The following is a 57,671-nucleotide window of genomic DNA, read 5'->3' as shown; positions in this document are numbered from 1 at the left end:
TGGAACAACCGAGGCGGTACAATCATTTGGTTTATAATCGAGTTTTTGCTCAATCCATTAAACCTTCACATTCACTTGGGACATGCCTATGGCATATATATGATTGTTGCTTTTCTGCTTTGCTTTGGAGTAATTTTATATTCAGTAAGCACAGTATTCAATTACTTTCTCAAGAATATAGAAAAGGCAAAGCTTATTTCATCAGTTATTACATTCCTTACAGCAGTAATGCTCATTCAGAACTACTATTATGTAGAAGCTTACAACTGGTATGTTGGAATGGTTGCTTATCCAATGGGGTTAGCAGGGTTATTCTTGGTGCTGGCATACTTAATTAGATATAGTCAAACTGGTAACAAAAAGTTTTTAATAGCTCTTACAATTATCGGAGTGATAGTTGCTAATAACACACCATTTGATGTACCTATTGGAATTATATTTTTATATGTTGTATTCCTTAGAAAAGGATTCAACAATCACATTCCAGTATTCATCAAAAGATATATTCCATTAATTTGTTTTATGGCATCAGGTCTTGCAGCGGTTACTGCACCAGGCAACTCGGCTAGACAGGGACAATACACAGAGCCAGTGCCTCTTTCAAATAGTTTGATTCAGACCTTTGCCGATGTTAAATATTTCGGCATGCTTATTATAAAGGAACGACCAGTTACATTTATCATTGCAGCAGTTCTTGTAATAATCGGATTTGCTGCCAACACAAAGGCACATAAAAAGCCAGAGAATATTATTACACTTGCAATAGCGTCATTTTTGGTATGTTTTGGCACTGTGCTTCCATATGTATATGGACGCGGAATGACTCGCACATATTTAGATGTCCGTATGCAATATGTTTTGGATTATTTCATCCAAATATCAATTTGCTTTGGATGTTTTGTGCTTGGTCAGTGGATTGGATATATCGTAAAAACGAATCTTGAAAAGTTGGGTTATATTGCAGCGTGTGCTGTAGCAGTACTTGGTGCGTGCGCCCTAATAGTCACAGGTAGATATGCCACAACAGTATCTTATGAAGTGTACGCAAAGTGTGCTGAAATAAAAGCAAGCTATGATTTATGGAATGGCATTTTGCTTGAAATAGAGCAAAGCGATTCAGATGATGTAGTTGTAAATAGGGATTACAACATCCATTGGAATAAATACTTTTTGTACTCTGGTATGGAGCCAGGCGAGGTATATGCGGTGGATTTAGATGCATTCTATGATTCTCAGCAGATTCTTCCAAATGTTTACTACAAAAAGAATTCAATCACAGTAAATTATCCAAGATAAGAGGAAAAGGCATTGAAAAAATTACTTTCAATTGTGGTGCCTTGTTATAACGAAGAAGAGGCAACACCTATTTTTTACAAAACAATACATGAGATGGAGTCAGAACTTGCTTCAGTAGATTTGGAGTTTGTATTTGTTGATGATGGTTCTAGAGACAATACTCTAAAGGTGTTAAAAGAATTGCACCAGCAGGACGAAAGAGTACACTATGTATCTTTCTCTAGAAACTTTGGCAAAGAAGCGGGCATATATGCAGGCCTTGAAAAAGCAAAGGGAGACTATGTAGTAATCATGGATGTGGATCTTCAGGATCCACCTTCAATGCTTCCAAAGATGCTTTCAGAAATTGAAAATGGTGAGTACGAATGCGTATCTACTCGCCGTGTAGACAGAAAAGGTGAGCCCCCAATTCGCTCATGGTTCGCCCGCAAATTCTACAAGATAATGAATAAAATCAGCAGCGCTGATATTGTAGATGGTGCCCGCGATTATCAGATGATGACTAGAAAGGTTGTCAATGCCATCCTTTCAATGGGAGAGTACAACCGATTTAGCAAGGGTATCTTCGGTTGGGTTGGTTTCAAACGCAAATGGCTAGAATTCGAAAATGTAGAGCGAGTAGCAGGAGAGACAAAGTGGTCTTTCTGGAAACTTTTCATTTATGCTATAGATGGAATTGTTGCATTCAGTACAGCGCCACTTACACTTGCATCAGTGTTTGGTAGCATAATGTGTCTAGTTGCATTCCTGTTCATCATAGTTATTATCGTTCGTACACTTATCTTTGGTGACCCAACCAGTGGTTGGCCATCAATGGTTTGTATCATACTTTTAGTTTCGGGAATTCAGCTTCTCTGCCTTGGAATTCAGGGCCAATACATGGCAAAGACATACCTTGAAACAAAGAAGCGCCCTATTTATTTGGTGCAGGAAGAGGAGTAAGTCATGGTACTTAAAAAGAATTGGCTTATTTCATTAATAGTGGTAGCTATATCGCTAGCGTTGCTATGGATAATATGCCCTGTATGCTTCCAAAACAATGATGACAAAGTTTTGATGTACCTAACGGCTGGCTATACCACTGGTACACCTGAAGCAGGTACCATATTCGGAAGTTTCTACTACTACGGCATAATTGCTTTGTTCTACAGATTGTATAGCGGCATTGCCTGGTACACAGTTTTCGAGCTTGCCATGGTAGCGACAAGCCTTTGGATTATTGCAAATAGCCTTGCTAAGCAAAAGTTTATCGGCGTAGCTACATTCATCATTATGTTTTTATTCTGCTTCATGCATTTTTCCACAGCTCTGCAGTATACAGCTACAGCAGGTCTTGTGGCAGGTGCGGCAGCTTGCAGCTTGATTTCCAGCATGGAGTCAGAAAAGTTGATAAACACTCAATTCGTAATTGCGATAATTATGCTGGTATTGGCATATGGCATCAGAAAGCAGTTTGGATTGGTTGGACTTGCAGCAGTGCTTATTGTTTTGTTCTTCGAATTTTTTGGGGAAAACAAAAAGCAGGTTGTTAAAAAGACATTAATCATTTTGATTGCGATGGCAGTTGCCTATGGAAGCAATGCTATCTATGAAAAAGTAACTGGCATTGCAGATTTCAATAAATATTATGCTCAGGCAGGCACCTGGATTGATTATCCTCATTTATCATACGAAGAAGATGTAAATGGCGTATACGAATCAGTGGGCTGGGATGAGACACTTTACAATGCTGCCAGCAACTGGTTCTTCATGGATGAGAACCTCACCACAGAAAACTTCGAGACAATACTAAGTGCTTATGAAGGCACAAGCCTTTCTACAAAGGATTATATAAAAAGAGCTTACAACCTTATCATGCCAAGCATGGTGGTGAATCTACAGGTTGTAATTTGGATAGCATTACTTGTACTTACAAATATCATGGCTATCAAGAAGCTTATAAATAAGAGGGCCATTCTTGCAATAGATGCTTTGTTTGGAATGTTTGCACTGGTTTCAATATATTTCCTAATCCAGGCAAGATTTCCGATGAGAGCATATCAGGCTCTTGTGTTTATCTTCTTTATTCCATCAGTGGTAAAGATGATAAATGAGCTAGGCAAAATAGAAAACAAAAAGCCACTAATTACAACCACATGCTTAATGGCACTGATTATGATAGCTGGTTTCATATTAAAGCCAGATACAAACATGGTTAAATATACATACACGGTTGCTCATGATATTTACAGAGAGGCTGATATTGCACAGTCAAACAGCCTTGAAAACTACGTAATAGAGCATCCTGACAATATGTATATTTATGATTTATCACTGGCTTTGCCAGCAAATCCGTTTACCGTATATAAAAATGGTGTTCCAAAAAATATGGTATTTTGGGGCGGATGGGTGTACAATACACCAATGTATTGGAAACAAATTCATGCCAATGGGCTGGATACACTTTTTATTGATGATTTCTTCAATGGGCAGGTGTATTTCTGTGGCACGGAGATTTCCAACACATTATGTGATTATATAAAAGTTAGACATACTTCAGCACAGGTAAAGGCTGATGATGAGTTTGACGGTATTATAGTTTATGATTTTTTTGAATAAAAAGGAGCAAAGAAATGATTCCATTCAACGTACCACCTTTCGTAGGAACAGAAACAAAATATATTAACGAAGCTATCGCACAGCACAAAATCTGCGGCGATGGTGAGTTCACAAAGAAATGTAACAATTGGTTCGAATACAGAACAGGTGCTGCAAAGGTGCTTCTTACAACATCTTGTACACATGCTACTGAAATGGCTGCTCTCTTATGCGAGATTAAGCCGGGCGATGAAGTTATCATGCCTTCATTCACATTCGTATCAACAGCAGATGCTTTCGTTCTTCGTGGAGCAACTGTAGTATTTGTAGATATCCGTCCTGATACAATGAACATCGATGAGACAAAGATCGAGGCAGCTATCACAGACAAAACTGTAGCAATCGTTCCTGTTCACTATGCAGGTGTTGCTTGTGAGATGGACACAATCATGGATATTGCAAAGCGTCACAACCTCAAGGTTGTTGAGGATGCTGCTCAGGGCGTTATGAGTAAGTATCACGGTAAGGCACTTGGTACAATTGGCGATTACGGCGCATTCTCATTCCATGAGACAAAGAACTATTCAATGGGTGAAGGTGGAGCTCTTCTTATCAATGATCCAGCAAATGCTGAAATGGCTGAAATCATCCGTGAAAAGGGTACAAACCGTGCAAAGTTCTTCCGTGGACAGATTGATAAATACACATGGGTTGAGGCTGGTTCTTCATACCTCCCATCTGAGCTTAATGCTGCATACCTTTATGGTCAGCTTGAAAAGGCAGACGAGATTTTTGATGACAGAATGAATTCTTGGAACAAGTACTATGATGCATTCAAGGAGCTTGCAGATGCAGGCAAGGTAGAGCTTCCTACTATTCCAGAAGGATGCGAGCACAATGCTCACATGTTCTACCTCAAATGCAAGGATCTTGAAGAGCGTACAGAGCTTATCAACTACGCTAAGTCAAATGAAGTACTTATGGTATTCCATTACATTCCACTTCACTCAGCACCAGCTGGTAAGAAGTATGGGCGTTTTGATGGCGAGGATGTATACACAACAAAAGAGAGCGAGAGACTTGTACGTCTTCCTCTTTACTATGGTCTTACAGATGAGGATCATGCAAAGGTAGTTAAGGTTGTAAAGGATTTCTATAATGGACGCTAGTTTAAAAATTGAGGGTGAGAAGATTTTTCTCACCCCTATGCAAATAGAAGATGCTGAAGATTTTGTCAGATGGCGCAATAGCGATTTTGTTATGCAGCGCTTCTTTATCAAGGAACCATTTACTGTTGAAGGACAGATAAAATGGATTACTAATAAAGTTTTAACAGGCGAAGTTGTTCAGTTTGTCGCTTGGGATAAGGCTGATAATGTTAAAATTGGAAGCACCTATCTCATAAATATTGATAAGGCAAACAAGAAATGTGAATATGGCATGCTTATCGGCGAAGAAAAATATGTTGGTGGTGGCCGTGGCACAGAAATGGCAAGGCTCACATCTGATTATGCATTGCAGCACATGGATATGCACAAGGTTTACTGTCGAATTATGGCTGATAACCCTGCTTCAGTTCGTGCTTGCGAGAAAGGCGGATTTGAAAAAGAAGGACTATTTAAGGCTGATGAATGGGTAGATGGACAGCCTAAAGATGTCTATTTTTTAGGAAAATTTGAGTATGAAAAATAAGAAAGCAATTATTAATATCTTTGATATAGTTCTATTTGCTTTGCTATTATGCGTAGCAACAAACAAAATGTTTCATCTTTTTTTGAATCAGGCTGTTGTTACTGATGGAAGCTATTTCTCTGATATCAAAGCATATGTTCAGGAAGTACTTGGTACAAATGAACTATATGATTTTCCGTATAGGGTGATGTTTAAGACAGCAAGCATTATCATGAACTTTTGTGGTTCGGCAGAGCTTGCAATGGCACTTACAATCACTTTCTATAATTTCATTGCAATCATAATTACAAAGATTTTTATTACATATACAACAAAGGCCAAAGTATTTTCTACTTTGGCTACTTTTGGTTTATTCTTTGCTTCTATGATTTATTCTGATTGGTTTGCATCAAAGCTTATAGGATATACATATTTGGGAGTTTTCTCACCAAATCCATGGCATAACGGAACTTATATGGCAGCAAGACCGTTCATGATTCTTTCATTCATATTTGGAGCAATTACTGTTTCTAGATACGAGGAAGATTTCAAGGATAAGCCTACTCTAAAAGTTGTGGCATTATACATTGCCTATGCGTTGTCGCTTCTTCTTGTAACAATGACAAAGCCAAGCTATACAATTATACATTTGTTTACATTGGCGTTTATTATGTTGTTCAGATTTTGCAAAGCAAAGTTTGCCAATTTTAAGCAGTCGTTGATATATGCTATTTGCTATATCCCTACACTCATCGAGCTATTGGGACAGTATTCTGGAGTGTTCACAGGCACAACAGCCAGAGGTGAAGAAAGTGGTATCGGCATAGAACTATTCAGAGTTTGGAATCAGTACACACCAAATCTGCCTTTATCATTATTCTTGGCAGGAGCATTCCCTATCGTAGTTTTAATATTCCATTTTAAATCTCTGAAAAATGATAATTACTATAGATTCTCATGGCAGCTTTACTTGGCTGGTCTTTTGACTAGTGTAGTATTCTATGAAAAGGGCTTCAGAGAGGGCCACTTTAATTTTGCATGGGGATACATGTGCGGTTTATTTATCGTATTTTTGACTGCCTTTATTGTTTGGATAAAGGATGTTATGTCATTAATGACTCTTGAAAAGACAGCCAGAGTAAGAATGATATGTATGCTCGCGGTTCAGGCTGTACCAATGGTTGCACAGGTTCTTTTGGGTTGCAAATACTTTTTATATCTATATAGAGGTGGATTATACTATTAATGAATGCTAAATCATTTCTTCAAAAAAAGAATTTAATAATAGTATTGGCTCTTTTGACACCTATCATGGGAGCTATTATTTATTTGTTATCAAAGGGGATGTGGTTCAACAAGGTGTACATTCCAAATTCTCTTTGGAACGATGAGCTTTTCTATTATAAGCAGGTGGAAGCCATGATTGATTATGGCCATCCACTGGGCTTTTTTGGATTCACTGAAAGTACAGCCTTACATGGCGGATTTGGAGCTTGGAATTTTACAAACCTACTACCATTCGTTATTGTTGGAAAGATATTTGGTTGGAATCCATTCACACCTATAGTGTTCAATATCATTCTTTGGATGTTTGCTCTGGTATTGTTCGTAGTATTAATTAAGCCAGACTTTAAGCAGCAGTGTTTAGTAAGTGGGTTTGTTATATCATATGCTGTGCTGCTTAGATATTTCTTTTCAACTACACCAGAAGCTATGCTTGCTGCATTGTTATTCATTTATTGCACCCTTGTTTTACATTATTATCGTTCAGGCTCGATAATTACATTTGTGATTAGCAATATATTGCTTGTAGGCCTTGTTAGTATGCAGGGGTATTATGCTGCATTTGGTCTTATAATGCTTGCTATTCTTGTTAAAAAACATGAGATAACAAAGCTTGTTGCACAGATTGTAGTTCTTCTTGTAGCAGTGGTGATATTCGTTGCAATTAATCACTATTTCACAGCAGCATATTTCTTCAGCATTATTGATTTTGAAGTTTTCAAAAGCCCGGCATTGCTTTTTGAAAAATTCAATGCTAACAGACTTGAAACAATAGAATTTATGAAGCTTGCTATACATGGCGAATCCATGCGTGGAGTTTGGTACCTGGCATATATGTTACTTGGCATTTTTGTGATAATAATGCTGGTTAAAAAAAGGGATTTGATTTCTGTGTCAATGTTACTTACATGGATAGTGATGCTTGTTGCTATGTGGACTTTGTACAATGCATCTGAAGGTTCACGAAAGCTTATGGCATGCACGATTGCTGGATTTATTATGATGATGGTTATTCAAAAAAATGCTATCATTAATGTGATTTCGATTATCCTTATTGGTATTATGTGCTGGGGTTCTCACGAGACATTTTACACAGATTTACCAGTATATAACGAGGAACTTGCATCGAGAGTTCAATCGTATTCACTTGATGAGGTCATGCCATTATCAGATTCAAATAAATGGGATAACACCATAGTTTGGACGCTTACAGCTCCATTTAATGAGCTTTATGCGCTTCCAAGTGGTTATGGTATCAGTTGCTGTTACGATGACTACATCCTTAGCTATTTTGATATGGTTCAGTCAAAATACGTAGCAGTAAGAGTTGGCGAGGACACTGATATATTCTTACAGCAGATTGGATGCGAAAACATTGCAAACTGCGGAGAAGTAAATATATATATGATTAGATAGATATGACAGGAGATAAATAAACAATGAAAATATCATTTGTTATACCATGCTACCGCTCAGAAAAAACTCTGCCAGTAGTAGTTGGGGAAATTAAAGAAAAGATGCAGTCAATGTCAAACTATGATTATGAAATCGTGCTTGTAAATGACTGCTCTCCAGATAACACTTTTGGTGTTATTCGTCAGCTTTGTGCAGACAACAAAAATATCATTGGAATCAATCATGCTAAGAATTTCGGTCAGCATGCTGCTCTTATGGCAGGATTTCATTTTGCATCAGGCGATATTGTAGTGTGTCTTGATGATGATGGTCAGACACCTGCAAATGAAGTAGATAAGCTTATTGAGAAGATAGAAGAGGGCTATGATGCAGTTTATGCCGAGTATGAGCACAAGCAGCATTCTGGGTTCAGAAACTGGGGCAGCCACCTTAATAAAAAGATGACAGAGGTTATGCTTGGCAAGCCAAAGGAGCTTTATGTTTCAAGCTACTTCGCTGTTCGTAGATTCATTGTTGAAGAAATGCTTAACTACACAGGGGCATATCCATATGTTATTGGTCTTGTGCTTCGCTCAACAAAGAACATTTGCAATGTAACTGTAAATCATCGTGAGCGCATGGAAGGGACTTCTGGATATAACCTTAAGAAGCTTCTTGCTTTGTGGATGAATGGTTTCACATCATTCTCAATTTTACCACTCAGAATCGCTTCTTATAGCGGCTCAATCATAGCATTTATTGGCTTTATTTATGCTATTTATGTAATCATCAGAAAAATTGTTGATCCTACCAGAATGCTCGGTTGGAGTTCAACTATTTCAGTTATTCTTATTTTAGGAGGCCTTATCCTTCTTGTACTTGGATTAATTGGCGAGTATGTTGGCCGTATTTTCATCAGCATCAACAATTCTCCACAGTACGTCATCAGAAATGTTATTAATTACGATGCGGGGGATGATTCAAAGAATTAATTATGAATTCGCTAAAGAAAATTACTCCAAATAAATTAATAATAAAAGCTGTTTTTGTGGTAGCTTACACATTGCTGTTTGTTCCATACTTATATTCCATCTACTATTCAATGCCTGCAAATGATGATTTTGCATGGGCTATTGAATGGTGGACTAGTAATCGATTAGTGGAGATGTTTCACCGAGTTGCATGGAACTATATGAACTATTTCGGCCAGTCCGGAATCATGGCTGTAATGCTTCAGGTTACACTGAATCCACTGTATTTATTTGATAATGCAGGACATAGTTTCGGAATCATGATGATTGTTTACAACACACTCATTATGGTTGGTATTCTTGTGGCAGCCAGAAAGCTATTCAAAGAAATCTTTGAGATAACAAGTGGCTTGCAGCTAGATGTGCTTACACTCATTACAGCAGCACTTCTCACAACAAGCTACTACTATAGCGACGTTTACAATTGGTGGTCAGGCGTTCCAGGGTATTCATTTACAATGATGCTTTGCTTGCTTACTTGTGCATACATTGTCTCTTTCTTGAATGAAGGAACTAAAAAGGCATATGTAACCATGATTGTCCTTGGCATTTTAACATGCACAAGCATGATGTATTGCGTGGCCATCGGCGGATTTTATGTGCTATATATGTTTATCATTCGTCGCAAGGACGGTGATATAAAGAAAAAGATTATTCCGCTTGTGGCATTTGTTGTAGCAGGTGTTTTGATGGTAATCGCACCTGGAAATGGCGCTAGAATGGCTAGCGAGCAGCGTTCATCAGGAATGGCAGAGGCTATCAGCGTCACACTTCACAGAACCATTTCTAGAGCAATCGTGACTGTTCAGACAAAGCCGTGGGTGATTTGTTTACTCGTAATCATTTTATTGATGGGTGTGCTTATTGGCACATCAAAGAAAATAAGCATCGTAAATACGATACTTGGTGGAGTTGTAGTATATATTTCTGCGTTTACAGCAGTTCTCTTATATGTATATGGTCAGCAAAAGACTATCGATTCAGAGTTCACACCACGTATTTACTACGTGGAAGACTATATGATATTTGTTGGCGCAGCAATCATCGCCTTTGCGGTTGGATGTTTCATCAAGCAATTGGTTCACCTTCAGGTAAAGCAGACCATTGCTAATGGAGTCATTGCAGCAGTAGCATTGTTATCAGCTTTATACATGGCAACAGGCATGCGCTATGCCGGGGTGATTCAGTACGATATCTATGCTAAGGCTCCAGTGATCCAGGCCAGCTGGGTGTTGTGGAATGGCATATTGGATGAAATCATTGCAGCAGAGGATGGCGCTGATGTTGTTATCGAGAGACAAAATGTTCCATGGTGTCAGTATTCTTACTACACCAGCATTGATGAAGATTACAAAGAGCCACTTTCAGAAGATGCAAAATACGGCAATTGTAACGAGTGTGCAGCAAAATACTATGGAGTTAATTCTATAGTCGTATATTTATATTAGAGGGCAGTATGAAAAAAGAATTTAAATTTTCAAAACTTTTACCATGGATATTGTTACTAGGAGGCTATGTGTACAACATAGTCTTTTTCCTGTCTAAAGGGAAAAGTTTGATAGATTCAGATATGGCATCGGAAATGCTACTTTCGGACCTTTTAAACAAGCAGCATGCCATCATTACAAAGGATTGGATCTATTCTACAGAAATAAAGGTATTTGAAGGACAGTGGTTCTATCGAATTGGCTTGTTGCTTTCGCCAGAAAACTGGCTAGTGGCAAGAACAATTGGTACCATGATTGGCCTTACAGTGTTCCTACTTGGTGTCATGTACTTGGCAAAGATTTTGGAACACAAGGAACTTGGAGTGTGGATGGCTGCATTCTTAGCTTGGCCATTTGGATTTTGGTATTTCTTTGATGTAATACTTGGAACATTCTATATCCCTCACTGCATTTTTATTGTGTATCCTTTGGCTATCACTATTTCTATTGCCAAGAGCATAAAAAATGGTGGATTTAAGAAAGTAATTATTGGACTTCAAATTGCATTGATTTTTGCACTTGGAGTTATGTCAGGATTAAACGGTATTAGACAGACTTTGATTTTCTATGCTCCAGTGTTTGTATACGCAATCGTTGTTGCTTACTTAGGGTTCAGAGAAGCTGGTTTGGATGCCATCAAAGCAAATGTATCAGTAAAGATGAATTTTGCTAAAGTATCCATGATAGGCCTGGTTGGAAATGTTATGGGCTATGGCCTTAATATTGTCTTGTTTACAAATAGATATAATTACAGCAGCTTTAATGCTATGACATGGGGCAATGGCTCAGATTCCATTCTCAAGACTATCAAATGGTATTTTAATAGCTACGGCTTATTCGATTTTGCTACAAAGAACTTTTTCTCACTAAGCGGAATAGGAGCAGGCTGTGGATTAGTTCTTGGAGCACTTGTGATAATTAGCATTTTCAGATTGCTTATGCTCCTGAGAAAGCTTGATGAGCTTACACAGATTTACGTAGGCGTAATGACAGCGGTTTTTGTAGTTGTAGGCGCAGTGTTTACATACATTTGGGGTGAGGAACAATATTGGTGTCCTCTTATTCCGCTTGGTGTTATTGCAGTATTTCTTGAAATCAAATGTGACCCAATTTTAAAGGATTTTGAAAAGAAGGCGTTACCTGTACTTGTTATGCTTTGCGTAATGCTTTCTGCCATTGGTACAACAAAGGCTAATGTAGCTACTCCTTTCAGAGCAAACGTAGGCTTTGATGGAGCTTTGCAGTTCATTCAGGAACAGGGCTACACAAAGGGCGTAGCATCATTCTGGATGAGTGATTGCGTGACAGAACTTACAAATGGCAATGTGGAAATGTGGACTATGAACGATGAGTACACAGAGACACTCCTATGGCTTCAATCAAACAATCACAGAGAGATTCCTGATGGAGAATTCTTTGGCCTTTACAATATCAACGACCAGGAATTTGAAGATAACTTTGAGGATACTTTCGGCGTAGAAGGCCAGAAGGTATACGAAGACGAGAGATATATGATTTATAGTTATGAAAAATAAAAAGGGTGGCAATGTAGCAAAGTTAATATTTAAATGTGCGTTGGTGACAGTTCCTATTTGGGCCATCACAGCATATCTTGCAACAAACCAGATGCATTATTGGAATCCAGAGATGGCTTGTCTCGACTGGAATAAAAGCGTAACTCAAAATCATCAGGATAAGTATTATAAAACAATTGTAATTGGCGATTCTGCAAGTAACTCAGCGTATATGCCTGAAGTAATTTCGGACGATATGTTAAATCTTTCGGTTCTTGGCATATCCACTGTAGAAGGCTATTACATCTTAAATGAATATCTGCAAAATAATGATGCACCGGAGGATGTCTTTCTTTCTTTTTCAGATACTCATTTTACATATATGAGTCTGTTTTGGGATGAAATTATGGCAGGGCACAGATTCTCAGCATCGGATAGTTTAGACATAATTAATAATGTTGGCTATGAGGTTACAGAGAATACAGGTGTAGTAGGTGCCTATGCGGATTATGTTGCGTATAGTTTGTATTGGCCTAGCAAATTCATGACTCAGCTTACAAATTCCATGGGTGAGGACAGAGTTTCTGCTAATGAAGCGGCAGTGCAGCAGGCTGTTCTTCACAATGGAAGATATGCGTATATTGGAAATCAGGAGTTCGTAACAGTACAAAATAAAGAATATGCATACTTTGGTGCAGAAGATGTATACGTAGACTATTTGGATAAGACAATACAACTTTGTCAGAAAAAGGGTATCAATGTTCATATTGTAAAGATCCCAGTGCCTGATAATGCAGTGATGACAGATGAATATGTCCAGGCAGTAAATGATTTCTACCAATCATTTGTAGAGAAATATGATAACGTTTCTTACAATTGGGATATGCTTACTTGCCCTTGCAGATACTTTGCAGATGAAACTCACTTAAATAATGATGGCGCATATGCATTTAGTACCTACATAAAAGAGATATTTCCAGAGGTTTTCACAAACGATACCTATAGCAGTGAGCAGATGTTTGCCATTGATGACACTATAGATATGGAAACAGGTACACTGGATCTGTTCAATCTGGTTGGAGAAAGAGATTACACAGTACTTGTACAATGTGACCCTGATCAGGCGGAATCATTGGAAAGTAATATAATTAATTACGGCATGCTTCTAAATTCTTTGGATGAAGAAAAAGGGCTGTATCAAACAATAAATGTAAATGTTATGGATTGTAATTATAGCGTGGATTGCGGAGATGGTTATGTAGACATCAATGGTGAACAACTAGAGAATTATCATTGGGAAACAGATGATCTGATAGATATACTTGTTATTGACAACACAAATAACAAGATAGTTACAACAAAGAAGGTATGGTACAAAGAGGGAAATGGGATTTCGTTCTACTTTAATTAATACGGGAAAGTTAATATTGAAATGCACCCTGGTGACAGCTCCTCTTTGGGGCTTTCCTATATTTTGCGCGAATAACATTTTGGCCTACGCAGGAAGTGATTATGTAGGTGCAATTTGGATTAATGATTTAACACAGACAAAGCAGAGCAAGTATTATTCGACTTTGGTAATCGGAGACTCCACTGCCAACTCTGCATACCTTCCGGAGGTATTGTCAGATGATACAGTGAATCTTGCATTGGCGGGATCTAGCCCAGTGGATGGCTACTATACTTTGGAGAATTATCTGAATAACAATAAGGCGCCGAAGGATATTTTTGTTAGCTATATGGATTATCATTTGGATGATGATTCTTTCACTTGGAATGTTAGCAACTATATTCATAAGTTTACATTAGAACAGAATGAGGAAATATATAAAGCCATAGAAAAATATAGCGATTTGTCTGTTGCAGCACTCACTACTGACAATGACTACGAAACCGAAGTAAAGAAATATCTATATTATTCGCCTCAGATATATAGTTACTCTGTGTTTCAAGCTATAGATGGTAAAAGATACAAGTCAAACACAGCGGCTTATGAGGATGTAAACATTCGGTTAGGTCGTTATTGCCAAATTACCAACAATCAGTATGAACCAGAAGGAATCATGGGATACAGTACATTTAATGTTAGCCCATTGCAGGAATACTACTACAAACGTATTTTAAATCTATGCGAGAAAAAGCATATAGCTGTTCATATGGTTAAGCTTCCGCTATCTACTGATGCCGGCTTCATAGATGACTATGAAACGGAAGTAACAGATTACTATGATGAACTTTTAGAAGACTATGATGATGCTGACTTTTATTGGTTCCACACCACATATGAGCATGAGTTCTTTAGTGATGCATATCATATGAATAATCATGGTTCTTTCAGATTTAGCCGTGAATTATTAGAACAATATCCGGATGTATTTGAGGATAGTGTTGATGACTATTCAAGAGCCCGTATGCTGGCAATAGATGCAGATATTGCTGGTGAGAATTACATGGGAGAGCTTACAAAACGAATTGACAACAAGCCATTTACACTAATTTTCCTAGATTCAACAGGAAATCTAAGTGATTTTTACTATATGAGTGTAGGTTATAATGATAAAGATGTGCAGTGGCTCGATGTTGAGGATAACAATTCCTATGCACTATGGTTTTTATCAGGTGATGGAGCTGCTTTTCCAGATAACATTCAGGTGACCACAAGCGATAATTCAGTAGCGGTTACAATTGGAGAGGAAGTTACATACCTCACTCCAGCAGATGGCCCAGGCATTCGCTTTTGTGTAATAGATAACAAAAATAAATCAATTGTATGCACCCGTCAGAGTGTATGGGATGTAGAAAAAGGATTTAGAGATATATATTAAATATTAAAGAGGTTTAGATTTTGAAAAAAATTGTAAAACTTTTGCTTAAATGCATATTGGTATCGGCCCCCATGTGGGGAATGATGATTTTCTTTTGGCAAGCCAGAGAATACTACAGCAATGAGGATTTTGGATATACCTGGTGGAATCAGGAATTCACTCAGACAACACACCAGAAATACTATAAATATGTGGTGCTTGGCGACTCATCTTGTAATGCAGCATACATGCCTGAGGTTATTTCTGATTCTATGGTAAATCTCTCGATTGGTGGGTCATCCACAGTTGAGGAGTACTATGTTTTGGAAGACTACCTTGCTAATAATGAAGCACCTACAGATGTGTTCCTTTCATACCACGATTCGCATTTTAAATACACAGAAGCGTATTGGGATAAAATCGTGCCATCGCATCGCTTCAACATGCTTCAGAACTTAGAAATCTTATACAATGTTGCTAAGTATAGGGACGATTCATTCAGCAGAGAAGGAATGCTTGCAGAGTATTTGGCTGCGGAGTTTTATTTCCCAAGTAAATATATAACAGCTTTTAATAACTCATTGGGCGAGAATCGTTTTGCTAAATTGGAAATGGCTTACGACAAAATCGAACTTCACGGTGGTAGATACACTACTCTTGGTAAAATGGAGTTCGAAACAGTGCAGGATAGAGTATATTCAGAAATGCCTGTAAAGCCTCTTTACAACTATTACTTTACAAAGACCATAGAGCTTTGTGTGGAAAACAATATTGCTGTGCATATTGTAAAGCCACCACTTCCAGACAATACAGAAATGACTGCTGAATATGTGGAGCAAGTATTTTATTATTACAAGTACTTTGTAGATAGTTATCCTAATGTTACATTCAGCTGGAATACAAAAATCATGGATCGAAAGCTTTTTGCAGATGAAATCCATATGAATAATGATGGAGCGTTAGCTTTTAGTACAACTTTGAAAAATGAGTTCAAAGATATTTTCCCTGAAACTAGATATACAGCAGACATGATGCTTGCTGTGGATGACAGTATCCAACAGGAAAATATTGCAGGATATTTGATGCACTTTATTGGTGACAGAGATTATACCGTTCTTATGTATGATGGTGGTAATTGTGTTCGTCAGTTTAGAAAGCAATTTACAGCACCTGTAGGGCTAAGAAGTTATTCAATGAAGGAAATAGATGAAAATGCACCAAATGCAGATAACTTGTATGTGCTTTTGGCTCCGGACAATGAAGCTATTGATTTTACAATTGAGGATGATGGAACAAGCCTAGTTGTTAAAAATGATAAGCTTGGTGATAATAGATGGGCATTGCCTAATACTTCATGCATTAGCTTGTTTATTATAGACAATGTAAATGAACAGCTGGTAGGCATAAAGAATATACAATACAACACAACAGATAAAACATTTGAGAATTATGTATTCTAAAAATGAAGGGGATAAATAAATGCTATTTAATTCAACAGAATTCTTATTATTCTTTCCAATAGCAGTACTATTATATTTTGTCTTTCCAAAGAAGATTAGAAATTATTGGCTGCTTATTTGTAGTTATTTCTACTACATGTGCTGGAATCCAAAGTATATCGTGCTTTTAGTAGCATCCACTGTTGTTACATACCTTAGTGGTCTGGTGATGGAGTGGGCTAAAAACTCAGGCAAGGCCGAGGCGCAGATTGTTAAAATCAAAAACTGGACAGTGGCCGCCAGCTTTGTATTAAACATTGGATTGCTTTTTTATTTCAAATATATCAATTTTGCCATGGACACAATCACAAGAATTATGGCAAAGTTTGGTATTGCAGTAACAGCACCTGTATTTGACGTTGTACTTCCAGTTGGTATTTCGTTCTATATATTTCAGGCTCTTAGCTACACAATGGATGTATATCGCGATGAAATATATGCCGAGAAAAACTTCTTCAGATACGCTTTGTTCGTATCCTTCTTCCCACAGCTTGTGGCAGGTCCGATTGAGCGTTCAAAGAATCTGTTAAAGCAGCTTGCTACACCAGGAGAATTCAACTACGACAATGTACGATCAGGACTTCTTACCATGATGTGGGGCTACTTCTTAAAGATGGTAATTGCCGATAGATGTGCAATTTTAGTAGATACAGTGTATAATAATGTGTCTGGCTATTTTGGATACCAGCTTGTGCTTGCAAGCGTATTGTTTGCGCTTCAGATATATTGTGATTTCATGAGCTATTCCACAATAGCAATTGGTGCAGCTCGTGTGCTCGGATATGACCTTATGGAAAACTTCCATTTGCCATATTTTGCAACATCCATAAAGGACTTCTGGCGAAGATGGCATATATCACTTAGCTCATGGCTTAGGGATTATTTATATATTCCTTTGGGAGGAAATCGCAAAGGTAGAATCAGAAAGTATTTCAACATTATGGTTACTTTCTTTGTCAGTGGCTTGTGGCATGGCGCAGCATTCACTTACATTTTCTGGGGAGTGCTTCACGGCATCTATCAGATTATTGAGGATGTGTTAAAGCCATTTACAGATAAGCTATTAGAAAAGACAAAGATTAACCCAGATAACAAATTACTTTATGTTTGTAAAATCGTTGTAACCTTTATTTTTGTAGACATAGCTTGGGTGTTCTTTAGAGCAAACAGCATAGGAGATGCGTTTACTGTTTTAAAGAATTCTTTATATACAGCAAATCTTGCTACTATAAAGGTTGACCTTTGGGCTCTTGGGCTTGATATGAGAAATATGGGAATGCTAATGGTAGGTACCTTGGTTCTTTTTATTTCAAGCGTAATGAGAGCAAATGGCGACCAGAGCAACAAAACACTTCTTGTTGAATGGATTTCAAGAAGAAACTTTATTATTAGATACGCTCTTTATTGGAGTTGTATGCTTATGATTATTTTTTCAATGGATATTACGGGGCAGGAGTTTATATATTTCCAGTTCTAGTGAACTGTATGACGGGATTGAATGACATATGGAAAGTATTTTTAAGATATTTGAAAAGAAAAAATTTGAAATGGCCTTCATTTACGCGGCTTTGTTTATGTATGGCCTTATGTACAACCTAATTCCAACTGCGGCTATGATGTATATGCTCATAGCTGTTGTTGTGATTGATTGTTTGGTATTTGGTGCGGGTCATTTACATGTGGATTTCAATTTTTTATTTTTGACAGGATTTTCAGTAATGATGTTGTCTTATGATGAATTTACCATGCCAAATATTCCAGCATGGCGTTCATCATGGCACTATGTGCTGATATTCCCACTTAGCTACCTGGCTGGAAAGATAATTGTGAATATCAGTAATGATAAATATGAAACCATTTCAAAGAATGCATTGATTGCAATGGGGAGCGGCTTTTGCGTTCAAACACTTTTAAATTACTCGATGAATTATACTACTGGCGCAATGGACACTGAAACGTGGCCATCTTTTTTTGAAAATGAAATGTTTTCAAGAAATAACTATGAGTATGGATTCTTCTTTGTAACAACAGCGCTTATATATGTTCTAATCGAAAGAAAGAAGAACAAGGCTTTAGCTACTATAGTTGTTATTTTAAACATCCTTATCCAGTACCTCGGTGTTAGATGGGAAGGCAGATTAAATGCAGGTATTTTGATAATCGAACTTGGCCTGATGATTCCTATTTATCTTTTTAATCAGACAAAAGCAAAGAATAGGAATTATAAAAAAATACTGATTGCAGTTTTGATTGGAATAATAGCTATTGCTTTATTAATTGCAGGAGCATTTAATTTTAACTGGTTTGGATTCAGAGATTTGTATATGCATAGCTATTGGATGGGAACAGGCGGTGTTTTCCATAATGTTCGTTTTGCCCTTATGCGAGAAGGCATAGAAAATTCTGCAAAATACCCGCTTGGTGGATGGACTTCTGTTATTCACAATAGCGGGAGTACTCACAATGCATATCTTGAATGGTCTAGAAACTATGGTATCGTTCCATGGATATTAATAGAGATATTTAGAATGATATCCTTAGTGCAGGTATTAAGACTAACAATAAACAGAAATAGTAAGGGAAATATAAGATATTGGCTACTACCACTTTGGATAGCTTTAAATATTTATTTATCATTCGATCCAGCAGGATTTTATAGAAGATATAATTGGGTGCCATTTTTGATGTTGGCAGGAATGATTTATGAGTTGCATATTAGAGAAGATGTATCACTAATTAAGTTGTCAAAGAGACTTGAATTGCAAAAGAATAATTTTGACCTGGCATTTTTCTTTCTTTCAATCGGGTGCCTTGTGTCGGCATATTATGCTCTAAAAGTAGGCCAGATTGATTTTATGTATGCATTTATGGTACTGCCAGTTGGATATGGATTTGGCATGACACTTAATAAAAAGGTTTCAGTAATTCTTATTGTCGTGGGACTGATTGTTAATGGAATAAAGACTCATGCAATTCTTCCCATCATGCTTATGCCAGGAGGCATTGGTGGGTGGCTTCACCTTCAAAGACAAGTTGTAGAACTGGTACTTGGTGAATATCCTCAGGGATTTATTCATGACTTGGCAGAAGATGGTTCAATGTATTCATTCCTTTCAGAGATTGCAAAATACTACGGGGTGATACCATGGTTTTTTATGGTGATAATGGCCGGATTATTTATTGGAATGATAGGTATTTTATTTAGTAATAAAAATAAGAGCGTAGGTGATTGTATAATAGTAATTGGCGGGATAGTTGCAATTGGTTTTTTACTAATATCTGGTAATACTGTTTACATGAAAAGTATGCTTGGAATACTTGGAATTATAATGGGAATTCTATCTAGAACATTATCAGGTATCCACAATAAGAATAGAAGTTATGGTAGAAATAGTGAATAAAAAGTGGGATGCTGTAAAGTCAATACAGGAGTTTGATGATAGTATTAATGAGTGAGGGTAAGAAAATGGAATTAAAGTGTAAGTTATGAAAATAAATTGTTAAATGATTCAGAATTAAATGAGTATTTATGTTTAAAAAAGAGTATAAAAAGATGTGCGGTCCTGAGAATTAGCGCATATCATATCAAAGGGAGAAGAAAAATGAAAAAACAAATCAAAAGCATGGCTATAGGTTTACTTATAGCCATGCAAATTTTTATGTCAACTTTTGCGGACATGGGTGTAGCATATGCTATGGAGCCATCAGAAGAGCTGACAGCAAGTGAGGAATCCGCCGTCAAGGATTCTTCAGGAGAACAGAAATCAGAAGAAGAGCCGGCAGGGGCTTCAGATTCAGTGGAGGGAGACAAGAAAGACACAACTGGTCAGGCTAATAATGAAACTCCAACGACTGACGGCCAAAATCATTCAGACGGGCAGCCAACTGATAACAACCAGAACCCTGCCAATGATCAGCCTTCTGCTGACAAGCAAAAGGCTGAGGGACAACAAAATCCTGATGAGGTTCAGTCAGAAGAAAATCAATCAGATGATGAAAATTCAGACGACAAATACGAGCAGGACGACCAAGAATCATCAGACGAAAAAGATTCTGAAACAACATCAAACACAATCATCGGTTTTGCAGACATTACTCCAATCACAACAGAGTACAAGCTTGCTTTAGAAAGTCTAAAGGAGCAATTTCCAGAGACAATCACTGCAACATTAGATGATGAATCCACAGTAGAAATTCGTATATACGATTGGGTGGATGTTGATGACTACAATCAGTGGTTAGGTGAGTATACATTTGAACCAGTGGTCAACGGTGACTATGAGGTATCGGAGGATGTAAAGCTACCTACTCTAAAGGTCACTGTCGAAAATGAAAATCACGGTGATACAGGATATGTGTCTCGTCCTGATGGTTACGGGGCACCAAAGGTAGACCGTTCCGAATCAAACGACATGCTTTATGCTGGCTCAATACCAGCCAGCTATAACGGATACGAATCGGGCAATCTACCTGAGATTCGTAACCAAGGTAGTGAAGGTGCTTGTTGGACTTTCTCTACCATGGCTGCAATTGAAGCAGAGATGATAAGCAATGGTTCATCTGGAAAATCTGTTGACCTTTCAGAGCTGCAATTGGCATATTTTACAGCTCACGATTATGATGATCCAAAGAATTGCCACGACAACGACAGTTATTACATTCCATACAATTATGACTACCTTGATAATGGTGGCAATGACTCTATAGCATACAATGCACTTATGAATAGTGTCGGACCTGTATATGAGGCGGATGTACCATATTCGAAGGGCTCAAGTTATAAAGTCCCAGAAAAATACGCAGTAAGCAGCAATGTGGCTAGAATTAATGATGTTTATGAGATGAATATATCAGATGCAGATTTGGTTAAATCATCGATTATGCAACACGGAGCTGTAAGCGCATCGTTTTATGCAGATGAATTTTACTACAACGCTACATACAATTCGTACTATGGAACAGCGAAAAGTGTAAACCATGCAGTTGCTTTAGTTGGATGGGATGATAATTTCCCAGCAGAAAACTTTTCTACAGAGACTGGTGGAAATGGTGCTTGGCTTGTTAGAAACAGTTGGGGACTGGATGATTATGGTTTTGATGGATATTTTTGGCTGTCATATTACGATGCAGGTTTGTTATACAGCGAGACTGTAACAGCATATTCAGCAAGCACAGATGTGTATGATAACGTATATTCGTATGCCACAAGTGACTATAGAGCTTGGTATACATACAGTACGAACCAGGTTTCATATACAACAAAATATACAGTAGCTGCCGGAGAGACTATTGAGGCAGTTTCTGTAGATACAATCAACACAAATTCGACAATCACAGTTACAGTTAAGGCTGGCAACACTTCTTCATCAGGTTCATATAAAAACACTGTTGCGGGAGTATATACGATTCCGCTTAAAAAGCCTATTTCACTTTCTAAAGATACAAATGTATCAGTTACGGTAAAGATATCAGCGCCTGGCTCTCAGAAAGCATCAGTAGTTGTTGAGGATAATTATTATTCTAATGGTAAGCTCAGTCATTATACTTACCATAATGCTGGAACAAACATTTCCGGATACCATGTAGCTGAGGATGCCAAGATTCGTTTGTATACAAACAATGGTGGATCAGTAGCAGTAAATGATAGTGTAAACCTGTCCGAAAATGAGATATTCATTCATAAAGGAGAAAGCTATCAGATAAAACTAGATGCTAGCTCATCAGTATCTAATGCGCAGCTGACATGGTCATCATCAGATACCACTGTTGCAACAGTTAGCAACACAGGATTGGTAAAAGCTACTGGCGCTCATGGTGCGGCGGCTATTACTGGAAAATATAAAAATAAAGAAGTTACATTGCACGTAAATATTGCCCCTTACAATATCACTTATGTTTTAGGGGATGATGTGAAATATTCTACTCTTTACGATACATATTTTCCAGGCAATAGCACCTATTGCAAGTTGCCAACTGACGAGCAAGTGGCAAATGATGGATATACTCTTGAGGGATGGTATTCCAACTCAAATCTTACAACAAAGATTACAAATAGCACGTTGAATACATCGAATAAGGATTTGACATTGTATCCTAAGTGGAAGACTTATCCGGTGTCGATAGTATACGCAGTGCCAAATAATAAGCTTACGGGTTATACATCAAATACAATTACCATAGCTACAGGCAGAACTATATCGAATGGTAATTACACCATACCTTCAGCTAAAAATATGTCAACAGACCCTTCAACATATCCATCACAATATGGTGTGAAGGCAGAGTTCTTGTACTGGTCATTAGATGAAAATGGTGACACACCAGTCACACGGCTAACAACAGAACAACTATTTACCAGAGAAAAAAGTAAGAGTTACGGCACATATCCGTTAAAAGATAAGGTGGTTCTTTATCCACAGTATGGCGAGCTGTATAGCAAGGAAGATAAAGCAGAATTTGCTTCTACACCAACTACAGGCTTATGGATTGCCGGACTTTCGGATTCATACAAATACACTGGAACAGCCTATAACCTTGCTCCTGACACAGGCTTTAGAGTATACGACGGTACAAAACTCTTAGCTAACAAAAAGGACTACACATATACTCTTAAAGGTAATAAAAACGTTGGTACAATGACACTCACAATCAATGGTAAAGGCAATTACGCTGGAACCTTGGTTAAGAAGATGTCCATTACACCAATTGATCTCACCGATAATGGAACAGGTTTAGCCTCAGGTGGTGTCTACTATATTCAGGGTAAAGGCCTAGTGAAGCCAACATTAACTGTGTTCCCTGGAATCGTGGATAAAGAAACAACTGCAGCAAAGCTTACTGCGGGACGAGACTACACAGTTGCCTACTATGATATAGATAAAGAAAATACCACATCATACGATGATGTAACGTTATTAAAGCTGACAAATAAAGTTGGTCCTAAATGCATGGTGGTTACTGGAAAAGGAAACTATACAGGAAGCTTCAAAGTGCCTTACATTACAAAGGCTAAAGAGGATTATTACGGAAAAGCAAAGCTTACAGCATCAAACTTTAAAGCAGGCAACTTCAAGAAAAATGTCACATATACAGGAAAGACTATAGAGCAGGATTATTCAACAAATGTCAAATGCGGTGAACAGGAACTAGACTATGGTTTGGATTTCATAGTTGTTCGTGGAAATCGCACAGAAGTTGGAAAAACAAATGATGTGATTTATGGTTGTGGTTTATACTCTGGCGTTGTAAATATGTCTTACAGTATTACACCAAAGGCTACTCTTACGGCGAAGAATACAACTATCGAAGTAACAAAAATTACTACAGAAAAGAAAACTGTCCCATTTACAAACAAGGCATATACTTCTGCTGATTTGGGTGTGAAAGTAGTGCTTAGTCAAACTGTAGATGGTACAACCACTACTAAGCAACTTACAGAGGGCCAGGATTACACCGTAGTGATGCCGAAGGACTCTACAAATATAGGTGCTAAAGCCATTACAATTCAGGGAATCAATGGATACGCTGGAAAGATAACAAAGAATAATGCGTTTACAGTTGAAAAGGTTCAGGCTGACACATCTAATGTTAAGATGACATTTGATGGATTGGACAGTAAATCTCAGATAGCATATACCAAAGGCGGTGTAAAGCTTACTCCAAAGTTTACCTACAATGGAAAAGCAATGACTGCTGCTGAAGCAAATGCTAATTTCAAGATTACCTGGACAAAAACAGATAATGCAGCAGAAATTAGTAAAAACGGCAAATCTGTGGTAACAGTAACTGCAACGCCTAAGAAGAATCTTACAGGAACAGCGATTACTGCAAGTTACGCGATAGTACAGGCTGATATATCAAAAGCCAAGATAACAGCAGCGGATAAGATGGTGAGCTCAAAAGCAAATGCATATAAAGTGGCACCAGTCTTGTGTGATACAAATGGCAAGAAGTTGGTTGCTGGAACTGATTACGACAAAATAAATATTGCATACACCTATGAGAATGAAACTGATGTAACTTATAAACAAGGTTGGTATACAGACGAAGCTACACGTGTAGCTGGCAGCGAGGTACAGAGTACAGACATTATTCCAGCAGGAACTGTTATCAGAGTTACAGTTGTAGGAAAGGGTGCATACAAAAACACAACTGTTGCTTCCGCTACTTACCGTATTATGAAAAAAGATTTATCAAAATCAGCAGTTACACTATCTGATAATATAAAAGCTGGTGTCACCTATTCTGGGGACGCAAAATCTATAAAGGCTTCAAATCTTACTGTTAAATTTGGTAAGACTAAGCTTGTCGCTGGAAGAGATTTTTATATCGATACCGATTCATATACAGCAAATACCAACAAAGGTACAGCTTCAGTGTTGATAAAAGGTACTGGAGAATATGGCGGCACAAAGAAGATTACATTCAAGATTAATCCGAAAAGTATGCAGTAATATACAATATAATAAAATCAATTGATATTGTATCCACCATGATACAGTGATACAATATCTAGTGTAAAAGCAATTCAAAAGGAGCGGTTTTTGAATTGCTTTTTATACATTAAAAGAGTTAATAGTAAGAAAGGGAAATGCTATGAAAAAAAGATTTCGTATGCTTGCGTTGGTGCTTAGCGCGTGCATGATGCTTAATCTTGCACCTATGACAGCATTAGCGGCGGAAAGTACTCCTCAGTCCGAGATAGTGCTTTCAGGTTCTTCTACAGATGCAGACGATATTGATGCATCAGAAGAAACAACAGATGCTGAGGAAGCCGTCACTCCTCAGCCAGAAGAGACCACACCTTCCACAGAGGAAGTTGTAGAAGCCGGCTCAGATGAAACAGAAAATGATTCTGAAGTTGAGCCACAGTCTGAATCGGAAGAAACAACAGATGATTTAGAATCAGTAGAAGAGGAAGAAGAACAGGAGCTCTTAGAAGCTACATCTACTGTATTTACAGTTGATGGCCAGGGCACACTTGTTAAGTCTTCTTCAAAAGAATTATCAGGTGATATTGATATTGCAAAGATGCTTCCAGAAGGAGCAGTTGTAAAGATTATCCCTGCCGATATTTTCAAAGGCAACACAGGCATTACATCAGTTGTAATTCCATCAACTGTTCAGGAGTTCAAAACAGGAGCTTTTGATGGTTGCGAAAACCTTACAACAGTCAAATTCGAGAACGATACAGTAAGTGCTACAGAGTTCCCAGAGGCTATGTTCAGAGGCTGTACAAAGCTGGCATACTCAGCAAAGGCTACCAACTTCAAGATTCCAGCAGGAGTTCAAAAGATTGGTCAGTATTGCTTCCAGGGATGTACAAGCTTAGGTGGAGTTGATTTCTCAAAGGCCACATCTCTTACCGAGGTTGGCGATTCAGCTTTCATTTATTGCTCAGCTCTCAATACACTCAAGAACTTTGATAAAACAGCAGTTACTAAGATAGATAGCAATGCATTTGCAAACACAGCAGTTAATCAGACAATCGCAGTACCAACTACATTGGTAAGCATTAGCTCAAATGCGTTTGCAAACTGCTCAAAGTTATACAGCATCGACTTATCTTCACTTGATGGAACTAGCCTTACAATTGGCAAGGGTGCTTTCTCAAACAGTGGATTAAAGAGCATTTCGCTTCCAGATACATACCACACACTCACAGAGGGAGTATTCCTTAACTGTACAAATATGACTACAGTTACAATTGGTTCTAACAAGGCTGATACTGGAGTTACAACAATTGCAACAGGTGCATTTGAAGGCTGCACCGGGTTGACAGAAGTTATTCTTAACGAATCTGTTACAGAGGTTGCTAATAACGCTTTCAAGTCATGCAACAAGGTTGTAACAATAAAGTCATTACAGGGTAAATCCCTTACAAATGGCAATTCTATGACCCTCTATTACAATTCATTCCCTATAAACAAGGGCATGACTATTTACGGATACGACGGAAATATTCAGGATTGGCAGGGCAAACATAGCACTGAGGAAGTAAAGTTTAGTAGCTTATATACAGGATTAGCATTTGATATCAACGAGCAAAAGGATGGAAATTCTGTAACAGTTGCCGGCGCAAAAAATATTGTGACATTAGGTGATAAAGTAAATGTTACACCAAAGGCAGCAAAGAACTACACTTTGATTTCCATGACACATGGAACAAAGGATGCCTATGTTGGCTCAGCTGCAACAACAGATGAGACTGGTGCATCAACATACTCATTTACAGTTACAAATTCGGATGTTGATAGTGAAGGCAAGATCCCTGTAAATGTTGCATTTGCAAACATTTCGCAAACAGACACAACATTTACATTTGAAATAAAAGAAAACGACTACGTAACATATGCTAATACTAATGATGCTATTGAAATCAATACATTAGGACAAAGCGTTCCCCTTACAATTCGTGCGATAAATAGTAACTATGGCTCAGTAACATCAAATCCATGGTTATGGTCATTCAAGAGTAACAACACAAATTGTGTAAAGGTAGATGCCAACGGTAAGATTAGAGCGGTTGCATCTACAACAGGCACAAAGGACGGTTATGCTACAGTAACAGCTACTTTAAACGCTAATAAAAAGATTGTTGTTACAGCAAAGGTATATGTCGAGGCAGTACAGAAGTTTAATTCTATTTCTAATGTGTCATTTGAAGATACATACAAAATGACAAAGGCAGTAGATTCTCAGACAGGATTAAATACAATCGTATTCTCTAAATCTTGGGTTGAAGCTGCAAAGCATGCAAAGAAGACAAGAGACGTTAATGTCACAGTTGAAGCTCTCGATACCAATGGATTAGAGATGGATACAGCATTCACATGGAAGAGTGCAAACACAGCCATTGCTACAGTTGCAAGTTCAACTACTGAATCAACAAGCAACACAATCAAGGTATGTGGCGTAGGTGAGACAATCATCACAGCTACATCTAAAGAAAAATCAGCTACAACAAAAGAGACTGCATCAATTCAGTTTATTGTTAGAGTAGTTGATAAGACACCAGCTGTTTCAGATTCAACAATCGTTATCAACACAAAATCAAATAAGGGAACAGATTTCAACATCGTTCGATCATACAATGGTGCTATTTCAACAGATGACATTGAGATTGTTCAATACTCAAACAAGAAATGGGTATCAATGGACAAACAGTTCTCTGTTAGTGTTGTTAGTCAGCCGGTTGAAAGAGCAGATGGCGATTATGATCAGACACTAAATATTGGTTTATACACCGATTCAAAATATGCAAATAAAGAAACAAGTGTAGCTGACCTCTATGTTAAGTGTCTTGTTGATAACACAGATTATGTATATGCAAAATTACCAACAGTAAAGATTACTGCAAAGGCACCAGCTCCAAAGGTAACAATTGCAGGTAAGGTTAACACATTCTATAAAGCAACAGCCGAAACAAAGGCAGATACATCAGTTACAGCAACTGTTGCAAAGGTAGCTGGATACGAATGGGACACATCAAAGGAAGTAAGCCTTGACTGTCTCGATACAGACACAGGAAATGTATTCAAGGAGAATTTTGATGTAGAACCAGTAAAGGCTGGAGATTACAGCAAGCTTAGAATCTATCAAAAAGCTGAAGAGTTAAAGGTATATAATGATAAAGATAAAAAGTTAGCTCTTACAGGTTATCTTGTAATTCCATACAAGAACGGAATTGAAGCAAAAGTAAAGATCACAATTGGAACTCAAAAAGTTGCACCAGCTTACGTGCTTTCGAGCTCAACAGTTACAACAAGCAAATTTGCAAAAGCACAGTCATTTAATATTCAGCTATTAGATAAGAAGACAAAGAAGGTTATCGACCTTACAGATAAGCATTCATTTGATAAGTATGCCGCAGGTTCTACTCCATTATCATTCACAACACTTACTCCTGCAGTTGATGTAGAGACTGATACAATTACAGTAACAACACCTGCAGATGGAATTAGTGCAAACAGCAAAGCCATTATTGTTCTTAGAAACACAAACTGGAACCAAACACTTACATATCCACTTACAATAAAGGTTGCTACAGCAAATCCTAAGATTGTACTTGGAACATCAAACATACAGATTAATATAGCTTCTGCAACACAGAACTCTACAACAGCAGCTCTGAAGGATGCCTATATTACAGGATTAGATGTTCATGATGATAGAATTGTTTCTACAAACAAGGGCAAAGCAAAGACAGAGGCTGATAAGGTATCATGGGAATATGACAACGGAAAGCTTAAGGCTTCTGTGCAGGAAGACAATCTTCCAGCTAAAGGAAAATACACATACACAGTTCCTTACACAGGAACATACGTAGGTGGCAACACATACGATGCAACAGTGGCTGTAACAGTACAGATTCTAGAAGCAGTACCAACTGTAAAGCTCAATGCAACCACATTCACATTAAATGACAACCTGTATGGAGTTACAGACGGAGAAAATGCAGCAGAAATTGCTACAACAACATATTCTGTATTGAATCTTCCAGCTGATGGTGCATACACAGTTGATATGACAGAGGCAGAACTTATCAACACAACACAGAAAAAGAATCCTGTCAGCTACGGAGTAGGTGGAAATACAGCATGGACAAGCGCAGGTTCACCAATAGCATTTGATTTAAATGCTGGTAAGTTTAGCATCTACCTTACAAAGAAACTTAATGGTGTAGCAAATACATTTACTATTTCTAAGGTGAAAGTTGATGGTAAGACAATTGCAGACCTCAAGATTACTGTAAAGTCAAATCTTAAGAAGCCTACAATTAAGCTTGCGCCAAAGGGAACAATCAATGTACTTGATGGTTCATCAGCTATTACATACACACTTACAGTTGCAAACTATAGCGGAACAGTTGATCCTAGAAAGCTTCAGTTAATCAGTGAATATGTTCCAGATAAGACCAATAGTTCAGCAGGCACATGGAAGTTGATTCCTAGTGAAATGGCAGGCCATTTCGTATTTGATGCTGCAAGTGTTAATGGAAACAAGATTAACTTGGTTGTAAATGATAGTGAGAGAGCAGATTTGCAGGGAATCACATACAAGATTAATGCTAATTATGCATTCGGTACGGACGCAGAAGATGCTACTTATACTTCAGAAGTATGTACAATCGCTCCAAAGCCAACACAGTCAATGCCAAAGCTTACACTTTCAGCAAGTGCTATGAACTTATATGCTGCAAACCCAAGCTACGGTAATTCGATTACAGTAACTTCAAAGAACACAGCAGTAAGCATTGATGATATTGAATGGTCAAAGAATACATCAAAAGACATGCAGAAAGCATTTGAAGCACCAATTTACGATGCATCAACAGGTAAGCTTACAATCAAGATAAAGAATGCAGCTTTATTAAAGAAGAACACTACATACACATTAAAGTATTGCATCAAGAATGATAACCAGCTTACAGGAAACAATGTACAAGGTACAGAATTTGCTGTGAAGGTGACAGTTAAATAACCAATTTATAATGAATAACGTCACGATTTGTCGTGGCGTTATTTTTTGTGCAAATAATTGTGTATGGTGGATGGAATATATTGAATTTAGGGGTGGGGTAATAGTATAATTTTCACAGAATTTTCACGATTTGTTCTGAATAGAATGTCGTGAACTATAAATAATAAAAAGAGAGAGAGGGAAGAATATATGAACAAAACTCTTGCGAGAGTGCTGAGTATGGCACTTACGCTTGCTGTTGCATTTACATCGATAAATTTTCCAGTATATGCAGCAGATTTAGAAAACGAGACACAGGTTCAAGAAATAGAAAACGAACCTAGTGAAACAGAAGAAGTATCTGAAGACGAAGCAGATACCGAAACAGAAGAAACTGTTCCAGAAGAAAATGCTGGTGAGCAAGAAACAACACCAGATGCAGAGCAGAATGTGGGCGAGGAAGCTCAGACAGAGCAGCCTCAAGAAGAGCCTGAAGAGGAGCTCGAAGAGGAACAGGAAGAAGAGCAAGATTTAGTTGGCTTACAGTCAACAGACGAATTTGAAATCAACGGAACTACATTAACAAAGTACAATGGTACTGGCGGAGCTGTAGTAATTCCTAACGGTATAACTACTATTGGCTATGGTGCTTTTAGCGGAGCAACAAGCGTTACATCTGTTGAGATTCCTAACTCCGTAACAAAAATTGAGACTTCAGCTTTTGGAAATTGTACAGGATTAAAGAGCATTACTATACCTAGCTCTGTGAAGGAGATTGGTTATCGTGCATTTGCACTGGGTGATGGCTCAACAGAAACAAGTGTTGTTATAGAAAGTAAAACACTTACATGCGGCACAAGCACATTTGAGGGAAGAACAATCACAAGTGCAAAATTACCAGAAGGAATGTCATCTCTACCAGCGCTGTTTAACCATGCAACATTTACAGCTGGTTATGAATTAAAATTACCATCAACAGTTACAAAAATTGAGCAAAATGCTTTTTCTAATACTAAAGGCTTAAAAGAAGTAGTATTTAATGCTAAATTGCTTACAATAGATGACTACGCATTTAGTGGTAGCTCAGTTGAGGTGGTAAAGTTTCCAGAATCTTTGCAAAAAATAGGATGTCAGGCATTTTGTAATTGTAACGGAATAACAGAGATAACAATTCCAAGCAAAGTAAACGAAATAGAATACCAAGCATTTATGTTGGGAAGTGGCTCAGCAGAAACAAAAGTTGTAGTAAAAAGTAAGGCACTTTCATGTGGCTCAAGTACATTTGAGGGAAGAACAATCACAAGTGCAGAATTACCAGAAGGGATGTCATCAGTTCCACAGCTGTTCAATCATGCAACATTTACAACTGGTTATGAATTCAAATTACCATCAACAGTAACAAAGATTGAACAATACGCATTTTCTAATACTAAGGGCCTAAGCAAGGTGGTCTTTGATGATAAGTTACAAACAATAGATGACTACGCATTTAGTGGAAGTTCAGTTGAGGTAGTAAAATTCCCAGAATCTTTGCAAAAAATAGGATGTCAGACATTTTGTAATTGTAACGGAATAACAGAGATAACAATTCCAAGCAAAGTAAACGAAATAGAATACCAAGCATTTATGTTGGGAAGTGGCTCAGCAGAAACAAAAGTTGTAGTAAAAAGTAAGGCACTTTCATGTGGCTCAAGTATATTTGAGGGAAGAACAATCACAAGTGCAGAATTACCAGAGGGAATGTCATCAGTTCCACAGCTGTTCAATCATGCAACATTTACAACTGATTATGAATTCAAATTACCATCAACAGTAACAAAGATTGAACAATACGCATTTTCTAATACTAAGGGCCTAAGCAAGGTGGTCTTTGATGATAAGTTACAAACAATAGATGACTACGCGTTTAGTGGTAGTTCAATTGAAGAAATCAAATTTCCAGAATCCCTTCAAACAATAGGGTTTCAGGCTTTTTGTAATTGTAACGGAATAACAGAGGTAACAATACCAAGCAAGGTATCAGAAATAGAGACTTATGCATTTGAACTAACTAATGGTTCTACAGGCACTACAGTTACAATAAAAAGTAAATCGCTTACATGTGGCTCAAGCATATTCGAGGGAAGAACAATCACAAGCGTTGAATTACCAGAAGGTATGAAAACTATGCCATGTTTGTTTGACAATGCTACATTCGATCCTGAAGTTGTAGTTAAATTGCCTTCGAGTGTTACAGAAATTGGTAGAAGTGCGTTTAATAGAGCAAATGGATTATCAAAAGTTGTTTTAGGCGATAAAGTTGTAACTATAGCTGATTACGCGTTTAGCAATAGCTCAATTGAAGAAATTGAATTGCCTGAAACAGTTCAAACAATTGGATTTCAAGCTTTTTGTAATTGCAAATCATTGAGCAAAGTAATAATGGGCTCAAATATAAAAGAAATTGGTTGGGATGCTTTTAATGGGTGTGATAATGCATATTTTTATGTAAAGAAGGGCTCTACAACCGAGAAGACATTATTAAAGTATTATAAAAATAATTCAGATAGAATTACTACAATGAATGGCATCAGCTATAAGTTGAATAATGGTGAGATGAGTGGAAGCTATCCTTCTATTTATTCAAAAGACGATGGCAGCATTGAACTCACAGACCCAACCCGTGAGGACTACAAATTTGTAGGTTGGTACTACGATGCTAAGTTTACAAAGCCAGCAGGCAAGCATGTAGGAGATATAACTACTATCGATGTATCATCCATGAATAGCAACATCACACTCCACGCTAAGTGGGATGGACCTTACTACACAGTAACATTCGATGCTGGCACTTACGGTGAGCTTTCAGGGGAGAGCACACTTGAGGTTAAGAACGGGAATACATACGGAACTCTTCCAACAGTAACAGTTAAGAATGAGTATGCTAATCAGAAAGAATTACTTGAAGGCTGGTACACAGAAGAGGGTGAGTTAATCACAGCTGAGACAAAGGTTACAGCAGAAGCTAAGAACCAAACACTTTACGCAAAGTATCAGTCAGTAAAGAATTCTATCGCAGCTCCAACAGTAGGCATCTGGGGTGCAGACGAGGCGGAAGACTTAGGCACACTCGAGGCAACTGTAGGCGACAAGGTATACATCAGATGCGCAGAGGATGGCGCAAGTCTTACATATAGCCTTGCCTATTCAAATGAAAATAAAGCAGAGCAGGCTTCATACACAGATGAGGCTACAGATGCTGAGTACACAGGTACATTTAAGCTTGCCAAAACTGGATTTTATAAAGTAACAGCAGTGGCAACATTCAAAGATAAGACCCAGACTACAGAAGTAGTTATTCACGTAACAGAAGAAAAGGCAGATTCAGATCTTTATGATACAAAGAATGCAAATGCATTCTGGGTAACATACGGAGATGAAATCTATGATGCCTCAGCTATCGAAGTTCCATTCACAGGAGCAGACGTAGCGCTTTCAGGATACGAAGTATACTATGGCAAGAAGCTTCTTAAAGAAGGAACTGATTATAAGGTAACTTATAAGAACAACAAAGCCGTTGCAGCTTATGATGCAGCAAAGGCACCTACAATTATCTTCACAGCAAAAGGTAATTACACAGGTACAATCGAAAAATCATTTAGTATTGTAAAAGGTGAAAATGCAGTTACACTAGCTGCAAAGAACGTAACAGTTACACTAGAGGATAAGACTTGGACATTTGATGGACAGGCAAAGGAACCAGCTGTAGAAAAAGTTGTCTACAAGGATCCTAAGACAAAAAAAGAAACAGAAATCTCTGATACAGATTACACAGTTACATACGCTAACAATACAAACGCTTCAAAGAAAGCACAGGTAATCGTTACATTTAAGGGCATTAATTTCTGCGGAGTTGTAACAAAGACATTTACAATCAATCAGCTTGATATTAATGATGCTTCAGTAAAAATAAAAGTAGATGAAGATGTTATATCAGCTCAGTACAATGCAAACAACAAGACAATTAGCGCCATCAAAGCTATCCAGGTAAAATCTGGTGATGAAACAATCTACACACTTAAAGCCAGTGATTATAAAGCATCTGTAAAACGTACTACAAATTCAGATGGCACAAGAACAGAGGAATATACATTAAAGGGAGTAGGAAACTTTAAGGGAACAAAAAAAGAATCTTACGACCTTAAAAAACAGGACTTCTCCAATGTAAGAGTACTGCCATGCGTAGCTAAGCAGAAGGCTAACTTCATGGATGAAACTACTAACGCAGTAGTAGCACCAGTTTGGACAAACAAGGCAAAGAACTACCTTCCAACTGCTTACACAGTAGTTGATAAGTATGGTGATGTAATGGCTATAAACAAAGACTATACTGTAAGCTATGCAGTGAAACAGCCAGGGGAGACACAATACGCACCAGCCGACAACAAAACAAAGTATGCTAAAGACTCTGAAGTAAAGATGACTATTACTCCAAAGAGTGGAAGTATTTATACTGGGGAGCCTATAGAAGCAACATACAAGCTTGAAGGCTCATATGATTTAACAACACTTGATAACCTTTCAGTAACAGTAAATGATGTAGTTTATGCTGATAAGGCAAATAACTTCAATTCAAAGATAGTTGTTGTAGATACTAGAACAAACACAACACTTAAGCAGAAGACACACTACACAGTTTCATACAAGTACACAGAAGAAACAAAAGTAGCTGGAAAGAAGAATAAGAAGAGCTTCACAAATGTAAGAGATGCTGGTGAAGAAGTAAAGAGTACAGATATCGTTCCAGCAGGAACAGTTCTTACAGCAGTAATCACAGGTGTAGGAAACTACGATAGTGGAGAAGCTACAATCGAAAAGAACTTTACAGTAGGTTACGACATCAACACAACAAAGGTTACAGTAGCAAACGTAACATTTGGAGAAAATGGAGTTGCAGTAAAGCCAGCAGAATCAGATATCAAAGTTACACTTAAGAACGAAACAGTTAAATCAAGCAACTACGATATCACAAACTTTGCAAACAACACAAAGGTAGGAACAGCTTCATTTACACTTGTAGGCAAAGGAAAGTATGTAGGTACAAAGAAAGTTACATACAAGATTGCAGCAAAGTCAGCAAAGTACAATGTAACTTACGATAAGGGCCTTGGTTCATTGCCAAAGAATAATAAATCAATGGCAAGCACCCAGACAGCAGTAAATGGAGCTCTTTCAGCAAATGGATACGTAGCACCAGCAGGTTATGAGTTTGCAGGCTGGGCATACACTCCTCAGAGTAAGCTTCCTGAGACAGCAGACGAGTGTGCAAGCATGAGAGCATCACTAAATCTACCAGCAGCAAAGACAAACACAAAAGTGATTTTTGCAGTAGACACAGAGAACTATCCAGTAGGAACAGATGTGACTTTATATGCTTGGTATCAGTTAAAAACAAAATAAGATATTTTTAATTCTTGTAGCGGTCTTTCTGATTGCTGTTAAGGGTCTGGCTTTTGCCAGACCCTTTTGTAATATAAAAACCTCCAAAATGATTTGTGAAAATAGTGTGTAGAGAGTGTGTATTGTCAGAAAATGAATTGTATAAAAAAAAAAAACAGACTATAATGCAAATTACACGGGGCTGAGTGTACAATTTGGCCCGAATTATACTTAACGGAGGTATGATATATGCATATTAAGAAATTGCTAAGTGGGTCGCTTGCTGGATTGATGATTGCTTCGTCAATCAATGTACCAATGGTACAGGCTGGTGAAGTGGACGAAACAACAGTAATTGAAACTCCAACAGAAACGGCAGAGGAAGATGAAACCATTCCAGTGGAAGAATCTGACGATGTTGTGGTTGTTGATGAGCCAACTGTTGAGGAGACTCCTGTAGTAGAACAGCAGGAAGCTGTTACTCAGGAAACACAGGAGGAGTCTGCTGATATTCAAGCGGTTGAAGAAGAGCAGACACAGGAAGTAGTAAACGAAAGTGAGGCTGTAGAATTAACTGCAGATATGGTTACATTATCGGCAGATACAGCAGTGTATTCAGGTACAGACCAGAAGCCTTCAGTTACAATTGATGACGCAACAGAAAGTACAGATTACACAGTTGAATGGAAAAAAGGAGAAGAAACAGTTACTGAATTGGTAGATGCAGGAACATATACTTTGACGGTAACTCCTATTGCTGAAAGTACGGCTTTAAAAGGTTCAGCTGTAAACAAAGAATTTACTATTACAGCGAAAACTCTTGAAAACGCAGTAGTTAATGTATCTGATATTACATATGGTGATGCGGCTCCTGAAGTAATAGTTAAGGATTCTAGCGAGGAAACAGCTGCTACAGTTGATGCTTCAAACTACACTCTTACATATAAATATAAAGCTACAGAACAGGGTGAATTCTCTGAAATAGAAGCAGCAAAGATTAAGAATGCTGGTATCTATCAGGTTACAGCTACATTTAACGGCAATTATAGTGGTACAGCTGTAGGAACATTTAACATAAATGAAAAAGAAATTACAGCTGATGATATTACTATTGCAGGTTCCACTGTTCTCACCTATAAAGATGGTGAAGCGCAAGCTGTTGAACCAGAGATTACTCTATCTAGCGCTTTTTCTGAGTTGAATAGTAATGATTATACAGTAACATATTCTAATAATACTGCAGTAGGCACAGCTACATTAACTTTGGAATTAAATGAAACTGATACTTCTATTAATTATAAAACAGCAGAAGGTGGAGTAAAGAAAACTTTTGAGATTACAGAGGATAGTAGTGTATCTAAATCCGAAGTGACGAAGAAAGCTGGCTTTAATACTGTTGGTACACGTACAAATACATTAGCTTCAGGTAGAGTGTCAACAGAGGATATAAAGGCTATTACCGGAAATTCTATTCCAACAGCAATAGTTAATTCGCCTGAGGGTAAAGCTGCATTTAAAGCTGCAGTGAAGTTATACTATTCTGATAATCAGGTTGTTGAGAATGGCTCAAATGCTGAAGATGATTCTGTAGTATACACAGTTGAAGTTGGTGAAATAGGAGATGGTGCTACAGAAGCTACATATACAATTACATTAACAGGTACCGAATACGGAGCTAACGAAGGAGATGAGGAAGGTAGCTCTAACTATGTTCTTACTGGAACAGTAAAAGTTGTAGAAGAAAAAGAATACAATGCGGCAGATTACAATATTTTAGTAGTTGATAAAGTAGCTACATTTAATCAGGCTGGCTCATTTCACTATGCAAATGAATTAGGAACCCAGGCAACTACAAAAACAGGAGATGTATTAACACCTTCAGATGCTGATGCGAGCGTTTCTAACATAAGTTATGATGTTCCACAACTTCAGGCAAATTTTGAAGGTAATGCAACAGAGTACACATATGCAGGCAAGGAAATATTGCCAAATGTTGTTGTTAAAACTAAAGGACTTGTTGAATCAACAGATGACGAAGGTAATACAACAACAGTTTTTGATGCTGTCGAGTACACTAATTCATCAGATGGAAGCACACCTGTAACAGTATCTTATGAGGATGCAACAAAACCAGGAACAGCAAAAGCTTTTGTTCAGGTTAAAGATGCTAATGGACTATATTATGGCGAGACAAGTCTTGCATATACTATCGTAGCCGATAAGGAGACTATTGAAACACCATATTCGGTAGAATCAATTGATATATCAAACGTTAGCTATGGAACAAAAGTAAGGATTGCTACAAAGACAACTGGAGCAAAGATTTACTACACTGTTTCAGATACAGATAATGCAACACCTGCTGATCCTACAGCAGAGTCAACACAGTATAAATCTGCAATCACTTTAACAAGTGATATGGCAAAAGACAACGTTATCACTATCAAAGCTATTGCAATAAAAGGCGATAGCCAGTCAGAAGTGGCTACATTTACATATACAATGCTTGCTGCAGCTACTGACTGGGGAGATATTGATTTGGCTGATCAGTCTCAGTGGGCAGATGCTACAGCAGTACCAGAAGGACTTTGGATAGGTACAGCATCAATTACAGATGATGGATTAACATATACAGGTAAAGCACAGACAGTTGCTGAGCTTCGTGTATACTATCATAAGACTCTTCTTACAGAAAAGACTGACTATACTCTTAAGTATGCTAATAATAAAAATGCATGGGTTGTTGGAGATACAACAAATTATCCAGTATCAAAGCAGCCAACAATTACAGTAACAGGTAAGGGTAAGTTTAGCGGAACATTTACACAGGGATTTGCTATCGATCCTATGACTGTTTATCCAAGTGTAGATTTGACAGGATACACTGGATGTTATAATCAATATCTTTCTACAGGTAAGTTGGTACAGCCTAATGCAAAGGTAACAACTACTGATTGGAATGGTACAAAACGTGTAACTAAAACATATACAAAGAATAAAGACTATACAATAGAATATTTTGATTCATATAATATTGTTGGCGGCAATGCTACAACCACGGAGTTGACAGTTGGGGCTGGCACGAAGTATGCAGTTGTAACAATGAAAGGCAATTATAAATCAGGAGCAGTGTCAACACCTTATACTGTAATAGATTCAGCAACATCAATAACAAAAACTACAAAGATTAGTATGCCTTCAAAGGCTAAATGGACTGGCAAAGATATTGATATGAATCTTGTAATTACAGACAAGAGTACTGGTGCAACACTTGTAAAAGACACAGATTATACAGTGTATGTTAGCTGTAATTACTATGATGGTACAGTAAATGAAACATATGGAAATCCAATACAAAAAAGCTATTCTAAAACTGAAGCGGTAGCTAAGCCAGTTGGTACATACTATGTATATATTACAGGAATGGGTGATTACTCAGGAACAGTATCTAAGACATTTACAGTTACTGGAACAGCTATTTCTGTCAATAATCTATCTGCAGCTCAATATACTGGTTCTGCAATAACACCGACTGTTACAGTAAAAGCTGCAGGAAAGGTATTGGAAAATACTGATACAACAAAGAATTATGTTGTTTATTATATTAATAATCAACAAGTTGGTACTGCAAGTGCAATTGTGTACCCAAATAATGATTTGGGTTATTCAGGAACTGTAATAAAGACATTTAAGATTGTAGGCACAAAACTTGCAGCAAATCAGGTAACACTTGACAAAACAAGTATTATATATGATGGCACAATTCCAGAGGTATCTGATTTTGGAGTAGTTGTAAAGGATGGTACAACAACTCTTACAGCTGGTGCTGATTATAACGTAATGTTGTTTGACAAATTTGATGCTAAAGATAGTTCAAAGTGGAAATTTGCTACTGCTGAAGCTGGAACTAAGACTATGGTAATTAGTGGAATAGGCAAATATGATGGTTCATATATTACAAAGAAAGTTACAGTTACACCAGTTGATTTGGCAGCAGACGCTAAGCTTACAGAAGGACGTCGTGTATCTAATCCAAGGTTGAGTTCAGCTACTTGCACAAAGGCAGGAGCACAGCCTAAAGTTACATTAGTTGATGGATTTGGAACAACAGAGACAACAGATGATGTAACACTTGTTAATGGTACAGATTACACTGTAACTTATAAGAATAATACGGTTGTAGCAGCTGCTGATGCTAAGAAGGCTCCAACAGCAACAATTAAAGGCAAGGGCAACTATACAGGAACCATTACTGTTAATTTTGCTATTACATCAGGCTCACTTTCAGATGCTACAATTGTAACAACAGATATAACAGAAGGTAAGTTCAAAGCGCCAAAGACAACTGTTACATTGGGCAAGGCTCTTGCAGTTAAGAAAGATTACACACTTACATATGTTTATAATGAAACGGCGGTAATTACTAGAAACAATGAAAAAGTAACCGTTTACAGAAATGATGAAGTTAAAACAGGTGATGTTTTAACAGCAGGCACAGAATTACGCGCTGTTGCTACAGCTGGAACAAATGGTGATTACGTAGGAACAACACCTGAGACAGAAGGTATTATTCGTGTAGTAGCTAAAAATATGAATATTTCTTCTGCTAAGTTCAAGATTAATGACCAGACATATGCAGGAAGCCCAGTGCTTCTAACAGCAGATGATTTTGCAACAGCAGCAATTGGTTCTACTAATTTAGTATTAGGTACAGATTTTGAAATTGTTGAAGGAAGCTATGTTAATAATGCAAAGGCTGGCACAGCTAAGGTAACTGTAAGAGGTATTGGAAATTATGGTGGAACAAAGACATTAAGCTTTAAGATTAAGGCTAAGTCTATGCTCTACAACCTTACATTCGAAGCAGTTTCACAGACATTTGGTACAGGGGATGAAGCAAAAACTCTTAATCCAACAGGTGCCACAAAGGCTCTTACAAGCAAGAATGGTACATTTACATTACCACAAGCTTCATTCAAGGTAGATGGAAAGACGTATGTATTTGAGGGATGGTACTCAGATAAAGAACTTACATCTAGAGTAGGTGAGAAGGGAACGTCATACACTCCTAGCATCAATGCTGGCGAAACAGCAACACTTTATGCTAAGTATGAAGAAGTTGGAGAATACAAAATTATATTTGATGGAAATGCTCCAACAGGTGTAACACCTACTGGTAAAATGAGTGATCAGACTATCAAGAGAGGTACCGCAACTGCAATATCAGCAAATAAGCTAAAACGCGCTGGATATAAGTTTGTTGGCTGGAAAGTCAGATCGGGTGAGGGCACTGAAGAATCACCATATACATATGGCACAACAGTATATACAGATAAGCAAAAATTATATAATGAATTTGCAACAGGCACAAACACAATTCTTTCTGCACAGTGGGAAGCTATTTCATATAAAGTAACTTATAAGGATGCAGAAAACCTTACAACAGATATTTATACAACAGAGGATGGAATTGCTTCAATTCCAACACCTGTAAAGGCGGGTTATACTTTTACAGGGTGGAAGTGTTCTAATGCAAAAGCACTTTTAAAGAAAACAACAGGCGAGGGTGAATCTGCTGTTACAACATATTCTATTGCAGCAGGAACAATTGGTGATTTAACTCTTACTCCTGTATGGACACAGAATGAATTTACTGTTAAGTATAATAACAACGCAGCTGCATACACAACAGGTGAAGGAGAGTCAGCTGTATGTGCTCTTGGTAATGTGTCAGGCACAATGGCAACACAAGAAAAAATTAAATCTGGTACAAAACTAGCTGCAAACGCATTTAAGGTAACTGGAGCTTATAAGTTTGTAGGCTGGTCTAAGACAACTGGAACTTATAGTACTGCTGAAATTGCATATGCTGATAAGGCAGTTGTAAAGGAAGCTTCTGACAGTACAGTAACACTTTATGCAGTATGGGCTCCTATCGACTACAAGATTACTTATAGTGGCGCAGCAGTAACAACAGCAGCTCCAACAAGCTACAACGTGGAGAACGCTGCAAGTGTATTAGCTTCAGCGCAGGCCGCAGGAACAACTGTTACAAAGTCTGGTAAAACTCTTGTTTGGGATGTTTATGTAGGCAAAACAAAGCTTGATGCTGATGGAATAGCAGCTTTAGCAACATCACCAAAAGCTATTACTCTTAAGGCTAGATGGGAAGACGCAACATATCCTTATACAGTAAAGTTTGAAGCTAATGCTCCAACAAATCAAACTGTTTCTGGTGAGATGAATGATTTAGAGAATGCAAATGCTGGAACAAAGCTTACAGCAAATGCCTTTACAATTACAAACTATGCATTTAAAGGCTGGGCAACATCTGCAGAGGGTGCCGTTAAATATGAAGATGAAGCTGCGTTAACAGATGTTATGAACGAAGAAGGTAAGACTCTTACACTTTATGCAGTATGGGAAAAACTAGCTATTACTTGCAAGTTTGAGAAGAATGATGACTCAGAACAGGGCTCTGACACAATAGATGATATTGAATATATAACAGGTACTTCAGATTCGAAGTATCCAGCATGCCCATGGACAAAGACTGGTTACACATTTGCAGGTTGGGTATGCGCAGCTGATGCAGGTCCAGATGGAAATCAGGAGCTTACAGTATATGCTGCAAATGCGACAATCAATCTTGGTACAGTAACAGCTGCTGGAAGCAGAACATATACACCTTCATGGACGCCTATTACAAGAACAATAAATTATAATGCTAATGAAGGAACAGGTTCTGTTGATGCAGGAATTTATACATATGGTGAAACATTTGAAGCATCAGACGGAACTGGACTAATAGCCCCTGAAGGCAAAACATTTAAGGGTTGGGGTGCAACATCAGATGCGACAGATGTAATTTCTGATTGGTCTTCTTATGCACCGACAGATGATGATATAGAAGCTAAGACAGTATATGCTATTTGGAAATAATCTAATCAGAATATCTGATTGATTATAAAGGGATGTAAATCCCATGCATCTTAATATGCAAGTAAGGAGGGCGAGGTCATTGACCTCGCCCTTCACTTATGCAACAGAGGCCGCGGAAGAAAAAATAATTCAAAACGAGGAATCACCATCTAGTACAGAAGAACCTTCAACATCACCAGTTGCCTACACAGTAGTTGATAAGTATGGTGATGTTTTAACATTAAATAAAGACTTCACAGTAAGCTATAAAGTTAGCAATGGTGGCGGAACAGCTACTCTTTATGCAAAGTATGAAAAGGTTGGAAAGTAAAAACAGGAAACAGCGGTCTTCGGACCGCTGTTTTTTTAGTGAAACTCTGTTATACTATTCCTAGAAATTAAAGGAGATAAAACAATGCGAAAACTGCCAATTGGTATTCAAGGTTTTGAAAAGTTAATAACAGAAGATTTTGTATATGTTGATAAAACTGATTATATATACCAGTTGGTCCATAATAACGTACCTTATTTTCTTAGTAGACCTCGTAGGTTTGGAAAAAGTCTTTTGCTTTCCACATTGAAGGCGTACTGGGAAGGGAAAAAGGAACTTTTTTCTGGATTGAAGATAGAGCAATTAGAAGCAAAAAATCCTGATGCATGGAAAAAATATCCTGTTTTTTATTTTGACTTTAATGGTGCCAATTATCAGGTCAAAGGTGGATTGGAAGACTCATTAAATGCACATCTTAAAAGATGGGAGAAAGAATATGGAAATGAAGATGAAGAAGCTTCTTTACCTGAGCGTTTCCAAAACCTTTTAATTAATGTCTATGAGAAGGAAAAGATTCGTAGCGTCGTACTTATAGATGAATATGATAAGCCTCTATTAGATGTCGTGGATAATGATGAACTTCAGAATCATAATAAAGAAGTTTTTAAAGCCTTTTTTAGTACATTGAAAAGTTGCGATGAATATATTCATTTTATATTCATCACTGGAGTATCCAAGTTCCATAAGGTAAGTATATTTAGTGATCTGAATCAATTAAATGATATTTCGCTAAGTCAGGATTTCTCTGGCATATGCGGTATTACTAAAGAAGAGATTGAGGAGTACTTCTACGAGGAGGTTAAGCAGCTCTCAGAACGACAAGAGTTAACCGTAGAAGACTGTATGGATATTCTTAAGAAACAATATGATGGGTATCATTTTCATCCGGAAGGTGTTGGGGTTTACAATCCATTTAGCCTGTTGAAATCCTTTTTTGATAAAGATTTCGGTGCCTATTGGTTTGAAACAGGGACACCTACATTCCTGGTTAATAAACTTGTAGCTTCAAATTTTGAATACAGCAAATTGACAAATCATAAACTTTATGCAAGTGAAAGTGTTTTAAAGGACTATAGTGGGGATAACTTAGACGCAGTACCTTTACTTTATCAGACAGGTTATTTAACAATTGTGGATTATGATCGCAAAGCTCGAGAGTACACATTGGCCTTTCCAAACGATGAAGTAAAAAATGGTTTCTTGGAAAGTCTATTGCCAGAGTATGTTACAGATATTGGCGCTGGATCGAATAAGGATATTTTCACACTAAGAAGATATGTAGAGGATGGAGATTTAGAGCAAATCAAGAATGTGTTAATTGCTTTGTTTGCAAGTATCCCTTATACCAAAGAATCGGATCCGTTTGAATACTATTTTCAGTCTGTAATATATATCGTATTTACGTTATTAGGTAAGTTTACTGTTTGTGAGATGCATACTTTTAGCGGACGAATTGATTGCAAGGTTGAAACCAGCAAATATATATACTTATTTGAGTTTAAAAGGGATGAATCAGCGGAAGATGCTATCGCGCAGATTAATTCAAAGGAATATGCACTACCATTTAAAGCTGATAAAAGAAAGTTGTATAAAATAGGAGTATCCTTTGATTCAAAAACAAGAAAACTTGCAGGATGGCAGGTGGAAGAATAAATAATATTATTAAGATTAATTAGTTATTTAGGAGTCTGGCGGGAGCCAGGCTCCTTTTGCAGTTATAGGAAGAAATGCGTATTAGAAGTGTATAAACGTTAAAAAATAGACCAATTATTATAAATGCTTGATTAATATAACACCTGATATTATAATTCACTAGGCAAAAAAATATAAATAATATAAAACCTTAGTCTAATTTGATTCGTCTAATTAGTGTAACGCAATGAAATATAAGGTTTTAGGAGGATGAAATAGTGGCGATACCTTGGAATTTAGACTTGTACATTCAGTAAAAGAGGGAAAAGAGACGGTTTATAAAGATGTTTATGGTCCAGACAATACGTACAAAATAAAGTATTCAAAGAATAGTAATTATAAAGTCGTTTATGCACCTAAAGCAGATTTGACTGGACTAAGTTACTATAAAACTACTGATGATACAACTAATTATAGTTATGTTTTGTATAAGCCAAGCATAAAAGGTAAGCATGAAAATATTTGTTTAAGGTATAAACAGTGACTGGTTATTCAGAAAGTGAGGTCAATTTGGCCTCACTTTTTTTGTTTAATTGAAAAAAGATGAGGATTAATATATATTGTTCACATAGGCTACACATAGAATTCACGTATTATACATAAAAAAGATAAGGAGAAACGTATGAAAAGAATGAACAGAATGCTGGCATTTACGACAGCCATGTTGATTTTGTTTTCATCTGTAATGTCAGATGGGGGAATAGTGTATGCTGCTGAAGATACTATTCTTAGTGAAACTGTAGAAGTTACTGACGGTTTGCCAACAGAAGATGAAACAGAAGAGTTACAACAGGAAGAGCCTGTTGAGGAAACGCCAGCCCAAGAAGAAACACCTACTCAGGAAGAGATTCAGCAAGAAACTGTTGAAAATAATGAGTCGGCTGAGAATGAAACAGCTATTTCTGAGGAAGAGTCCGTTGACGAGGAGCTTGAGGCAGAGGAAGAGCAGGACGAACAGGAAATAGTGACAGGTGAAGAATCTAAGAAGATTCAGTCATTTAAGCTATATAATCCATGGGGGAATAATACAACTGAGCTTAATAAGATCGTTACAGAAGTGTCTGGCTGTAATGGAATCTATGATGGGCTTTATTATTCAGAAGAAGAAATTAGTGCTGTAATACTTCAATTAGATTTCTATGATGCAGATGGAAACCAATTAGCAGCGGGAGCACATACAACAAAGGACTTCAATGCAGAAATGGATGCAAGTAAAAGCATCGAGTATTTGAAAGATGAGGATATTACATTTGATATTGTAAAGAAAGATTCTAACGGTAACTATGTCGCTGTTTCGGAAGATGAATCACCAGTATATTATTACAGGTCATATAATTTTTTTTATAAGGATGCTGGGGGACTTCAAGGTATAGTTGATGGTAAACGAATCGTTACTGAAAGCGATGGCTATTACTTTAGAGTTAGATTAGCTGAAACGGAGTACTGCAAAGCTTGCGAGAAAGTTATTCCACTTGTAGTTAATAAAAATGATTATGTTTCAGCAGTAAAACCAACTATTTTCTGTGAATCAGAGGAAGAGGCATATCAAGCCGTACGAGATATAATTGTTAACAGAACGAACAATATTGATCGCTATGGTGCTGAAAATTATAGAAAGTATAGCGCTAATGGAAAAGATGGCAAAGAAGGCTATGTATATGAACGTATAGCTGTTAACAGTGATGTAGTAAATGAGATAACAGATAATACCCTCACACTAAAATTGCAAACGATACCTATTAACGAGGTCACTGATTTTTGCGAAGAAAGAGAAGGAATGAAACCTTGGGAAGGGGATTACATTCGCAATTATATAGGTGATAGTAAAAAGGCATCATTTTATTATGAGGATCCATGTTTCTTTACTACAGTAAAAGGCCAGGAAAAGGAGTTAGGAACCTTTTATCATAATGGCCAGGATTATTATATATATGAAGTATATATCCCTGTAATGACAACTGCTGCTCAAGAAAAGGCAGTTACAGACAAGGTAAACTCTCTTAAGACCACCACATTTGCAGGATATGAAAATTGGAGTACAGAAAAGAAAATTAAGGCAGTTTATGATTATGTTACATCACACGTTAGTGGGAATGTAGGATCAGATAGATCTAATCCAAAGTATCATACTGCATACAGTGCACTTATTGATGGAAAGGGTACTTGTGAAGCCTACGCTCAGGCTTTTACCAGATTATCAAGAGAGCTCGGCGTACCAAGCCGTGTAATTATGGGCGTAGATTCAGGCGCACATACTTATAATATTGTGCAGGTAAGTGCAACAGAAGATAAATGGATGTATATAGACTGTAGTGCACATATCTATCTCACAGGAACATCATTTAAGCGTGCACAAGAACAAGCGAGATTTAGAGATCCTAAATTCGTAGCAAACTATCTTAACAAGATTGGAAAAGTGGCTGCAATCATTAGTGTGGAATATGGTGAGACCTGCAAAACATTTTCAACCTGGTCTTCTGCCATTACCTACATTAATTCACTAGAAAAGAATGGCGAAAATGTTTGCAAAATAAGCTTAGCTGGAAATGTTTCAGCGGTGGAAGGTTTTGGAGCTATTACAAATAGCATTCCTATTGAGATAGTTAGTGATAGCAGTACGATTAGAACAATTACTTATACGGGTAATATAGCGCTGTCAACAAACACTGCATTCAAAAATATAACTTTGGTAGCAGGTAAAAATGCAGATACTAGTATCGACGTAAATGGTCATAGTATGACTATATCAGATGGTGGTGATTGGTCTAAGCTGAGCGTTAAGGATTCGTCTACAGGTGGTATTTTTGCTACGGCCAACGCTGATTTTAAAATTAAATCGGTTACTGTAGATAATGTCTATATTGGAGCGGATAACACACTCAAGGTTATAAGTGATGCGAATATTAATAAGCTAGGGGCTATAGCGGATGAGAGCGGTGAAGGCTCAGCAACAATTGCAAAGTACGCAAACACCAAGCTTGCAATAAATAGTGTTGCCCCACTTAGTTCGTTTAGTATTAAGTTTGAAACATTAAATGCAAAGGATGTATTGATTGATACACCACTAGAGTCTGTTTTATTTAATACAACCAACGCTGAGCTTGGAGAGACAACATCTGTTATAGAAATAGTACAGCCAGCAAACAGTACAGTATCCTCAGACTATTATTATGACGATGTGGTTGGAGGAATAATTGTTGGTAAGTGTATAATTGAACTTTCAAGTCCGGAAGCATACATATCTATGTCGAAATTTGCATCTTGGACAGGTGTGGTTAATTACATTAATAAACTCAATCAAAAGAATGCAACATACACAATTACTGTTTTAGAAAATATTGATGAGAAAAAGCTAGTCTTTCCTAATGCAAAAAAGACAGCAGGAATTACGGTTAAAGGCAAAACACCATCAGTAGAGATAAAACATGGCGCAGACCTTGCTACTACATGTAATGTTACTTTTGAAAATATTAGTTTAGCTTCAGATAACACAAAGGCAAAGCTAAATACAGCAGGTTATCAGGTTACATTCAAGAATGTAAACATTCAGAATACATATGCATCTATAGCAAATAGCGACAAGGGAACTTTGAGATTTGTAGATTGTGGAAACATTAAATCCACAGGTGCTATTTCTGTTTTTAACTTAGATGTGGAAAACTGCCTAATTATTTCAGAGAACGGTGGAATAGCCGTTACTGGAACAGCCAATCTTGAGTCGGCAACAATTGATGTAAAGACCACTGTTACTATCAAGAATATTGAATCGTTAGATGCAAATAACAGCATTAGCTATGGTACAGACTATAAGAATAAAATTAGTATTACAGGTACAGTAAATGCTAAAACTTCAAGTGTAGAACTTAATGCTAAAAACACAATTGGAGACAAAACACATAAGGTTAAGATTAGCCAGTATGCAATTAATTTGTTGCCAAAATATTTGACGGAGAATAATTACGAAAAGGCAGCTGACTATGAGAACAAGGCTATAGTAAGTGGAAAACAGATACCTGCATGTTATTTCGTTGTTGGAAGAACTACTAGTGGAAGTGATGTGACTGTAGCATTTACAACAAAGAAAGTTGGTAATGCGTTGCAGTTGGATTTTGATCCTGCAATTAGGCCTGTAGAAGTATTCGAAGGTGCAGAATCAGCAAAATGTTCTTGGGGAACATATGCAACATTGAAGGAAGCTTTTGCAGAAATTGATAAGTCGGGAAGTGCATCAAAGAATTACATAATTATAATTGATACAGCGATGGACGGCTCAGATGCTTCAACTAGTATAAAAGAAAATGTAACAACCGCTTCTAAAGCTAATCAAATTACTATCAGACCAGCAGATGAAACAAAGAAGTATCAGTTACTAACAAAGAATGCGATTACATTAAAAACTAATCTAGTATTAAAGAATGTAGTAATAGGTGACAATAAAAATAATAAGGGTGTTAACACTAAACTGGACATAAATCTAGGCAACTTTAAATTATTTATGTCTGACGTTACAACATCTGAAGACAGAATCGGAAATGTAAAAGGTAGTAATGTCAATGGAACATCAGCTATTGTGATTAATAATAGTGGGTTCGCTACAGACTGCCCAATGAATTTCTTTGTTTGGGGAAATATAGATAAAGTTGGAACATTGAAATTTTCAAATCCAGCAGTTACAGTGCTTGGAAAAACAAATGTAGGAAATCTTGAATATACTGGCTCGGATTTTGGAACATTCATTGGAACAAGTAGTGTTTCGACAAAAAAGGTAGATGGAAGTTTAGTAGCAACAAAAGTAACTTCAAATATCAGTGTTGCAAATAAAATTATATCAAGCAAGAAAACAGTTGAAGGAGTTGACGTTCCTGCTCTAGGTATTTGCTTGATGTACAAGGATAAGGAACAAGGCTATGTTACTGTAGGTGGAGATGACGCTACTTACAGTGGTTATGCAGATAATGTGCTTGTACACAACAAACCATTCTATCAAATCGTGAAGGCTCCAAAGGCTGCTAACAACAGCTTTATGTATGTGGATGATAAACAACCGGATGCATTGACATGTAAGAAGAATGGTTCTATCTACTTGGTTGACGAAAACACATTGGAAGAAAACTATGGTCTATATGAAATAGACAATTTGGATGATACTTCTAATAGAGTTGAGCTTGCTACATTTGCAACTTTGAAAGAAGCTATTGATGAGATTAATACGAGAAAAGATTCAAAAGCATTTTATTTAGTGGCTCCACTTGTGGAGACTCCTGCACCAGAAAAACTGATAGTTCCAAAAGCAAAATGCGCAGCAGGTTTGGTATTTGGAAACGTTTCACCTACAGCTGAGTTAAATGTTTTTACATATACTAATGATAATTTGAAACTTACTTGCGATACTGTATTTAAAGATTTTGCTGTGTATTGTGATGACAAGGCAATGAATTTTGAAATATATGATTATACGCTTAAGTTCAGTGGAAAGTGTAACTGGAACAGTGAACCTCAAAAATACAGATACATATGTGTTGGAAGTATAAAAGGCTCAGGCGAAGGAAAGAACAGCAATGTGTATTTGGAAGATATAGAAGATTTCAGTGCAATTTATGACATTACTAAAGTTGGAACACTAACCCTTGATAATTCAAATATTGTTTGTTGTAAAAAAGTATCTTTAGGTAGAATTGATCAGATAGATGGAACTAACGAGTTTAGAACAAGTGTAAATTACAAACAGAAGAGGAATTCATACATAGTTACAAGTGCAACCACCAATGCAACCATTATTAATGGAATAAATCGTGAAGGTGGCAAATTATACTTTGGACAATGTGCTCATGATTATTACTTCAAAGAGGATTATGTAGAAGATATATATGAATACCAAGACGTAATAGATTGTAGTGAAATAATTGGTGGTACAAATCTTGCTATGCCTTTGTTTAAAACTACAAATGGTGTTATGGCCGATGAAGACGGAAAACCAACATTCTATTATCGTTGTGGTGATAATTCTATCTCATCAATCGACAATAAAATATTAAAGAAGGATGGTACGGTTTACTACAATACGAACTCAAGTAAGAGTGCTGATAATTTCGTTTTAACAGATGATACGGGAAAAACATATGGTACTTATTGCAAGTACTCAGATGCAGTAAATGAGATTAATAACATTTTACCAAAGGCCAACTATACATTAACTGTATCTCCAGTTGAGAATCTTCCAGAAGGTATATATGAGAACTCTTTTGTAGATACTTATAGTATACCAAATGTATCGAAAGCACCTGTATTCACTGTTAGGTCTGAGAATGTTTCGGGCTTGTATTATGATGGTAAAAAGCAGTTGGTACTTAAATTAGGTGCTAATCAAAAAGTATATTTCGAGAACATATATATGGGCAGTAATGGATATTTGTCAAAACCATGTAAAATTCAAAAAGGTAAAAATAGTGTGTTAAATTTGATTAATAGTAGTATAGAATAGCAGATATTTAACATCCAGAGCGAGGCATCCAGCCTCGCTCTTATTTTGTTCAAATAGATTAAAAGAATTTAACTGAAAACATTGAATCGCACATGCCAGTATGCTAATCTTGGGATGTCGAGTTAATTACCAAATATCAAAGGGAGAGAAGTTATATGTTAAAAGTAGTGAAACGCTTAGTGGCTGTTTCTCTTGTTTGCGTACTACTGTTTTCTAGTAGCATTCCATCATACGCAACAGAAGCCACGGAAGAAGCACAAATTCAAAACGAGGTGGCAGACCAGCCATCAGATCAGGAGAATCCTGAAATTCCAAACGAAGAAAGTACAACTACAAATGAAGAGGGGGCAACTGATTCCGAGGAACCTTCTGTAGAAGAAAATGCGGGTAATTCTACAGATGAGGTAATATCGGAAGAAAACACCGTGGAAGGTGGAGAAGAAAGCTCTGAAATATTTTCAGAAGAAACTACAGAAGAGAATTCAGAGGAACAGTCTGAAGAAGTTTCAGAGGAGACTCAGTCAGAGGAACCAGAATCTGTACCAGCACTTACTGCAACAGATGATATGGAGCCAGAGGAACTAGAAATTATTGAAAACGTAAATCCTCTGAGATTAGTTGGTGCTAGTAAAAAAGAAAATGTGCAGGGTGTAATCAAAGGAACAAATATTACATATACGATAGACTACACTAATAAAGTCTTGAAGTTTGAGGGAACGGGGGCAATTCCAGACTATTCTTCCACTAAGTTTCCGGAATGGTATATTCCATCATCAGATGGTGGACATTATATACCTCAAGTAGATTCGGTTGTTGTGGGGGAAGGTATTACATCTATTGGAAAGTTTGCAATACCATTATTAAGTGTAAAAGAAGTAACTTTACCATCTACAGTTAAAACAATAAATGACTGGGCTTTTTACAACACCAGTATTGACCGCCTTACACTAGGAACTGGTCTTACAAAGATTGGAAATAGAGTATTTTATAGTGCAATGGTTGGCAACAGAATAGTATTTCCATCAAAGCTTAGTTCTATTGGAAAATATGCTTTTTCTGAAATGAGCGATCTTAGAGCAATTGAGTTTACTGGAAATATGCCAACCATGGGGACTAACGCGTTTGGAGCAATGTCAGTAACAGCATATTACCCAGCAGATAATAAGACATTTGCTGAGAGCAAAAGAAATGCTGTTGCTAATAGGTTCTATTCCGTTTCATGGCAGCCGATAGGAGCGGAAAAACAGTCTAATGTGACTGGAAAATGCGGAGATAATCTTACATATACATATGATATTAATGCACATAGCCTTACTATAGCTGGTAATGGTGAAATGTATAACTACAGTAATACAAATAGGGCTCCTTGGTATGAGTATACTGGAGACCTTTATAAATTAACCATTAATTCAGGTGTAACAAGCATAGGAGCATATGCATTTGCAAATGCAAGGATTGCGGATATTTCTATTCCAACATCATTAGTCACTATAGGCGATGGGGCATTTAAAGAAGCAATTCTGAATGCTGCATTTGGAGGTAATAGAAGCGATTACAATCTTAGCATGGGATTTTTGTCAAATGTGAAATATATAGGAAATCATGCATTTGATACAGCAAGTTTTTCCAATATGAAAGATGGTAATTTGGGAATCAATTTGTCATCTGCAGTTATTATAGGTGATTACGCCTTTAACAATTTAACTGTACAAAAATATAATACATATACCTACAACAACTTATGTAGTTTGACGTTGTCAAAGAACCTTACTAGCATAGGTGATTATGCCTTTGCGGTTGATGTCAGTCTTGATGGCACAGAAGATATAAGAGGAAATGTATTAAAAAGAAAATCTTGCTTTACAGGGCCTCTAACATTGCCATCGGGTCTTACTAGTATTGGCTCATACGCATTTTGGAATGCACGATATCTAACGGGGACACTTACAATTCCAGATAGTGTTACGTATATAGGTCAGGGTGCATTTATGAAGTGCGCAGAATTTGACTCGATAGTAATTGGAAATGGTGTTAAGAATATCTATGCTTATACATTCAGAAATTGTTTATCAATTACTAGCATTACATATGGAAAAAGCGTTGAATATATAGGTAAGGAATCATTATATCAGACTGGAAGGTTAGAAAATATTTATTTTAATGGACCTCTACCTAGATTCCACAGTTCATGGACAGAAAACTATTATAATCATGTAACTATTACCGTAAACTCTGATGATGCTAGCTGGGATGGTATAGCGGTTAGAGATATTGTTTCTAAGAGCACTTATTACAAATTAATAAAGAAGAATAAAACAGTTACAATATCTTTTGATTTGACTGGGTGCGACACTTCTACACATGATCCTGTAATAATAAATAAAGGTGAGACATACTATCCAGATTTTAGTGCTCGTAAAAACAATATAAGTGAAAAATATTGGACAACAGACCCAGAGCATAAAAAGATATTTGGAGCAGCAGTACCAATAACCGAAGATATAACATTATATCCATATTTCAGTGATGGTATGCCGGCTTTTGGAGATGTTTACGGTTCCATTTTCGAGAAAATGGGATTTTCAAGTAAAGATGATATTCCTGCAGGGATTTGGGTCTACGATGTAAAGAGTCTTTACCCATATGGAACTACTTATGTTAAGAATACGTATAGCTATACAGGGAATCAGGTAAAGCTTAGCAATGAAAAAAAGGTATTCTATCATACATACGAAATGCAGGAAGGCAGTGACTATACTATAACATACAAAAACAATGTAAATGCAGGTACAGCCACAGCAGTTATTAAAGGTAAGGGAAAGTATAAAGGAACCTTCAATTACGAATTTGAAATAGAGCCTATTAATTTGAATAACCTTTCAACTGGTGAGGTATATGCAGTTTATAATAAAGAGAAGATTGAAGATATTACATTAGGGTACAACGGAAAGGTTCAGACACCAAAGGTTGTCCTAAAATATAAAGACGCAAATGGAAAAGAAATAGTAATAAAAGACGCTAATTATACAATTGACTTTCCTGGAACAAATAAAAAGCTAGATAATTATGATAGCGACGCATTCAAAGCAGTTGGAAAGTATCAAGCAACCGTTACTGGCAAAGGTAATCTTAAAGGAACATACAAATACACGGTAGAAATCACAGATAAAATACCTTTAAGTAAGTGTAAATGTGGTCTTCCGGCAACAATAGATATGAATCAGCTGGCTCGGCTTAATATGACATCGACCTTAGAGACATCAAATTATGAAATCACATATCTTAAGTATAATGATAAAATCCTGAGACTGGGTATAGATTATGCTATGAGTTCAAAAAATGATGGCCCTGTCGGAACTGTTGTGTTTGAAGCTATGCCTGGTTCAGATTATTATGGAACTCTTTCGAAGACGATTAAAATTAAGGGAACTTCGATGTCATCTGTAGGTGTAATAGCGCCAACAGCAGATGAAATTTTTAAATATGTAAAAAGAGGGAATTCAACAAATAACAGCGAGGTATGTAATTTATTTTCAGTGTATAGAACCCCAGCAGCAGCAAAAAAGAAAGATGCTAATAATATATTAAAACGAGGTACGGATTATACTATTGATTTGGCTTATAAATATAGTGAGGGAAAGATTGTAGCAACATTTAAACCAGTAAATGGCGCTTATAATTATTTTATAGGATCAAAAACTGTAGTAATAGACATGAAGTTACCAGATATTAACAAAGCTACAGTTAAGGCTGAAGGACTAAAGATTGTTGATGGAAATTCTAATATAGAGAATGTATTAAAAGTTTCATATAAAGGTGAAGAGTTAGTAGGTAAACAGCGGGATGCTGCAAGTAATGACCAGTATAGGTACTATTATACTACAAAGTTCGATAAAACTAGTGGTAATGTAACTGTGAATATTTTTGGAAGATCAGGATATTTTAAAGGCAAGAAAACTATAACTTTCACGCCTGAAAAATATGATATTTCGAAAGATTATACTGTTAAGCTTAAATCAGACACTAGTGCATTTACAACAGATACTAAGCTAACAGTTAGTGCGAACACATTTAACTACACTCCAAATGGAGTTGGACCTTCTGTATCACAGTTTAAAGCCGGAAATGTTAATTTGTATAAGGGTAATGATTATACAATAACATATAAAAATAATAAAAGAGTTGGAAAAGCTCAAATGATTATTACTGGCACGGGAAGATATAAGGGCAAAATTGTATATGAATATACAATCCAGAAAAATACCTCTAAGGTTATTGCAAATTATGTATCATTTTCAAATATTTCATATAAGAAAACACCAGGATTAAATAAATCAACTGTTCAGGTTTTTGCACCAGGAGGAGTACAACTTAAAGCAGGTAGAGATTATGATTCTAATCTTGTCTACACATATGTAAATGATACTACAGTGGATGTAGAAAAAGAGGGGAATTCATTGCTAAGAAAGGCTGGTGAGACAGTAGGTAAAAAAGATATTGTTCCAGCAGGTACTGTGATAAAAGTATTGGTGAAGTTGAAGGGTAACTATGAAGGTGGCGTGTACAATGATAAAATCCTTGTTATTGATGGAAAAGATTTATCCAAAGCAAAGGTGAAACCTATTGTAAAAGAACAAAAAACAACTTCAAAATATGATAAAGAGTTACCTATCACAATCTCGAAATCGGATATTGAGCTCACAGTTAATGGTGAGGTAGTTCCTGATGATGGATATACAATTAGATATAATTCTTATATGAATAATAAAAAAGTGGGAACAGCATCTGTTGTAATTTGCGGAAATGGTAATGCAGGTTTCTATGGACAAAAGACAATAACGTTCAAGATAACGGCAAAAGATATATCAAAATAATGTTTAGATAGCGAGGCATATGCCTCGCTATTTTCTTATTTTTCAGAAAATAGCTATTGATTGTTACAAATTAGGCGTATATAATGTTCACGGAAAAAACACATAACTATCACAATAAATACATGTTGATGGTGACAAGGAGGTCATATATGAAGAAAACAAGACGTTTTCTGGCATTGCTTTTAGCAGTGTTTATGCTGGTTACTTCATTTCAGTACAATGATTTGAAAGTATATGCTGAAGAAGCACCAGTGGTAGAAGAAAACATCGAAGAACCTTCCGTGGAAGAAATACCACAGGAAGAACCAGAAACTCCTGTACAGCAGGAGATTCCACCTGTTGCAGAAGGTTCAGAAGAGATTATTAATGAGGAACAGCCAGGGGTGGTTGAAGAAACACCTGCTGAAGATTCTATGGAAGAGGAGCTTCAAGCTGAAGAGCAGGAAGAAGAGCAGGAGATTGTAAATGATGCTGAGTTCATTCTTACTGTTGATGCTAATGGTGGTAAGTTTTATAACGAAGAAACTACATTAACACTTACAGAAGTGACTTCATGGGTTCAAGAACCAATTAGAGAAGGGTATTACTTCGCAGGTTGGTATTTGGATAAAGAATGTAAGCAACCATGTTATGGATGGTCTTTGAATATGCTTGAGTATGACTATAACAAGGATATGCAAATTGCCATAATAGAAAAGTATAATGGTAAAACCATATATGCGAGATGGGCTGAAAAACAATGCACTATTACTTACCATTTTGGAAAAGAAGGTGGCACAGATTCATTAAAAGATAAAGGCTATTATACAAATTATAATAATGAATCAATGCTAGAGTATACAGTGGAAGTGCCTGCAGGTGTAGAATTGAATAATCAATATGCACCACAGGATTATTATGTATGTAATTCTGATTATCATTATGCATTTTCAGGAAAATATTATACCGATTATAATAGAACAAAAGAGTATAAGCTAGGCTCAAAAGTATCAAGTGATTTGGAGCTGTATGTAGGATACGAAAAATGTCGAATTGTAACATTTCATACATGTGGTGGAACACTAGTCAACGAGTATAATAGGCAATTATTTCGCGATGATGATTTGAATTATGTTGGTCAGATAGGAAAAACAAATGCTTTAAATTTGGATGGAATGACAGCCACAAAAGAAGGCTTTAATTTTGGTGGCTGGTATACTGACGAGGCTTACAAATCAGCGGCCGAGAGATACTATAGCGAATGTCAATCTGATTTGGATTTATATGCTAAGTGGGAGAAGAACTGCACAGTAACATTTGATTTAGGAAATGGTACTGCAGTAGCTGGTGATAATTATAGCTTTACTGTTGTGGAAGGAACATCGATTGCGGCAAGCGGATTGTCTGTTCCATCTAATCCAATTGCAAAGGATTCTAATCAGGCATTTGATGGCTGGTATGCGGATGAAAACTTTACACAAAAGGTAGAAAGAAGTGATATAGCAAATGCAACTGTTAATGAAGATATCACATACTATGCAAAGTACTCTGCTGCTTATACTGTAACTTACGATGTAAATGGTGGTTCATTCATAGGACAATCAGGAACAACATATTCAGTAAAGGTTCCTAAGGGCGAAAAGATTGGCGGAAGATATCCTAATGTTGAGTCTAATGAAGACAAGAAGACATTCGCAGGATGGTATATAGACGATAAAGAAGTTACTAACATACCGGAATACGTGGTTACAAAGGACATAACACTTAAAGCCAAATACGATGAGTGTTTTACTATTACATTCCATACTAATCAGGATGGAGTTAAATTTAGCGAAAATAATAGTGACACATTTATAGTTAAGGTTCCAAAGGGAGAAGCTTATAGATATTCTCAAGAAGCTTCCGAGAATGCATCTATTTTTAATGCACCTACTTTGGACATAAAAGAGGTAAATG

Annotated in this window: 24 protein-coding genes (2 of these 24 cut by a window edge); all 24 read left to right on the top strand. The window is 37.0% G+C overall.

The genetic code is table 11. From position 1 onward, the window contains the following. Positions 1-1,296, top strand: partial view of a hypothetical protein gene (locus CRN97_RS07025; protein WP_143483253.1) — the 3' portion only. The gene continues 111 nt to the left of window position 1, outside the view; 1,296 of the gene's 1,407 nt are visible here — the last part of the coding sequence; its start codon lies beyond the left edge, outside the window; it ends in the stop codon at positions 1,294-1,296. 12 nt (positions 1,297-1,308) lie between these two features. Beyond that, entirely contained in the window at positions 1,309-2,238 is a 930-nt protein-coding gene (locus CRN97_RS07020) for a glycosyltransferase family 2 protein (protein ID WP_097076366.1), read from the top strand. A 3-nt stretch (positions 2,239-2,241) separates the two neighbouring features. Next, the gene (locus CRN97_RS07015) at positions 2,242-3,894 is read left to right on the top strand and encodes a hypothetical protein (protein ID WP_097076365.1); all 1,653 of its coding nucleotides are present in this window, start codon (positions 2,242-2,244) and stop codon (positions 3,892-3,894) included. Between the two features lie 14 nt (positions 3,895-3,908). Further along, positions 3,909-5,042: a dTDP-4-amino-4,6-dideoxygalactose transaminase gene (gene rffA / locus CRN97_RS07010; RefSeq protein WP_097076364.1), complete on the top strand. Its 1,134-nt coding sequence runs from the start codon at positions 3,909-3,911 to the stop codon at positions 5,040-5,042. Continuing rightward, the gene (locus CRN97_RS07005; protein ID WP_097076363.1) at positions 5,032-5,565 is read left to right on the top strand and encodes a GNAT family N-acetyltransferase; all 534 of its coding nucleotides are present in this window, start codon (positions 5,032-5,034) and stop codon (positions 5,563-5,565) included. Before rffA ends, CRN97_RS07005 begins: the two co-directional genes overlap by 11 nt. Beyond that, the gene (locus tag CRN97_RS07000) at positions 5,555-6,790 is read left to right on the top strand and encodes a hypothetical protein (RefSeq protein ID WP_097076362.1); all 1,236 of its coding nucleotides are present in this window, start codon (positions 5,555-5,557) and stop codon (positions 6,788-6,790) included. Before CRN97_RS07005 ends, CRN97_RS07000 begins: the two co-directional genes overlap by 11 nt. Next, entirely contained in the window at positions 6,790-8,244 is a 1,455-nt protein-coding gene (locus CRN97_RS06995; RefSeq protein WP_097076361.1) for a hypothetical protein, read from the top strand. The genes CRN97_RS07000 and CRN97_RS06995 overlap by 1 nt, the downstream gene beginning before the upstream one ends. A 23-nt stretch (positions 8,245-8,267) precedes the next feature. Beyond that, complete coding sequence (locus CRN97_RS06990) at positions 8,268-9,215, top strand: glycosyltransferase family 2 protein (RefSeq protein WP_097076360.1); 948 nt, start codon at positions 8,268-8,270, stop codon at positions 9,213-9,215. 2 nt (positions 9,216-9,217) lie between these two features. After that, a complete protein-coding gene (locus CRN97_RS06985) occupies positions 9,218-10,702 on the top strand; it encodes a DUF6056 family protein (RefSeq protein WP_097076359.1) in 1,485 nt (494 codons plus the stop codon). Between the two features lie 107 nt (positions 10,703-10,809). After that, positions 10,810-12,276 (top strand): hypothetical protein, encoded by a 1,467-nt coding sequence (locus CRN97_RS06980; protein WP_143483252.1) that lies wholly within the window; start codon positions 10,810-10,812, stop codon positions 12,274-12,276. Continuing rightward, a complete protein-coding gene (locus tag CRN97_RS06975) occupies positions 12,266-13,666 on the top strand; it encodes a hypothetical protein (protein WP_097076357.1) in 1,401 nt (466 codons plus the stop codon). The genes CRN97_RS06980 and CRN97_RS06975 overlap by 11 nt, the downstream gene beginning before the upstream one ends. A 79-nt stretch (positions 13,667-13,745) precedes the next feature. Beyond that, positions 13,746-15,080 carry a hypothetical protein gene (locus tag CRN97_RS06970; RefSeq protein ID WP_143483251.1) on the top strand — a complete coding sequence of 445 codons (1,335 nt, stop codon included), beginning with the start codon at positions 13,746-13,748 and terminating at the stop codon, positions 15,078-15,080. An 80-nt stretch (positions 15,081-15,160) separates the two neighbouring features. Next, positions 15,161-16,519 (top strand): hypothetical protein, encoded by a 1,359-nt coding sequence (locus CRN97_RS06965; protein ID WP_179670701.1) that lies wholly within the window; start codon positions 15,161-15,163, stop codon positions 16,517-16,519. A 19-nt stretch (positions 16,520-16,538) separates the two neighbouring features. Next, positions 16,539-18,035, top strand: a complete 1,497-nt coding sequence (locus CRN97_RS06960; protein WP_097076354.1) for an MBOAT family O-acyltransferase — start codon at positions 16,539-16,541, stop codon at positions 18,033-18,035. Between the two features lie 28 nt (positions 18,036-18,063). Then, entirely contained in the window at positions 18,064-19,959 is a 1,896-nt protein-coding gene (locus CRN97_RS06955; RefSeq protein ID WP_097076353.1) for a hypothetical protein, read from the top strand. 201 nt (positions 19,960-20,160) lie between these two features. Beyond that, positions 20,161-25,011, top strand: a complete 4,851-nt coding sequence (locus CRN97_RS06950) for a C1 family peptidase (protein WP_097076352.1) — start codon at positions 20,161-20,163, stop codon at positions 25,009-25,011. A 142-nt stretch (positions 25,012-25,153) separates the two neighbouring features. Beyond that, complete coding sequence (locus tag CRN97_RS06945; protein WP_097076351.1) at positions 25,154-30,040, top strand: leucine-rich repeat domain-containing protein; 4,887 nt, start codon at positions 25,154-25,156, stop codon at positions 30,038-30,040. Positions 30,041-30,259: 219 nt separating this feature from the next. Continuing rightward, complete coding sequence (locus tag CRN97_RS06940) at positions 30,260-35,458, top strand: leucine-rich repeat protein (RefSeq protein WP_179670700.1); 5,199 nt, start codon at positions 30,260-30,262, stop codon at positions 35,456-35,458. A gap of 228 nt (positions 35,459-35,686) precedes the next feature. Next, positions 35,687-42,379, top strand: a complete 6,693-nt coding sequence (locus CRN97_RS06935) for an FN3 associated domain-containing protein (protein ID WP_097076349.1) — start codon at positions 35,687-35,689, stop codon at positions 42,377-42,379. 79 nt (positions 42,380-42,458) lie between these two features. Then, positions 42,459-42,689: a hypothetical protein gene (locus CRN97_RS06930; RefSeq protein ID WP_097076348.1), complete on the top strand. Its 231-nt coding sequence runs from the start codon at positions 42,459-42,461 to the stop codon at positions 42,687-42,689. A gap of 84 nt (positions 42,690-42,773) precedes the next feature. After that, positions 42,774-44,342 carry an ATP-binding protein gene (locus CRN97_RS06925; RefSeq protein ID WP_097076347.1) on the top strand — a complete coding sequence of 523 codons (1,569 nt, stop codon included), beginning with the start codon at positions 42,774-42,776 and terminating at the stop codon, positions 44,340-44,342. 661 nt (positions 44,343-45,003) lie between these two features. Then, positions 45,004-50,862, top strand: a complete 5,859-nt coding sequence (locus CRN97_RS06915) for a transglutaminase-like domain-containing protein (protein ID WP_097076345.1) — start codon at positions 45,004-45,006, stop codon at positions 50,860-50,862. 155 nt (positions 50,863-51,017) lie between these two features. Continuing rightward, positions 51,018-55,736 carry a leucine-rich repeat domain-containing protein gene (locus CRN97_RS06910; RefSeq protein ID WP_097076344.1) on the top strand — a complete coding sequence of 1,573 codons (4,719 nt, stop codon included), beginning with the start codon at positions 51,018-51,020 and terminating at the stop codon, positions 55,734-55,736. A gap of 149 nt (positions 55,737-55,885) precedes the next feature. Then, a protein-coding gene (locus tag CRN97_RS06905; RefSeq protein ID WP_179670699.1) for an InlB B-repeat-containing protein crosses the window boundary here: on the top strand, positions 55,886-57,671 show its start. 4,406 nt of this gene lie beyond the right edge of the window; the window shows 1,786 of its 6,192 coding nt (coding positions 1-1,786); the start codon lies at positions 55,886-55,888; the stop codon falls past the right edge of the window.

The sequence above is a fragment of the Pseudobutyrivibrio ruminis DSM 9787 genome (assembly GCF_900218035.1).
GTDB lineage: Bacteria > Bacillota > Clostridia > Lachnospirales > Lachnospiraceae > Pseudobutyrivibrio > Pseudobutyrivibrio ruminis.
This window is presented reverse-complemented; position numbering and strand designations above follow the sequence as displayed.

Coding starts and splice junctions, on each gene's coding strand:
- CRN97_RS07015 (WP_097076365.1), top strand. CDS start 2,242: ATGGTACTTAAAAAGAATTGGCTTATTTCATTAATAGTGGTAGCTATA.
- rffA (WP_097076364.1), top strand. CDS start 3,909: ATGATTCCATTCAACGTACCACCTTTCGTAGGAACAGAAACAAAATAT.
- CRN97_RS07005 (WP_097076363.1), top strand. CDS start 5,032: ATGGACGCTAGTTTAAAAATTGAGGGTGAGAAGATTTTTCTCACCCCT.
- CRN97_RS07000 (WP_097076362.1), top strand. CDS start 5,555: ATGAAAAATAAGAAAGCAATTATTAATATCTTTGATATAGTTCTATTT.
- CRN97_RS06995 (WP_097076361.1), top strand. CDS start 6,790: ATGAATGCTAAATCATTTCTTCAAAAAAAGAATTTAATAATAGTATTG.
- CRN97_RS06990 (WP_097076360.1), top strand. CDS start 8,268: ATGAAAATATCATTTGTTATACCATGCTACCGCTCAGAAAAAACTCTG.
- CRN97_RS06985 (WP_097076359.1), top strand. CDS start 9,218: ATGAATTCGCTAAAGAAAATTACTCCAAATAAATTAATAATAAAAGCT.
- CRN97_RS06975 (WP_097076357.1), top strand. CDS start 12,266: ATGAAAAATAAAAAGGGTGGCAATGTAGCAAAGTTAATATTTAAATGT.
- CRN97_RS06965 (WP_179670701.1), top strand. CDS start 15,161: ATGATGATTTTCTTTTGGCAAGCCAGAGAATACTACAGCAATGAGGAT.
- CRN97_RS06960 (WP_097076354.1), top strand. CDS start 16,539: ATGCTATTTAATTCAACAGAATTCTTATTATTCTTTCCAATAGCAGTA.
- CRN97_RS06955 (WP_097076353.1), top strand. CDS start 18,064: ATGGAAAGTATTTTTAAGATATTTGAAAAGAAAAAATTTGAAATGGCC.
- CRN97_RS06950 (WP_097076352.1), top strand. CDS start 20,161: ATGAAAAAACAAATCAAAAGCATGGCTATAGGTTTACTTATAGCCATG.
- CRN97_RS06945 (WP_097076351.1), top strand. CDS start 25,154: ATGAAAAAAAGATTTCGTATGCTTGCGTTGGTGCTTAGCGCGTGCATG.
- CRN97_RS06940 (WP_179670700.1), top strand. CDS start 30,260: ATGGCACTTACGCTTGCTGTTGCATTTACATCGATAAATTTTCCAGTA.
- CRN97_RS06935 (WP_097076349.1), top strand. CDS start 35,687: ATGCATATTAAGAAATTGCTAAGTGGGTCGCTTGCTGGATTGATGATT.
- CRN97_RS06925 (WP_097076347.1), top strand. CDS start 42,774: ATGCGAAAACTGCCAATTGGTATTCAAGGTTTTGAAAAGTTAATAACA.
- CRN97_RS06915 (WP_097076345.1), top strand. CDS start 45,004: ATGAAAAGAATGAACAGAATGCTGGCATTTACGACAGCCATGTTGATT.
- CRN97_RS06910 (WP_097076344.1), top strand. CDS start 51,018: ATGTTAAAAGTAGTGAAACGCTTAGTGGCTGTTTCTCTTGTTTGCGTA.